The sequence below is a fragment of the Pseudomonas sp. AC463 genome (assembly GCF_979253585.1).
The window spans coordinates 1-57,671 of record NZ_CEEDDZ010000016.1 but is presented as its reverse complement, the minus strand read 5'-3'; the positions used below and the strand labels follow the sequence as shown (position 1 = coordinate 57,671).

Sequence of the window (57,671 nt, the reverse complement as noted above, 5' to 3'; positions counted from 1 at the left end):
TGGGTGACCTGAAGAAGCTGGTCAAGGACAAGGAAATCAGCGAAGACGAAGAGCGTCGCGCCGTTGCTGATATCGACAAACTGACCAAAGATGCCGAGGCCCAGATCACCAAGGCCACCGAAGAAAAAGAAAAGGACCTGATGGCCGTATAAGGGGTCAGGACGCCTTCATGGAAAAGACCAAGCAGACTGTACCCTCTGTGGTGCCGCGCCATGTCGCGATCATCATGGATGGGAATAATCGCTGGGCGAAGAAACGCTTTATGCCGGGTGTTGCCGGGCATAAGGCGGGTGTCGATGCGGTACGGGCGGTGATCGAGGTGTGCGCCGAGGCCAAGGTCGAGGTGTTGACCTTGTTCGCCTTCTCCAGTGAAAACTGGCAGCGCCCGGCCGAAGAAGTCAGTGCCTTGATGGACCTGTTCTTCAAGGCCCTGCGTCGTGAGGCCAAGCGCCTCAACGACAACAACATCAGCCTGCGCATCATTGGTGATCGCTCGCGGTTCCATCCGGAGCTGCAGGCGGCCATGCGCGAAGCCGAGGCCATCACCGCAGGCGCCAATCGGTTTGTACTGCAGATTGCAGCCAACTATGGCGGCCAGTGGGACATCGCCCAGGCTGCGCAGCGGCTCGCCCGCGAAGTGCAGGCCGGCCATCTGCGTCCGGACGACATCACGCCCGAACTGTTGCAAACCTGCCTGGTCACCGGCGATCTGCCGTTGCCGGACTTGTGCATCCGTACCGGTGGCGAGCACCGCATCAGCAATTTCCTGTTGTGGCAGCTGGCTTACACCGAGCTGTACTTCTCCGACCTGTTCTGGCCGGACTTCAAACACGATGCCATGCGCACTGCGCTGGCTGATTTCGCTTCCCGTCAGCGTCGGTTCGGTAAAACGAGCGAGCAGATCGAAGCTGGAGCCCGGGTTTAAATGCTTAAACAACGAATCATCACCGCGCTGATCCTGTTGCCGATCGCCTTGTGCGGGTTTTTCCTGCTCGATGGCGCAGGCTTTGCCCTGTTTATCGGCCTGGTCGTCACCCTGGGTGCCTGGGAATGGGCGCGCCTGGCGGGCTTCAGCGCACAATTGCCGCGCGTGGTGTATGCCGCGGTCGTGGCGCTGTTGCTGTTCCTGATGTACATCCTGCCGGACGTCGCGCCCTGGGTGCTGGGCGCTGCAGTCTTGTGGTGGGCGCTGGCAACATTCCTGGTGCTGACGTACCCGAAAACCAGTGCGCATTGGTCCAGCGTGGCCTGCAAACTGGTGATTGGCCTGTTGATCCTGCTGCCGGCCTGGCAAGGCCTGGTGGATATCAAGCGCTACCCGATGGGTAACTGGCTGATCCTGGCGGTGATGGTGTTGGTGTGGGGCGCGGATATCGGCGCGTACTTCTCCGGTCGCGCATTCGGCAAACGCAAGCTGGCGCCGGCTGTCAGCCCTGGCAAGAGTTGGGAAGGGGTGTACGGCGGCCTCGCATTCACGCTGCTGATCACGCTGGTAGTGGGTTTAGTGCGCGGCTGGTCGGTGCAGGAAATTCTCCTGGCGCTGCTGGGCACGGCCATCGTGGTGTTTATCTCCGTGGTGGGCGACCTCACTGAAAGCATGTTCAAGCGTCAGGCCGGGATCAAGGACAGCAGCAATCTGCTGCCGGGTCATGGCGGTGTGCTGGATCGGATCGACAGCCTGACTGCCGCCATCCCGATCTTTGCCGTGCTGTTGTGGATGACCGCTTCGTGAGCCGCCTGCAACAAGTCACCGTACTCGGCGCAACCGGCTCGGTAGGGCTGAGCGCCTTGGACGTGATCGCCCGTCACCCGGATCGCTATCAGGTGTTCGCCTTGACCGGGTTTACTCGCCTGAGCGAGCTGCTGGCCTTGTGCGTGCGCCATGTGCCGCGCTTCGCCGTCGTGCCTGAGGCGGCCGCGGCCCGAGGCTTGCAGGATGACCTGCGGGCTGCCGGGCTGGCCACGCAAGTGCTGGTAGGCGAGGAGGGGTTGTGCCAGGTCTCGGCCGATGCCGAGGTGGATACCGTGGTCGCCGCTATTGTCGGGGCTGCGGGGCTGCGTCCGACCCTGGCTGCCGTCGACGCCGGGAAGAAAATCCTGCTGGCCAATAAAGAAGCCTTGGTGATGTCTGGTGCGCTGTTTATGCAGGCGGTGCGCAAAAGCGGCGCCGTGCTGCTGCCCCTCGACAGTGAGCACAATGCAATCTTCCAATGCATGCCTGGCGATTTTGCCCGTGGGCTGAGCCAGGTCGGTGTGCGCCGGATTCTTCTTACGGCTTCCGGTGGCCCCTTCCGGCAAACTCCGCTGGAAGAGCTGGAGCATGTGTCGCCCGATCAGGCCTGCGCGCACCCCAATTGGTCCATGGGGCGCAAGATCTCCGTCGATTCGGCGAGCATGATGAATAAAGGCCTGGAGTTGATCGAGGCGTGCTGGTTGTTCGATGCGCGGCCCGATCAAGTCGAGGTGGTGATTCACCCGCAAAGCGTGATCCACTCCCTGGTCGACTACGTGGACGGTTCGGTATTGGCGCAGTTGGGCAACCCTGACATGCGCACGCCGATCGCCAATGCGCTGGCCTGGCCGGAGCGGATTGATTCCGGTGTGGCGCCGCTGGACCTGTTCGCGATTGCGCGGCTGGACTTCGAAGCGCCGGACGAGCAGCGTTTTCCCTGCCTGCGCCTGGCGCGGCAAGCTGCGGAGGCGGGCAACAGCGCGCCGGCGATGCTTAATGCGGCCAACGAAGTGGCGGTGGCGGCGTTTCTCGAACGGCGCATCCGCTTTCCGCAGATCGCGAGTATCATCGAGGACGTCCTGGGTCTCGAGCCCGTAGTGGCAGTGAGTGACCTGGGGGCAGTATTCGAGGCTGATGCCAAGGCTCGGGCCCTGGCCGAACGATGGTTGAGCCGCAACGCGCGTTAGTCTGTGGGCATGCTTGGGCCCTCAGGCACTGGATTGGAATGCGGAGAAATTAGATGAGTGCGCTTTACATGATTGTCGGCACCCTGGTTGCTCTGGGTGTGCTGGTTACCTTCCACGAATTCGGCCACTTCTGGGTCGCGCGTCGTTGCGGCGTCAAGGTACTGCGCTTTTCCGTCGGTTTCGGCATGCCGCTGTTGCGCTGGCACGACCGCCGTGGCACCGAGTTCGTGATTGCGGCCATCCCGTTGGGCGGCTACGTCAAGATGCTCGATGAGCGCGAAGGCGAAGTCCCGGCGGATCAACTGGACCAGTCCTTCAACCGCAAGACCGTTCGTCAGCGTATCGCGATCGTTGCCGCCGGCCCGATCGCCAACTTCCTGCTGGCAATCGTGTTCTTCTGGGTTCTGGCCATGATGGGCAGCCAGCAGGTGCGCCCGGTCATCGGCGCGGTCGAGGCCGACAGCATGGCGGCCAAGGCTGGCCTGGTCGCCGGGCAGGAAATTGTTTCTATTGATGGCGAACCCACCACGGGTTGGGGTGCGGTCAACTTGCAGCTGGTTCGTCGCCTGGGCGAAAGCGGTACCGTCAATGTGGTGGTGCGCGAGCAGGATTCCACTGCCGAAACCCCGCGTGAGCTGACCCTTGACCATTGGCTGAAGGGCGCTGACGAACCTGATCCGATCAAGTCCCTGGGGATCCGTCCATGGCGCCCTTCGCTGCCGCCGGTACTCGCCGAGCTGGATCCGAAGGGCCCGGCCCAGGCCGCAGGTCTGAAAACCGGCGACCGCCTCCTGGCCCTCGATGGCCAGGCGTTGGGTGACTGGCAGCAAGTGGTCGACCTGGTACGTGTACGTCCTGATACCAAAATTGTGCTGAAAGTTGAGCGCGAGGGTGCTCAAATCGACGTCCCCGTGACCTTGTCGGTTCGCGGCGAGGCCAAGGCGGCCGGGGGTTACCTGGGGGCTGGCGTCAAGAGTCCCGAGTGGCCGCCGTCGATGGTGCGTGAGGTCAGCTTCGGGCCGTTGGCGGCGATTGGCGAGGGTGCGAAACGCACCTGGACCATGAGTGTGCTGACCCTCGAATCCCTCAAGAAAATGTTGTTCGGCGAGCTCTCGGTAAAAAACTTGAGTGGACCGATAACCATTGCTAAAGTGGCGGGCGCTTCTGCCCAGTCGGGTGTCGCGGATTTCCTGAATTTCCTGGCTTATCTGAGTATTAGCCTGGGTGTTCTGAATTTGCTGCCCATTCCAGTATTGGATGGGGGGCATCTGTTGTTTTATCTGGTCGAGTGGGCGCGTGGTCGCCCCTTGTCGGATCGGGTGCAGGGTTGGGGGATACAGATCGGTATCAGTTTGGTGGTCGGGGTGATGTTGTTAGCCCTTGTCAACGATCTGGGTCGACTGTAACGCTTCGCTGAATTGCGAATCTGCCGCATTTTGCGGCAGTTTGTTTATTGCCAGTTGGAATAAGAAAGGACTTCATGAAACGTCTGCTGCTAACTGCGGTTCTCACCGTATTGATGATCGCCGAAGTTCACGCCGAGTCCTTCACCATCTCCGATATTCGTGTCAATGGCCTCCAGCGGGTTTCCGCGGGTAGCGTCTTTGGTGCGTTGCCGTTGAACGTTGGTGAACAGGCTGATGACCGTCGCCTGGTGGAATCCACTCGTGCGCTGTTCAAAACCGGTTTCTTTCAAGACATCCAACTGGGTCGCGAAGGTAACGTCCTGGTCATCACTGTTGTCGAGCGACCTTCCGTCGCCAGTATCGAGATCGAGGGTAACAAGGCGATCTCCACTGAAGACCTGATGAAGGGCTTGAAACAGTCCGGCCTGGCCGAGGGCGAGATCTTCCAGCGCGCCACCCTTGAAGGTGTGCGTAACGAGTTGCAACGCCAGTACGTTGCCCAGGGCCGCTACTCCGCGACCGTGGAAACCGAAGTGGTGCCGCAGCCTCGTAACCGTGTCGGCCTCAAGGTCAACATCAACGAAGGTACCGTCGCGGCCATTCAGCACATCAACGTGGTAGGCAATACCAAGTTCGCTGATGAAGACCTGATCGACCTGTTCGAACTCAAGACCACCAACTGGCTGTCGTTCTTCAAGAACGATGACAAGTACGCCCGTGAAAAGCTCTCCGGTGACCTGGAGCGTCTGCGTTCCTACTACCTGGATCGTGGCTATATCAACATGGATATCGCTTCGACCCAGGTGTCCATCACCCCGGACAAGAAGCACGTCTACATCACCGTCAACGTCAACGAAGGTGAGAAGTACAAGGTTCGCGACGTCAAGCTTAGCGGCGACCTGAAAGTGCCTGAAGACCAGGTCAAGGCCCTGTTGCTGGTACAGAAAGACCAGGTGTTCTCGCGCAAGCTGATGACCACCACGTCCGAACTGATTACCCGTCGCCTGGGTAACGAGGGATACACCTTCGCCAACGTCAACGGTGTACCGACGCCGCATGATGATGACCACACCGTGGACATCACCTTTGTCGTCGATCCGGGCAAGCGTGCCTATGTGAACCGTATCAACTTCCGTGGCAACACCAAGTCTGCGGACGAAGTGCTGCGTCGCGAAATGCGCCAGATGGAAGGTGGCTGGGCGTCGACTTACCTGATCGACCAGTCCAAGACCCGTCTTGAGCGCCTGGGCTTCTTCAAGGAAGTCAACGTCGAAACCCCGGCCGTACCGGGTGTGGATGACCAGGTTGACGTGAACTACGCAGTTGAAGAGCAAGCGTCCGGTTCCATCACCGCCAGCGTCGGTTTTGCACAGAGCGCCGGTCTGATCCTCGGCGGTTCCATCACCCAGAACAACTTCCTGGGTACCGGTAACCGTGTATCCATCGGCCTGACCCGAAGCGAATACCAGAGCCGATATAACTTCGGTTATACCGACCCCTACTGGACTGCTGACGGTGTGAGCCTTGGCTACAACGCCTTCTACCGCACTACCGACTACAAAGACCTCGACGTTGACGTTGCAAGCTATGCGATCGACAGCCTCGGCGCCGGTGTGAACATCGGTTACCCGATCAGTGAGACCTCGCGTCTGACCTTCGGCCTGACCGCGCAGCAAGATGAGATCAAGACCGGTGTCTACACCGTGGACGAAATCTTCGACTTCACCCGTCGTGAAGGCGACAAGTTCCTGAACTTCAAGGCGTCTGCCGGCTGGTCCGAGTCGACCCTTAACAAAGGTGTACTGGCGACCCGTGGTCATTCCCAGAGCCTGACCTTGGAAACCACAACGCCGGGCAGTGACCTGTCGTTCTTCAAGCTCGACTACCGTGGCCAGCTGTTCACGCCGTTGAGCGACAATTACACCATGCGCCTGCACACTGAGCTGGGCTATGGCGACGGTTATGGTTCCACCAACGGTCTGCCGTTCTACGAGAACTACTATGCGGGTGGCTTCAACTCCGTACGTGGTTTCAAGGACAGCACCCTGGGCCCACGTGGTACCCCGAGCCGTGGTGTTGGCGTAACCGGTAACCAGGGCACTGTAGTTGACTCGGACGACGATCCGCTGCCATTCGGTGGTAACGTGTTGATCCAGGGTGGTGCGGAGATTCTGTTCCCGCTGCCATTCGTCAAGGACCAGCGTTCGCTGCGTACCTCGGTCTTCTGGGACGTGGGTAACGTGTTCGACTCCAAGTGCGAGCAGATCAGAAACCCGAGTGGCGTGAAGTCCAATACCCAGTGCAACGACGTGAGCCTGAGCAACCTGGCAAGCTCCGTGGGTGTGGGTGTGACCTGGGTGACTGCGCTTGGCCCATTGAGCTTTGCTCTGGCCATGCCGATCAAGAAACCGGATAACGCTGAAACCCAGATTTTCCAATTCTCCCTCGGCCAGACGTTCTAAGCGTCTGACCCAAGATAACGACAACGGATTCTGTAGGAGTTGCATTGTGCGTAAGTTGACTCAATTGGTTCTGCTGGCCACTGTGCTGGTAACCACCCCGGCCTTCGCCGAAATGAAAATCGCCGTCCTGAACTATCAGATGGCTCTGCTGGAATCCGACGCGGCCAAGAAATACGCAGTGGATGCCGAGAAAAAATTCGGTCCGCAACTGACCAAGCTCAAGACTCTGGAAAGCAGCGCCAAGGGTATCCAGGATCGTCTGGTAGCCGGTGGCGACAAGATGCAGCAAGGCGAGCGCGAGCGTCTGGAGCTGGAATTCAAGCAAAAGGCCCGTGACTACCAGTTCCAGTCCAAGGAGCTGAACGAAGCCAAGGCTGTTGCCGACCGTGAAATGCTGAAACAGCTGAAGCCGAAACTCGACAGCGCTGTGGAAGAAGTCATCAAGAAAGGTGCCTTTGACCTGGTGTTCGAGCGCGGCGCTGTAATCGACGTCAAGCCTCAATACGACATCACCCGCCAGGTGATCGAGCGCATGAACCAGCTGAAGTAAGCCATGACCGCGACTATCAAGCTCGGCGAGTTGGCCGAGTTCCTGGGGGCCACCTTGCGTGGCTCCCCGGAGAAAGAAATCACTGGGCTAGCCACCTTGCAGGAGGCTGGCCCAGCTCAGTTGAGCTTCCTCGCAAACCCCCAATACCGTAAATACCTTGTCGACAGCCAAGCTGCAGCCGTATTGCTGAAAGCCGCTGACGCCGAAGGGTTTGCCGGGGATGCGCTGGTGGTGGCTGACCCTTACCTGGCGTATGCCCGGGTATCGCATCTGTTCGATCCAAAACCCAAGGCCGTCGCTGGTGTTCATCCTTCAGCGGTGATCGCCGATGATGCCCAGGTTGATCCTGCGGCCAGCATCGGTGCCTTTGCGGTGATCGAGAGCGGTGCACGCATTGCCGCCGGTGTAACGGTCGGCGCGCATTGCTTTATCGGCGCGCGCTGCGAAATCGGTGCCGACGGCTGGCTGGCTCCCCGCGTAACCCTGTACCACGATGTGCGTATCGGTGAGCGTGTGGTCATTCAGTCCGGTGCCGTGATCGGTGGCGAAGGCTTCGGCTTTGCCAACGCCAAAGGCATCTGGAACAAGATTGCCCAGGTCGGCGGCGTATTGATCGGCGACGACGTGGAGATCGGTGTGAATACTGCTGTGGATCGCGGGGCCTTGGCCGATACCGTGATCGGTAACGGCGTGAAGCTCGATAACCAGATCCAGATCGCCCACAACGTGCAGATTGGCGATCACACCGCCATGGCGGCCTGTGTAGGTATCTCCGGCAGCACCAAGATCGGCAAGCATTGCATGCTCGCCGGTGGCGTAGGTCTGGTGGGGCATATCGAGATTTGCGATAACGTATTCATCACCGGCATGACCATGGTGACCCACTCGATTACCGAGCCGGGTGCCTATTCTTCCGGTACCGCCATGCAGCCCGCAGCTGAATGGCGCAAGAGTGCAGCACGTTTGAGGCAGCTTGACGACATGGCTCGACGCCTCAAACAGCTGGAAAAGCGTGTTGGAGACGTGACCCCTGGCGGTAATGCTTCATCAGAAGGCTGATACCATTTCCATATCAAGTGTGCACAGCCGCTAGACTGCCTCCTTGATTTGCTAGCGGGGCGTGCTTTAAGTCCGCCCGCCCCCAATCTTTATTACAGGCTTCCCCCCGAAATGATGGACATCAACGAGATTCGCGAATACCTGCCTCACCGTTACCCGTTCCTGCTGGTGGACCGCGTAGTGGACCTCAATGTTGAGGAAAAGCGCATTCGTGCCTACAAGAATGTCAGCATCAACGAACCGTTCTTCAACGGTCACTTTCCCGCGCATCCAATCATGCCGGGCGTGTTGATCATCGAAGCGATGGCCCAGGCTGCCGGTATCCTTGGTTTCAAAATGCTCGACCTCAAGCCTGCCGATGGCACGCTTTACTATTTCGTGGGCTCCGACAAGTTGCGTTTCCGCAACCCGGTCACCCCGGGTGACCAGTTGATCCTGGAAGCCAGGTTCATCAGCTGCAAGCGCCAGATCTGGAAGTTCGAATGCCAGGCCTCGGTAGATGGCAAGCCGGTGTGCTCCGCCGAGATCATCTGTGCGGAACGCAAACTATGAGTTTGATTGACCCTCGCGCAATCATCGATCCGTCGGCCGTTCTGGCCGCCGACGTTGAGGTCGGCCCCTGGTCGATCATCGGCGCAGGTGTGGAAATCGGCGAGGGGACTGTCATCGGGCCGCACGTGATCCTCAAAGGTCCGACCCGCATTGGCAAACACAATCGTATCTACCAGTTTTCCTCGGTAGGCGAAGACACCCCTGACATGAAGTACAAGGGTGAAGAAACACGCCTGGTAATCGGTGATCACAACATCATCCGTGAAGGCGTGACCATTCACCGTGGCACCGTGCAGGATCGTGCCGAGACCACCCTGGGTGATCACAACCTGGTCATGGCCTATGCCCATATCGGCCATGACAGCGTGATCGGCAACCACTGCATCCTGGTCAATAACACTGCGTTGGCTGGCCATGTGCACGTTGACGATTGGGCGATCCTGTCCGGTTTTACCCTGGTGCATCAGTACTGCCATATCGGCGCCCACAGTTTCTCCGGCATGGGCACCGCCATCGGCAAGGACGTTCCGGCGTATGTAACCGTGTTTGGTAACCCGGCCGAAGCCCGCAGCATGAACTTCGAAGGCATGCGCCGTCGTGGTTTCAGCGAAGAAGCGATCCACGCCCTGCGCCGTGCCTACAAGGTCATTTACCGCCAGGGTCTGACGGTGGATCAGGCGTTGACCCAACTGGCCGAGCCGGCAGCGTTGTTCCCGGAAGTCGCGGTGTTCCGTGACTCGATCCAGGCGTCGACTCGCGGCATCACCCGCTGATCATGGCCAATCTGCGTATCGCGCTGGTGGCCGGGGAAGCTTCCGGCGATATTCTGGGTGCAGGCCTGATGCGGGCCCTCAAGGTCCAGCATCCGGCGGTAGAGTTTATCGGTGTCGGTGGCCCGCTGATGCAGGCCGAAGGCCTCACGTCCTACTTCCCCATGGAGCGCCTGTCGGTCATGGGGCTGGTGGAGGTGCTGGGTCGCCTGCGTGAGCTGTTGGCCCGCCGCAAGCTGCTGATTCAGACCCTTATCGAAGAAAAGCCCGACGTCTTTATCGGAATCGACGCACCGGATTTCACCCTCAATATCGAACTCAAGTTGCGTCAGGCCGGAATCAAGACCGTGCACTACGTCAGCCCGTCCGTGTGGGCGTGGCGGCAAAAGCGCGTGCTGAAAATCCGCGAAGGCTGCGATTTGATGTTGACCCTGTTGCCGTTCGAGGCCAGGTTCTACGAAGAGAAGGGCGTACCGGTGCGGTTTGTCGGGCATACCCTGGCCGACACCATTCCTCTGCAGGCCGATCGCGCAGCGGCCCTCGCCGAACTGGGCTTGCCCGACGGTCCTCTGGTGGCCCTGATGCCGGGCAGTCGTGGCGGCGAAGTCGGCCGCCTGGCCAGTGTGTTCTTCGACGCTGCCGAGCGCCTGCAAGCCTTGAAGCCGGGTGTGCGTTTCGTGTTGCCCTGCGCCAGCCCGCAACGGCGTGCGCAGATCGAAACCCTGCTGGAAGGTCGCAGCCTGCCATTGACCCTGCTCGATGGCCAGTCGCACCTGGCCCTGGCGGCCTGTGATGCGGTGTTGATCGCATCGGGCACTGCCACCCTGGAGGCGCTGCTGTACAAGCGCCCGATGGTCGTGGCCTATCGCCTGGCGCCGCTGACATTCTGGATTCTCAAGCGCATGGTCAAGAGCCCTTACATCTCCTTGCCAAACTTGCTGGCCCAACGCCTGCTGGTGCCGGAGTTGTTGCAGGACGATGCAACGCCCGAGGCCCTTGCAAAAACCCTACTACCCTTGATCGACGACGGCGAAGAACAGACCCGTGGTTTCGACGAGATCCATCGCACCCTGCGTCGCGATGCTTCGAACCAGGCCGCCGACGCCGTATTGAGCTTGATCGGCCAACAACAGGAAGCTTTATGAGTGCGCAAATGGGCCTGGATTTCAGCCTGGTTGCCGACGCCCACGAACTGGTGGCCGGCGTTGACGAAGTAGGGCGTGGCCCGTTGTGCGGTGCGGTGGTGACGGCGGCGGTGATCCTCGATCCCAACCGTCCGATCCTCGGCCTTAACGACTCGAAGAAACTCACCGAAGCGCGTCGCGAAAAACTCTACGACGAAATCTGTGAAAAAGCCCTGAGTTGGCATATCGCTCGGGCCGAGGTCGAAGAAATCGACGAACTGAACATCCTGCACGCCACCATGCTGGCCATGCAGCGCGCGGTGGAAGGCCTGCACATCAAGCCCAAGCTGGCGATGATCGACGGCAACCGCTGCCCCAAGCTGGCGATGCCGGCCGAGGCGGTGGTCAAGGGTGACAGCAAGGTGCCGGCCATCGCCGCCGCCTCGATCCTGGCCAAGGTCAGCCGTGACCGTGAAATGGCTGCGTTCGAATTGATCTACCCGGGCTACGGCATCGGCGGCCACAAAGGCTACCCGACGCCCGTTCATCTGGAAGCCCTGGCGCGACTCGGCCCTACGCCGATCCATCGCCGCTCGTTCGCCCCGGTGCGCCAGGCGTATGAGCTGCGCGAGAACCTCAGCGAGGTTTAGTCGCGAGGCTGATGTTTTTGCCAAGGCCCGGTACAATCCGGGCCTTGTTGTTTCCATGTATCAAGACAGGATCTTTATGCCGGCTTCATTCGTTCACCTGCGCCTGCACACTGAATACTCCCTGGTCGACGGCCTGGTACGGATCAAACCGCTGGTCAAAACCCTGGTGGGCATGAACATGCCTGCGGTCGCGGTGACCGATCAGAACAACATGTGCTCGCTGGTCAAGTTCTACAAGAACGCCATGGGCGCCGGCATCAAGCCGATCTGCGGCGCCGACCTGTGGCTGTCCAACAAAGACCCGGATAACGCCCTGAGCCGCATCAGCCTTCTAGCGATGAACGGCGTGGGTTATCGCAACCTGACCGAACTGATTTCCCGTGGCTTCATTGATGGCCAGCGCAATGGCTCGATCATCATCGAGCGCGAATGGGTCGCCGAGGCCAGCGAAGGCCTGATCATGCTGTCGGCCGCCAAAGAAGGCGAGATCGGCATCGCGCTGCTCGGCGGTAACCCGCAGGAGGCCGAGGTGCTCGCGAAGGAGTGGATGCAGGTCTTCCCCGACCGTTTCTACCTGGAAGTGCAGCGCACCAACCGCCCCAACGACGAAGAACACCTGCACGCCGCCGTGGCCCTGGCCGACAAGCTGGGCGCGCCGTTGGTCGCGACCAACGATGTGCGCTTTATCAAGAAAGAAGATTTCGAAGCCCACGAAACCCGCGTGTGCATCGGCGAAGGCCGGGCCCTGGATGACCCGCGCCGCTCGAAGAACTACAGCGAAGAGCAGTACCTCAAAAGCGCCGACGAGATGGCCGAGCTGTTCAGCGACCTGCCCGAGGCCCTGGAAAACTCGGTCGAGATCGCCAAGCGCTGCAATATCGAAGTGAAGCTGGGCAAGCACTTTTTGCCCAACTTCCCGATCCCCGATGGCATGACCATCGACGAGTATTTCCGCAAGGTGTCGTTCGACGGCCTCGAAGAGCGTCTGAGCGTTCTGCTGCCCAGGGACACCACCGAAGACTACGAAGCCAAGCGCCAGGTCTACGTTGATCGGCTGAATTTCGAGCTGGATATCATTATCCAGATGGGGTTCCCCGGTTACTTCCTGATCGTAATGGACTTTATCCAGTGGGCCAAAAGCAACGGCGTGCCGGTAGGCCCGGGCCGGGGGTCGGGTGCCGGCTCGCTGGTGGCCTATGTGCAGAAGATTACCGACCTGGACCCGCTGGAATATGACCTGCTGTTCGAACGGTTCCTGAACCCGGAACGGGTTTCCATGCCCGACTTCGACGTCGACTTCTGCATGGACGGCCGTGACCGTGTGATCGAATACGTGGCCGAGAAATACGGCCGCAATGCAGTAAGCCAGATCATCACCTTTGGTTCCATGGCGGCCAAGGCGGTAATCCGCGACGTGGCGCGGGTGCAGGGCAAATCCTACGGCCTGGCGGATCGCCTGTCGAAGATGATCCCGTTCGAAGTCGGCATGACCCTGGAGAAGGCCTACGAGCAGGAAGAAATCCTGCGCGACTTCATCAAGATCGATGAAGAAGCCGCCGAAATCTGGGACATGGCGCGCAAGCTTGAAGGTGTGGTGCGTAACGTCGGTAAACACGCCGGTGGTGTGGTTATCGCTCCTACAAAGCTCACCGACTTTTCGCCGATCTATTGCGATGAAGCCGGCGACGGCCTGGTCACCCAGTTCGACAAGGACGACGTGGAGGCGGCCGGCCTGGTGAAGTTCGACTTCCTTGGCCTGCGGACCCTGACGATCATCGACTGGGCGCTCAAGACCATCAACCGCGAGCGCGCCAAGGTCGACGAAGCACCGCTGGATATCGCGTTTATCCCGCTGGACGACAAGCCGACTTACCAGTTGCTGCAAAAAGCCGAAACCACGGCGGTGTTCCAGCTTGAGTCGCGGGGCATGAAAGAGCTGATCAAAAAGCTCAAGCCCGACTGCCTGGAAGACTTGATCGCACTGGTGGCCCTGTTCCGTCCGGGCCCGCTGCAATCGGGCATGGTTGATGACTTTATCAACCGTAAGCACGGGCGTGCCGAGCTGGCGTACCCGCACTCCGACTACCAGTACGAAGGCCTCAAGCCGGTACTGGCACCGACCTACGGCATCATCCTGTATCAGGAACAGGTGATGCAGATCGCCCAGGTCATGGCCGGTTACACCCTCGGCGGTGCGGACATGCTGCGGCGTGCCATGGGTAAAAAGAAACCCGAGGAAATGGCCAAGCAGCGCGGCGGTTTCATTGAGGGTTGCGCGACCAACAATATCGACGCCGACCTGGCCGGTAACATTTTCGACCTGGTGGAAAAATTCGCAGGTTACGGCTTCAACAAATCCCACTCCGCCGCCTACGGCCTGGTGTCGTACCAGACCGCGTGGCTGAAAGCTCACTACCCGGCGCCGTTCATGGCCGCGGTACTCTCGGCGGATATGCACAACACCGACAAGGTCGTGACCTTGATCGAGGAAGTGCGCACCATGAAGCTGCGCCTCGACGCGCCGGACGTGAACGCCTCGGAGTTCAAGTTCACGGTGAACGACGAAGGCCGCATCATCTATGGCCTGGGCGCGATCAAGGGCGTGGGCGAAGGCCCGGTGGAGGCGATCACCGAAGCGCGCCAGGACGGGCCGTTCAAAGACCTGTTCGACTTCTGCGCGCGGGTCGACCTCAAGCGCATCAACAAACGTACCCTCGATGGCCTGATCCGCAGCGGCGCACTTGACCGTCTCGGCCCGTATTTCCACGACGAGCCGAAGGCTTATCAGGCCAATATCGACCGTAACCGCGCAGTGCTCTTGACCGCCATGGAAGAGGCAATCAAGGCCGCCGAACAGACCGCCCGCACCCACGACAGCGGCCACGCCGACCTGTTTGGCGGACTGTTCGTGGAAGCAGACGCCGATGTGTACGCCAACCATCGCAAGGCCAAGGAGCTGACCCTCAAGGAACGCCTCAAGGGGGAGAAAGACACCCTGGGCCTGTACCTGACCGGTCACCCGATTGACGAATACGAAGGCGAGATCCGCCGTTTCGCTCGCCAGCGCATCATTGACCTGAAACCGGCGCGCGACACCCAGACCGTCGCCGGCATGATCATCGCCCTGCGCGTGATGAAGAACAAAAAGGGCGACAAGATGGGCTTTATCACCCTCGACGACCGCTCGGGCCGCATCGAAGCGTCGCTGTTTGCCGACGCGTTCCACTCCGCGCAATCGCTGTTGCAGACCGATGCGATGGTGGTAGTGGAGGGGGAAGTCAGCAACGATGACTTCTCCGGCGGCCTGCGCTTGCGGATCAAGCGGGTGATGAGCATGGAAGATGCGCGCACCAACCTGGCCGAAAGCCTGCGTTTGAAGGTCAAGACCGAGGCACTCAAAGGCGATCAGCTACGCTGGTTGGGCGACCTGCTCAAGCGTCACCGTGGTGCATGCCCGGTGACCATGGAGTACACCGGCAACGACGCCAAGGCGATGTTGCAGTTTGGCGAGACGTGGCGAATTGATCCCGCCGATGGCTTGATTCAAGCTTTGCGTGACCAGTTCGGGCGAGACAACGTCTTCCTCCAATACCGTTGACGGTCAGATATGTCTGACCTCGGCTGAACATTTAATCTCGACCTAACCGCGCCTCTCCCTTAAGGTAGGGCGCGAATAGACCACCGGCTGGCCAGGCACGCCCTGGCCGTCGACCCAAGACGGACGCTTATGAACCCGAATTTTCTTGATTTCGAACAGCCGATCGCTGACCTGCAAGCCAAGATTGAAGAACTGCGCCTGGTCGGCAATGACAATTCGCTGAATATCGGCGATGAGATCGCTCGCCTGCAAGACAAGAGCAGCACGCTCACCGAAGACATCTTCGGCAAGCTGACCAGCTGGCAGATCGCGCGCCTGGCCCGCCACCCGCGCCGTCCGTACACCCTGGACTACATTCAGCACATCTTCACCGAGTTTGACGAGCTGCATGGCGACCGTCATTTCTCCGACGATGCGGCCATTGTGGGCGGTATCGCTCGCCTGGACGACCAGCCAGTGATGGTGATCGGTCACCAGAAAGGTCGTGAAGTGCGCGAAAAAGTGCGCCGCAACTTCGGTATGCCGCGTCCTGAGGGCTACCGCAAGGCGTGCCGCCTGATGGAAATGGCCGAGCGCTTCAAGATGCCGATCCTGACCTTCATCGACACCCCGGGTGCCTACCCGGGCATCGACGCCGAAGAGCGCAACCAGAGCGAAGCGATTGCCTGGAACCTGCGTGTCATGTCGCGCCTGAAAACCCCGATCATCGCCACCGTGATCGGTGAAGGTGGTTCCGGCGGTGCACTGGCGATTGGCGTGTGCGACCAGCTGAACATGCTGCAATATTCGACCTACGCGGTGATCTCGCCGGAAGGTTGCGCCTCGATCCTGTGGAAAACCGCCGAAAAGGCCCCGGACGCTGCCGAAGCCATGGGCATCACCGCCGATCGCCTCAAGGGCCTGGGCATCGTCGATAAAGTCATCGCCGAGCCATTGGGCGGCGCGCACCGCGACCCGGCTGCGGCTGCTGCGACCATCCGTGCCGAGCTGGGTTCGCAACTCGCGATGCTCAAGAAGCTGGATAACGAAGCGCTGCTGGCCCGTCGTTACGAGCGCCTGATGAGCTACGGTCTCTAAAGTCGCAGCGGTACCAATGTGGGAGGGGGCTTGCCCCCGATAGCAGTGGTTCAGTCACCAGATACATTGACTGACACTCAGCAATCGGGAGCAAGCTCCCTCCCACATTTGCTTTGTGTATGCTTGGCCAACGTATTCCAGATTTGCGGCGGTAACATCTGATGAAACCAGTGCTTTCCGCCCAACTCCTGCAAGCCCTCGCCCCGTGGCGCAACGCCCCGGCCTGGCATGTCGCCTTTTCTGGCGGCCTCGATTCCACCGTCCTGCTGCATCTCCTCGCTTCTCTGGCAAATATTCCACCTCTGCGTGCTGTGCATGTTCACCACGGCCTGCAAACGGCCGCTGATGCCTGGCCCGAACACTGCCAATCAATCTGTGACAGTCTCGGCGTGCCCTTGCAGGTCATCCGTGTGCAAGTCCAGCCGGGCGCAAGCCTTGAGCGTGCCGCCCGTGATGCGCGTTACCAGGCGTTCGCCGAGGTGCTCGGGGAAGGGGAGGTGATGCTCACCGGCCAGCATCGTGACGACCAGGCCGAAACCCTGTTATTCCGCCTGCTGCGTGGCGCCGGGGTGCGCGGGTTGGCGGCCATGCCTGCGCGGCGTCCGTTGGCGGGCGGGCACTTGGTGCGGCCGCTGCTGGATGCCTCGCGCGCTGAGCTGGAAGTCTACGCCCAAGAGCATCAGCTCAAATGGATTGAAGACCCCTCCAACGCCGACCCACGCTTCTCCCGCAATTACCTGCGCCATCGCGTGCTGCCAGTGCTGGCCGAACGCTGGCCACAGGCCTTGTCCAGCCTGGCCCGCAGCGCCGATCACCTGAGCGAAGCCCAGGGCCTGCTGGATGAGTTGGCACTGCTCGACCGCGCAGCCGCCGATCAACCCTCGCCCTTTCCCTGGTTGCCCTTGCCGTCCTTGGCCCTTGCGCCACTACGCGAGCTTTCCGACGCGCGCCAGCGCAACGCCCTGCGTCACTGGCTGAACCCGCTTACCCGTCTACCCGACAGCGACCACTGGGCCAGTTGGCATTCCCTACGGGATGCCAAGGCCGATGCACAACCCTTATGGCGCCTGGCCGATGGTGAGTTGCACCGATGCGGCGATCGCATCTGGTGGTTGCCCTCCAGTTGGTCGACATTTTCCGACGCAGATTTGAGCTGGCCCGATCCGCAAAACCCACTAGAGTTACCTGGCAACGGCCAGCTGAGATTTATCGGCAAGGCCCCTGGAGGCCCGCTGGTGATCCGTTATCGACAAGGCGGCGAGATGATCGAAGTGCCCGGTCGCGGCCGGCGTGACTTGAAGCGTCTGCTAAATGAAAGGGGTGTGCCGGGCTTCGTCCGTGGCAGATTGCCGCTGCTTTATCAGGGCGAGCAATTGCTGGCTGTGCCAAGCCTTGCGGGGCTATGGCCGATGCCGTCGCAGGGCTGGCAATTACATTGGATGCCACAGACCTGCGATCAAGGTTTGAGCTGATAGAGCCTTTCCGGTAGACTACGCTCCCTTCTTGATACAACTTCTGTGGATTCATCTGAATCGCAGCAGTTGCCGATTACCAAGCAGTCTTTGCTGGGCGATTCCAAAAAATGTGTAGCGATCAACGTACCGGTGTTTCATTGCTGGTCTGTCACCACGCGGCGGTTTTTTTGAAAGGTGCACTGTGATTAATGCAGGTGATCGGGGGCTTCGGCCTTCCTTCGCTTTCCCCGGCGGCTCGTACCGCTTTAACGCAGACTTCTAGGGTTTTTCATGACGCGCTACATATTCGTCACGGGCGGTGTTGTTTCTTCATTGGGGAAAGGCATTGCCTCCGCTTCATTGGCGGCCATCCTGGAGGCGCGGGGGCTTAAAGTCACCATGCTCAAGCTGGACCCGTACATCAACGTTGACCCGGGCACCATGAGCCCGTTCCAGCACGGTGAAGTGTTCGTCACCCACGACGGCGCCGAAACCGACCTGGACCTGGGCCACTACGAGCGGTTCATCCGCACGACCATGACCCAGAACAACAACTTCACCACCGGCCGTGTCTACGAGCACGTGCTGCGCAAAGAGCGCCGTGGTGACTACCTGGGTGCAACCATCCAGGTGATCCCGCACATCACCGACGAAATCAAGCGCCGCATCATCAAGGGTGCAGGCGATGCCGACGTGGCGATGGTCGAGATCGGTGGCACCGTGGGTGACATCGAATCCCAACCGTTCCTCGAAGCCATCCGCCAGTTGCGTTTCGAAGTCGGCGCCAAGCGCGCGATGCTGATGCACCTGACCTTGGTGCCGTACATCGCCACTGCCGGCGAAACCAAAACCAAGCCAACCCAGCACTCGGTCAAGGAACTGCGTTCCATCGGCCTGCAGCCGGACGTGCTGGTGTGCCGCTCGGATCACCCGATCGATATCTCCTCGCGTCGCAAGATCGCGCAATTCACCAACGTTGAAGAGCGTGCGGTAATCGCGCTGGAAGACGCCGACACCATCTACAAGATCCCGGGCATCCTGCATTCGCAAGGCCTGGACGATTTTGTGGTCGAGCGTTTCGGCCTGCAGTGCAACGGCGCGGACCTCTCCGAGTGGGAAGCCGTGGTCGACGCCAAGCTCAACCCAGAGCATGAAGTCACCATCGCCATGGTCGGCAAGTACATGGAGCTGCTGGACGCGTACAAGTCGCTGATCGAAGCGATGAGCCACGCCGGTATCAGCAACCGTACCAAGGTCAACCTGCGCTACATCGATTCCGAAGACATCGAGAACCAGGGCACCGCGCTGCTCGAAGGCGTTGATGCGATCCTCGTTCCAGGCGGTTTCGGCCTGCGTGGCGTGGAAGGCAAGATCACTGCCGTGCAGTACGCTCGTGAAAACAAGGTGCCATACCTGGGCATCTGCCTGGGCATGCAAGTGGCCGTTATCGAGTTCGCCCGTAACGTGCTGGGCTGGAAAGACGCCAACTCCACCGAGTTCGACAGCAAGAGCGGCCACCCGGTCGTGGGCCTGATCACCGAGTGGGAAGACGCCACCGGCGCCGTTGAAACCCGCACCGAAAGCTCCGACCTGGGCGGCACCATGCGCCTTGGTGCACAGGACTGCCTGCTGGAGCCGGGCTCGCTGGTTCACGACTGCTACGGCAAGGACGTGATCGTCGAGCGTCACCGTCACCGCTACGAAGTGAACAACAACCTGCTGCCGCAAATCAAAGAGGCCGGCCTGAAAATCTCCGGTCGCTCCGGTGATGGCGCGCTGGTTGAAGTGGTCGAGGCACCGGATCATCCATGGTTCGTCGCTTGCCAGTTCCACCCGGAGTTCACCTCGACGCCGCGCGACGGTCACCCGTTGTTCAGCGGTTTCGTCAAAGCAGCACTGACGCAACATCAGAAGAAGGCGTAACCCTGATGGCCCAGAAGATCATTCGCGTAGGCGACATCGAGATTGCCAACGACAAGCCCATGGTGCTGTTCGGCGGCATGAACGTACTGGAAAGCCGTGACATGGCGATGCAGGTCTGTGAAGAGTATGTAAAGGTCACCGAGAAACTCGGTATCCCTTACGTGTTCAAGGCCAGCTTCGACAAGGCCAACCGTTCGTCCGTGACCTCCTATCGCGGCCCGGGCCTTGAAGAAGGCATGCGGATCTTCCAGGACATCAAGCAAGCCTTCGGCGTGCCGATCATCACCGACGTCCACGAGCCTGAACAGGCTGCCGTGGTCGCCGAGGTGTGCGACATCATCCAGCTGCCGGCCTTCCTGTCGCGCCAGACCGACCTGGTCGTTGCGATGGCCAAGACCGGCGCTGTGATCAATATCAAGAAAGCCCAGTTCCTCGCGCCCCAGGAAATGAAACACATCCTGAGCAAGTGCGTGGAAGCGGGTAACGACCAGTTGATCCTCTGCGAGCGCGGTTCAAGCTTCGGCTACAACAACCTCGTGGTGGACATGCTCGGTTTCGGCATCATGAAACAGTTCGAATACCCGGTGTTCTTCGACGTGACCCACGCGCTGCAAATGCCCGGTGGTCGCGCCGATTCCGCTGGCGGGCGCCGTGCCCAGGTGCTGGACCTGGCCAAGGCCGGCATCAGCCAGTCCCTGGCGGGCCTCTTCCTGGAAGCTCACCCAGACCCGGACAACGCCAAATGCGACGGCCCATGCGCCCTGCGCCTGGACAAACTGGAGCTATTCCTGGCCCAGCTCAAGCAATTGGACGAACTGGTCAAGAGTTTTCCGACGGTAGAGACCGCGTAAGCGTCGTTTCTCCGGTAGACTTTCCCACGCTTTACGCTCAGGCCTGCGGGCCTGAGCCTTGTCGCCTGCAAGCCTGCCCCGTTGTTCCACCCTTGCGGTCGGTCAAAAGATTCCCTTCAGCTGCGTCGTTTTCGTCAACTTTGGAGTGTTTACAACAATGGCAAAAATCGTCGACATCAAAGGTCGTGAAGTTCTCGACTCCCGTGGCAACCCCACCGTCGAAGCCGACGTGCTTCTCGATAACGGCATCATCGGCAGCGCCTGCGCGCCGTCCGGTGCTTCCACCGGTTCGCGCGAAGCGCTGGAACTGCGTGATGGCGACAAGAGCCGTTACCTGGGCAAGGGTGTACTCAAGGCTGTAGCCAACATCAACGGCCCGATCCGTGACCTGTTGCTGGGCAAGGACCCGCTGGACCAGAAAGCCCTGGACCACGCGATGATCAAGCTCGACGGCACCGAAAACAAAGGCAGCCTGGGCGCCAACGCCATCCTCGCCGTGTCCCTGGCCGCTGCCAAGGCCGCCGCACAGGACCAGGACCTGCCGCTGTACGCCCACATCGCCAACCTGAACGGCACCCCGGGTGTGTACTCGATGCCGGTGCCGATGATGAACATCATCAACGGTGGCGAGCACGCCGATAACAACGTCGACATCCAGGAATTCATGGTGCAGCCGGTTGGCGCCAAGACCTTCTCCGAAGGCCTGCGCATGGGCACCGAGATTTTCCATCACCTCAAGGCTGTGCTGAAGGCCCGTGGCCTGAGCACTGCGGTCGGTGACGAAGGTGGCTTCGCGCCAAACCTGGCGTCCAACGAAGATGCACTCAAAGTGATCTCCGAAGCCGTGGCCAACGCTGGCTACAAGCTGGGCACCGACGTGACCCTGGCCCTGGACTGCGCGGCCAGCGAGTTCTACGAAGATGGCAAGTACAACCTGTCCGGCGAAGGTCAGGTGTTCAACTCCGAAGGTTTCGCTGACTACCTGAAAGGCCTGACCCAGCGCTACCCGATCATCTCGATCGAAGACGGCCTGGACGAGTCCGATTGGGACGGCTGGAAAATCCTCACCGACAAGATCGGCGAGAAAGTCCAGCTGGTGGGCGACGACCTGTTCGTGACCAACACCAAGATCCTGAAAGAAGGCATCGACAAAAAGATCGCCAACTCGATCCTGATCAAGTTCAACCAGATCGGCACCCTGACCGAAACCCTGGAAGCCATCCAGATGGCCAAGGCGGCGGGCTACACTGCCGTGATCTCGCACCGCTCCGGCGAAACCGAAGATTCGACCATTGCCGACCTGGCCGTGGGCACCTCGGCTGGCCAGATCAAGACCGGTTCCCTGTGCCGTTCCGACCGCGTTTCCAAGTACAACCAATTGCTGCGTATCGAAGAGCAACTGGCCGGCAAAGCCAAGTACAACGGTCGCGGCGAGTTTCGCGGCTGATTGGTAAATGTTAAAAAGTCAGCGGATTGCGTCGGAAAACTCACGACAGTGTGTAATTCGCCGCTAATCTGATGGCTATCAAGCACAAGCCTGGGTCTTCCAGGCTTCGTGCTATCAGTTGCTGCAAAAGTTTTGCATGGCGGTCTTTTTTCACTGGATACCCGATATTCGATGCGCAGTCCCAATTGGTTGTTCCTCGTCTTGCTCTTGTTGCTGGCTGGCCTGCAGTACCGCCTATGGGTGGGTAACGGCAGCTTTGCGCAGGTAAAAGACCTGACCCAGCAAATTGCCGACCAGCACGCCGAAAACGAACGCCTGCTCGAGCGCAACCGCGTCCTCGATGCCGAAGTGCTTGAGTTGAAAAAAGGTACGGAGACCGTTGAAGAACGGGCTCGTCATGAGTTGGGCATGGTCAAGGAGGGCGAGACCCTCTACCAGTTGGCCCAATGAGTCTTTCGTCACCGGCCTTCTGGGCCGTGATTCCTGCCGCGGGCGTTGGTGCCCGTATGGCCGCGGACCGTCCCAAGCAATATCTGCAACTGGGCGGGCGCACTATTCTCGAACACAGCCTCGGCTGTTTCCTCGACCACCCTGACCTCAAGGGGCTGGTGGTCAGCGTTGCTATCGACGACCCCTATTGGCCAACCCTCGCTTGTGCCGCCGACCCACGCATCACGCGAGTGGATGGCGGTGCAGAGCGCTCGGGTTCGGTGTTGAACGCACTGTTGTACCTGCACGGCCAGGGTGCCAGCGATGACGACTGGGTGCTGGTGCACGATGCGGCACGCCCCAACCTCAACCGCGACGACCTCGACAAACTGCTGTTTGAGCTCGCCAACGATCCCGTCGGCGGCCTGCTGGCCGTGCCGGCGCGGGACACCCTCAAGCGTGCCGACAAGTATGGCCGGGTTGTGGAAACCGTCGACCGCAGTGAGATCTGGCAGGCCTACACACCGCAGATGTTTCGCCTCGGCGCCCTGCATCAGGCCCTGGCCGACAGCCTGGTATCGGACGTGGTCATCACCGACGAAGCCTCGGCCATGGAATGGGCCGGGCACGCGCCGCGCCTGATCGAAGGCCGTTCCGACAACATCAAGGTCACTCGCCCCGAGGACCTTGAATGGCTGCGTCAGCGGCGGGCCAGCCAGGCTCATTGAGTCAGTCGAATACCTGCTCCACGCCGGCTCTAGCTTTCAGGGCATCCACCAGTGCTTGCTGGCTGTCGAAGAGTGTCTGATTGATTGACCAGCCCGGTACGGTGATCGAGAGCTGCGTTTCGGTCTGACGGACAGTGATGGTCAGGATATCGCCGCGTCGCGACCGGTACAGAATCTGCGCAGCCATAGTAGGCGTGGCCGCCACCAGTAGGAACTGCCCCGGGTGGGTCAGCTGCGTCTGTGGGTTTTTCACCACCAGGCTGCGGGACGGGCCGGGGAGTGGCGCCGTAGGTCTGCGCAGCGCGGCAGTGTCTACCCGCAGTACGAAATTCGCCTGGACTGTGGCGTTGCCCTTGCCGATCCCCATGCTGGCGGTCATGCCCGAATCGGCTTCGATTCCCAGGCGCTGCCCGACGCGAGCGTCCTCTACGCGTAAACCAATACTGCCGGTCAGCTCGGCCAGCCCGGGAACGCCCCGGTAGGTGTTGGTATGGCTGTTGCCCACCAGTGCGACCCACTTGCCCGGTTGGCGCTTGGTGGTCTGCACCCACTGAATCACCTTGGTTGCGAAGTAATTCATCATCCGTTGGCGCAGTGTGCCGTGGGTGTCGATCAGGTCCTTGAGCATGTAACTGGCGACGCAATCGATGGGTTGGATCTTGATCCCGGCCTCCTTGGCTTTGACCAGGATATTTTGAAACGAGTAATAAGGATTGCTCAGGGGTGGGTAGATGCCCCTCAGGTAATCTTTCAATTCTTCTGGCATTCGCACCGTGCTTGTGCGGTAGAACGCCTTGATCAGCGGTATGTGAACGTCCGTCAGCAGATGCTCGAAATAAATCCGCTTGACTCCCACTCGCGCCAGTTCCTGCATGTTTTCGATCAAAAAGGCCTTGCTCGACAGCGCGCCGTGGCTTTCGCCCAGTACCAGGCCGTCGCTGGCACCGAACAACTTGTGGATGATGCTGGTCTGTGACTCGCTGAGGCTGAAGGACGGCAGTACTGGCCGCAAGGGTGATAGTGCGAGGTTTTCAAAGAACGCCGTCGAGTCCACGATCAGCTTGTTTCTATTCTCAAAGAACAGATTGCGCGTATCCCGCAGCGGCTGTTGCTGGGTGCCGAGCGGCTCGTAGTCATTGGAAAACGCGCTGTCGCTTTTCATCATGTCTGCCAGGGTGTCGCGCAACGACGTCGGCATTTCATAGGCGCTGAAGAACGTCGAGTGGTCGGGGCCGCCAAAAAAACGGTAGATGCGTTGCCAACCATTGCGAAACGCACCGCCGCCGCTCAACCCTGCCCGCCGCCATGTCCGGTCGGTGTTTTGTATGGCGTAAAGCCCTGCCGCCTGGACTTTCTCGGGGGCTGCGGGATCCTTCATGAACAGTTCGAAAAAGCCGCTTTCATTGGGGGCGTTGTAGGTCATGAAGGTTTCGCCGTTGATCTTCACCGTCTGCAAACCACTCGGCGGCGGTAGTTTGGAGAGCGACCAACCTTCGTCTACTGTCGGCGTCGAGCTGCTGGTTACGTCGGCGAGAATGCTGACCTTGATGTTGCCATTGGCCTCGCGGGAAGCCTTGCCCAGCTGTGACCGCAGGGTGCTCAGGGTGGTGATGCGGGTGCGAAAGCCATGGATCATCACCGGCACGGCATTCAAGGCGCCGAAGATAATGCGTTCTACGCCCTTGCCTTTGCTTTTGAGCGTGTCGTCGGCGCCGATCATCATTTGCGTGATGCCCTGGGTCAGAAAGCAGAATTCCGCCAGCATGGCCGTGCGCATGGCCAGTGCCAGGGGGATCGCCAGCAGGCAGACCTTTTCCAGGGCGTCGAGGGTGTCCGCTTTATGGGTGTCGAGGGGGGAAACGATAGTATTCGCCATCAGCTTGCCGACGCGCGCCTTGACCTGGCGGGTCATGTAGTCGAACGGGCTGCTGTTGAGTGCCGGGTACATTGGGTGGTTGATGTATTGCTCCGGATCCCAGTAGGCGTCCGGCAGCAACTTATTGAAAAAGCCGGACTTTGGCGCGACGCCAGGAAACGCGGTCATGCCCACCAGGGCTTCCTCGACGCCGCTGTAGATCAAGCCGGAGTCCACCGTGTCGGGTTCAAAATGGTTGGTCAGGGCTTTGCGCGATGTGGCGTTTTTGGCCAGTTTCACCAGCCAGGTGCGCATGGATGCGGGGTCGAGAAAACCGTGGAACGGCGACGAGTTGCCGGGAATGTAGAGCAGGGTGATCCGGCTCTGGTTGTCGGTGATGGTGAGGATGTCCGTGGCTTCACTGTTATGGATGCGCAGCAGGCGCATGGAAATGCCTGGGTCGCAAACATAGGGCGCTTGCAGCTCTTCGAGCGTCAGGTCGTTGAAGTCTTTGTCGGCACCGACGCCGGCCGCCCGCGCCGCCAGGTTGCGCTCCTCATCGGTCAGGCTCAGCTCATCCAACTGGCTCAGGTAACCCTCGATAAAGGCCATGCGCATCAGCGCCTTATAGTTTTCCTGGTGCTTGCGCCAGAAACCCGTGATGGCGTCGTTGTAAATCTGTTCGAAATTGCTCGACTGCACGACGTTGCGAAACGCCCGGGGCGGGATGTCCAGCTGGGTGTCCGGCCCGTAGACCTGGGGGTGGCTGACCCGGTAAATCGCTTCGTAGCGCTGCGGGGGAATCCAGCTGGCGGCAATGAATTCCTCGTTGAACATCGCCGGGATGCGGTTATCGACCAGGCGCGGCAGCTCGGGGACGATAGTGAAATATGGCGCGGTCTTGGAAAACCCGGTGATATTGACCAGCCCGCCGGGGGCCATCGGGGCATTGGTGATCATCGCCTCGGTCAAGGTCATGGACTGCACAATTGCGCCGGTGAAGGGCGCATCGGGGTTGTCGGTGTTGTATTCAATCGTGACCAGCAGGGTGTCGTCCGGGTCCGGTTCTTCGTTGCCAAAAAGCTGGGTGTGCTCGCGGATCAAGCGGCAGGCGATTTCGCCGGGCACCGGGAAGTCGGCCATGACCTTGTGGATAAAATGATTGGTGCGCTGAATCTGTGGGGCTTGGGTGCTCATCTGCTTGCCTTGTCGCCGTGGGAACTGTGCGTATTTGCAGGCAAGCGGGCGATGATCGGGCGTTAGTTATGTGGTGGTGTAGACCGCGTTTTGGGCTAGCCCCTGTTTAAGGAACTCCACCAGCTTGCGCACTTTGGGTGAGAGGTGGCGCTGTTGCGGGTACAGCGCCCACACGGCAGTGTTTGGTGGCTGGTGCGCCTCCAGCAAGGACACCAGCGCACCGCTGTTCAGGTGCTCCAGCACGTAGTAGTCCGGTAACTGACACAGGCCGACGCCCTGGAGCGCTGCATCCAGCACCGCTTGCCCACTGTTGCAGCGCCAATTGCCCTGTACGCGCTGGGAAAATTCTCGCCCGTCCTGTTCCAGTTGCCAGATATCGGAACTGCCGATCAGGCAGTTATGGCGGCTCAGCTCCGACAAGCTGTGTGGGCGTCCGTACCGTTCGACGTAGGAGGGTGACGCGCACAGGTACATGCGCCTGGGCGCCAGGCGCGTGGCGACCATGCGCGAATCGGCCAGGCGCCCCAGGCGAATGGCCAGGTCCAGGCCTTCGTGCACCAGGTCGAGCTGGCGGTTGCTCAGTTCCACATCCACGCGCAATTGCGGATACAGCGCCATGAAGCGCGTCACCAGCGGCACGATAAAGCGCTCGCCATAGGCTACCGCGCAGGTCATGCGCAGCATGCCTTTAGGCTCGCTGGCCAGGTCGCCCACCGCACGCAGGGCTTCTTCGCGCCCATCCTGCAGGCGTTGGCAGTGTTGCAGGAAGGTCTGGCCAGCCTCGGTCAGCGTGACCCGCCGGGTGCTGCGATACAGCAGGCGGGTTTGCAGGCGCTCTTCCAGCCGCGCCACCTGGCGGCTGATATGCGATGACGACACGCCGAGGCGCTCCGCCGCTGCGGTGAATTGGCAGCATTCGGCCACGGCGACAAACTCATCGATGCCTTCCCAGCGGTTTTCCAGCATGGTGATTATCCCCGTATGGCAATAATGTTTTGCTTTTGCCTGGATTATTAATCAGCTGGCCATGTTTTACACTTACCGTCTCAGTTTTTAACTCCCTGGAGAAACCCGGATGATCAAGTCCCGCGCCGCTGTAGCCTTCGAAGCCAAGAAGCCTCTCGAGATCGTTGAAGTGGATGTCGCCATGCCCAAGGCTGGCGAAGTGCTGTTGCGCGTGGTCGCGTCCGGCGTGTGCCACACCGACGCTTACACGCTGTCGGGCGCCGACCCGGAAGGCATCTTCCCGTCGATCCTCGGCCACGAAGGTGGTGCCGTGGTTGAAGCCATTGGCGAGGGCGTGACCTCGGTAGCCGTCGGCGACCACGTGATCCCGCTGTACACCCCGGAATGCGGCAAGTGCAAATTCTGCCTGTCGGGCAAGACCAACCTGTGCCAGGCCATCCGCGCCACCCAAGGCAAAGGCCTGATGCCCGATGGCACCACGCGCTTCTCTTACAAGGGCCAGCCGATTTTCCACTACATGGGTACCTCGACCTTCTCCGAGTACACCGTGTTGCCGGAAATTTCCGTGGCCAAGATTCCTAAAGAAGCGCCGCTGGAAAAAGTCTGCCTGCTGGGTTGCGGCGTCACCACCGGTATCGGTGCGGTGATCAACACTGCCAAGGTCAAACCGGGCGACACCGTGGCCATCTTCGGCCTCGGCGGTATCGGCCTGTCGGCCATTATTGGTGCGGTCAAGGCCAAGGCCGGTCGCATCATCGCCATCGACATCAACCCGGCCAAGTTCGAGATCGCCAAGCAACTGGGCGCCACCGACTGCATCAACCCGAAAGACTACGACCGCCCGATCCAGGATGTGATCGTCGACTTGACCGACGGCGGCGTGGACTTTTCCTTCGAATGCATCGGCAATGTGCAACTGATGCGCGCCGCCCTCGAGTGCTGCCACAAAGGCTGGGGCGAGTCGGTGATCATCGGCGTTGCCGGTGCCGGCCAGGAAATCGCCACGCGCCCCTTCCAACTGGTCACCGGTCGCGTCTGGCGCGGGTCGGCGTTCGGTGGCGTGCGTGGCCGCAGCGAATTGCCAAGCTACGTGGAAATGGCCCAGACCGGCGAGATCCCGCTGGATACTTTCATCACCCACACCATGGGCCTGGAAGATATCAACAAAGCGTTTGACCTGATGCATGAAGGCAAGAGCATCCGTACCGTCATCCACTTCTGAGGTCGGCCATGAGTCTGGAAAACCTGTCGTGCCAGAAAAGCTTCGGCGGCTGGCATAAACGCTATAAACATCACTCCGATGTGCTCGGTTGCGACATGACCTTCGCCGTCTACCTGCCGCCACAAGCGGAGCAGGGCGGCAAATTGCCGGTGCTGTACTGGCTGTCGGGGCTGACCTGCACCGATGAGAACTTCATGCAAAAAGCCGGCGCCCAGCGCATGGCCGCAGAATTGGGGTTGATCATCGTGGCGCCGGACACCAGCCCGCGTGGCCCTGGCGTGCCGGGTGATCCGGACAACGCCTGGGATTTTGGCCTGGGCGCCGGCTTCTACCTGAATGCCACGCAGGAACCCTGGGCCAAGCACTATCGGATGCATGACTACGTGGTGCAGGAATTGCCTGCTTTGGTTGAGGCGCATTTCCCGGCTTCGGACAAACGCGGCATCAGCGGCCACTCCATGGGTGGCCACGGCGCGCTGGTGTGTGCCTTGCGCAACCCGGGGCGCTACCTGTCGGTGTCGGCGTTTTCGCCGATCAACAACCCGATGGATTGCCCGTGGGGCCAGAAAGCCTTCTCCCGCTACCTGGGCGAAGAACGCGCCAAATGGCGCGAATGGGATGCCTGCGTATTGATCAGCGAAGCCTCGGAAAAACTGCCATTGCTGGTGGACCAGGGCGACCGCGACGACTTCCTCGCCGTGCAGCTCAAGCCCGAAGCCCTGCTGCAAGCGGCCAAGGCGGCCAACCATCCGCTCGAACTGCGCCTGCAGCCCGGCTATGACCACAGCTACTTCTTTATCGCCAGCTTCATCGAAGACCATTTGCGACACCATGGTCGTGCTTTGCTCGGTTAATGTGAGGCAAAAGTAGGTAGAATCACGCCCTGAATTAAATCGGGGCGTTTTTTTATGCGTATTGGCCACGGCTACGATGTGCACCGTTTCGCTGAAGGCGATTTCATCACCCTGGGCGGCGTGCGCATTGCACACCACCATGGGTTGCTCGCTCATTCCGACGGCGACGTCGTATTGCATGCCTTGAGCGATGCCTTGCTCGGCGCGGCCGCGCTGGGTGATATCGGCAAGCACTTTCCGGACACCGACCCGACCTTCAAGGGCGCGGACAGTCGTGTATTGCTGCGCCATGTGGTCGGCCTGATCCACGCCAAGGGCTGGAAGGTCGGCAATGTCGACAACACCATCGTGGCCCAGGCGCCGAAAATGGCGCCCCATATCGAATCGATGCGCGCGCTGATTGCCGCAGACCTGCAAATTGAATTGGATCAAGTCAACGTGAAAGCCACCACCACCGAAAAGCTCGGGTTTACCGGTCGTGAAGAGGGCATTGCGGTGCACTCCGTCGCCTTGTTGCTGCGCGCATGAATGACCTGCAACTGCTGGGCCCGCGGGCCTATGGCGAGGCCCTGGGCAGCGCGGTACTGAAGGCCACGGCTGAGGACTTCCAGGTTGACGAAGTGCTCGATATCCCGCTGACCGGCGAGGGTGAGCACCTCTGGCTGTGGGTGGAAAAGCGCGGCCTGAATACCGAAGAAGCCGCGCGCCGCATCGCCAAGGCGGCCGGCGTGCCGTTGCGCACCGTCAGCTATGCCGGGCTCAAGGATCGCCAGGCGCTGACCCGTCAGTGGTTCAGCGTGCAACTGCCAGGCAAGGCCGACCCGGACATGAGCGGCGCGGAAAACGACACGCTCAAGATCCTCAAGACCGCCCGGCATAAACGCAAGCTGCAACGTGGCGCGCATTCGGCCAATGGTTTCACCTTGCGCCTGACGCAGTTGGCCGGTGATACCGCCGCCATCGACTCGCGGTTGCAGCTGATTGCACAGCACGGCATTCCCAACTACTTCGGCGCCCAGCGTTTCGGCCACAACGGCGGCAATGTCGTCGATGCGCGTGAGTGGGCCGCGCGCAAAGCCTTGCCGGAGCAGCGCAATGTGCGTTCGCGGCTGCTGTCCACCGCGCGTAGCTATCTGTTCAACAAGGTGTTGGCGGCGCGTGTGGCCGATGGTTCCTGGCAGCGCGCCCAGGTCGGCGACCTGCTGGCGTTTACCGACAGCCGCAGTTTTTTTCCGGCGGGGGAGGCTGAATGCAGCGACCCACGCCTGGCGATTCTCGACCTGCACCCCACCGGCCCGCAGTGGGGCGAGGGCGACTCTCCGGCCACGGGTGCAACCCACGAACTCGAGCAGGCCGTCGCCGCCAGTGAAGCCGACCTGCGCGATTGGCTGGTGAATGCCGGCATGAGCCAGGAACGTCGCATTCTGCGACTGCCCATTGGCGGGTTGACGTGGCATTATCCGTCGCTGGACATTCTGCAATTGGAATTCGTCCTGCCGGCCGGATGCTTCGCCACTGTCTTGGTGCGCGAGCTTGTTGATCTGGTGCCGGTGGGGCAGACGGACAACCCATGCGTATTCTGATATCAAACGATGACGGTGCCACCGCACCCGGCCTTGCCGCGCTCTATGCTGCGCTGGAAGATTATGCCGAGTGCGTGGTGGTCGCCCCCGACCAGGACAAGAGCGGCGCCAGCAGTTCGCTGACGCTCGACCGTCCGCTGCACCCGCAGGTCCTGGCCAATGGCTTTATCAGCGTCAACGGTACCCCCACCGACTGCGTGCACCTGGCCATCAACAGCCTGCTGGACCAGGAGCCGGACCTGGTGGTGTCGGGCATCAACCTCGGCGCCAACCTGGGCGATGACGTGCTGTATTCCGGTACCGTGGCGGCGGCCCTTGAAGGGCGCTTCCTGGGGCGTACCGCGTTCGCGTTTTCCTTCGCTTCGCGCCAACTGGATAATCTGCCCACCGCCGCGTATTTCGCGCGCAAGTTGGTGGAGGCCCATGGCTCCCTGGTGCTGCCGCCGCGTACGGTGCTTAACGTCAATATTCCCAATTTGCCCCTCGACCACATTCGCGGCATCCAGCTTACGCGCCTGGGCCATCGCGCCCGCGCGAAGCCGCCGTTGAAGGTGGTCGACCCGCGTGGCAAGGAAGGCTATTGGATCGCTGCAGCGGGCGACGCCGAAGACGGCGGCCCGGGCACGGACTTTCACGCGGTGATGCAAGGTTATGTGTCGATTACCCCGTTGCAACTCGATCGTACCTTCAGTGACGCCTTCAGCGGTCTCGATGGTTGGCTGGAGGGCCTGCGCTGATGGCTCGTGAACAAGACGACCTGCTGCGTCGCGGTATCGGGATGACCTCCCAGCGTACCCGCGAGCGGTTGATCCAGCGCCTGTATGAAGAGGGCCTGTCCAACGCCCAGGTGCTGGAAGTGATCCGTCGCACGCCGCGGCATCTGTTTGTCGATGAGGCCCTTGCCCACCGTGCCTACGAAGACACGGCGTTGCCCATCGGCCATAACCAGACCATCTCCCAGCCGTACATGGTCGCGCGCATGAGCGAGCTGCTGCTGGCGGCGGGGCCGTTGGACAAGGTGCTGGAGATCGGCACCGGCTCCGGCTACCAGACCGCCGTGCTGGCGCAGCTGGTGGAGCGGGTGTTTTCGGTCGAGCGCATCAAGGTGCTGCAGGACCGCGCCAAGGAACGCCTGGTGGAGCTGAACCTGCGCAACGTGGTGTTCCGCTGGGGCGATGGCTGGGAAGGCTGGCCGGCGCTGGCGCCGTACAACGGCATCATCGTCACGGCGGTGGCCACCGATGTGCCGCAAGCATTGCTCGATCAACTCGCCCCGGGCGGGCGCCTGGTGATCCCGGTGGGCTCCGGCGAAGTGCAACAATTGATGCTCATTATCCGTGAGGACGACGGCTTCTCCCGGCACGTGCTGGGGGCTGTTCGCTTCGTACCGCTGCTGAACGGCCCGCTGGCCTGATCATTTATCTGTGGGCACTGAATTCTGCCGGTGAGGATGTGTCTTACGGCGGGGTCTATCGAGTCAACATGATTGGCGGTGGTGTTTAACGCGAAGAATGTTTCGTTTCATTCGCGTGCCGGTAAAAAGCCAATGCCCAGTTATACTTGCGACATATTTCAAGCCTGATACAGGCGTTCATGTTCAGCCACCACAAAGGGAGCGGCGGGTGAGTCTCACAGGTCTTGCGCAGCGTATGAGTAAAACAAGCTTTCAGCGACTGGTGCTTGGCCTTGTCTTCAGTTCCGTGTTGGTGGGCTGCTCCAGCTCGCCGAGCAGCGGTGCGCGGGTGGTTGACCGTAACAGCGCGGTACCGCAAAAACCGACAGTCACCACCGGCCAGTACGTGGTGCGCAAGGGCGATACGATGTTCTCGATCGCCTTCCGTTATGGCTGGGATTACAAGGCGCTTGCAGCTCGTAACAATATTCCTGTGCCCTACACCATCCATCCTGGCCAGACCATTCGCTTCGACGGGCGTACCGGTTCAGCGCCTACGACAGTTGTGACAAACACCGGATCTTCGCCCTCGTCTTCGAGCAAAACCACGATCATCACCCGGCCTGCAGGCACCGCAGCGCCAGCGCCTGCGAGCAAGCCGGCACCCGCGCCGCTGCCGCCTGCAGGGCCTGCTCCGACCGGTTGGGGATGGCCTTCAAACGGGGTGCTGATTGGAAAATTCTCTTCAAACGGTAGTTTGAATAAAGGCATTGATATCGCCGGGGATTTGGGACAGCCTGTTTTAGCTGCGTCTGATGGGACAGTGGTGTACGCCGGGAGTGGTTTACGGGGCTACGGCGAGCTGGTCATCATCAAACACAGCGATACCTACGTCAGTGCTTACGGTCACAACCGCAGGCTGTTGGTTCGGGAGGGGCAGCAGGTCAAAGTCGGACAGACAATTGCCGAAATGGGGTCAACTGGTACAGACCGGGTGAAACTGCACTTTGAGATTCGCCGTCAAGGGAAGCCTGTAGATCCGCTGCAATTCCTGCCTCGTCGTTGATGTGTTGCACAGCCTGTTCCCTCACGTAGAAGGAACAGGCTCCAGCGTTGCCAAGGATAAAGGCGTCGCTTGAGCTTGAGGTCGAACTCACCAAAGGACTATAACAATGGCTCTCAGTAAAGAAGCGCCGGAGTTTGACATCGACGATGAGGTTCTCCTTATGGAGACCGGCATCGCTACGGAATCGATGTCGAATGAGGGACCTGCTGTACCTTCAGTTCGCACCAAATCCAAGAACTCCTCCGCGTTAAAGCAACACAAATACATTGATTACACGCGGGCGCTCGATGCGACCCAGCTGTACCTCAATGAAATCGGCTTTTCCCCTCTGCTTACCCCTGAAGAAGAAGTCCATTTTGCGCGCTTGTCGCAAAAGGGCGATCCGGCCGGGCGCAAGCGCATGATTGAAAGCAACCTGCGCCTGGTGGTGAAAATCGCCCGACGCTACGTCAATCGTGGGCTGTCCCTGTTGGACCTGATCGAGGAGGGCAACCTGGGCTTGATCCGGGCAGTGGAGAAGTTCGACCCTGAGCGGGGCTTCCGCTTTTCAACCTATGCCACCTGGTGGATCCGCCAGACCATCGAACGGGCGATCATGAATCAGACCCGTACGATCCGGCTGCCGATCCATGTGGTCAAGGAGCTCAACGTCTACCTGCGGGCGGCGCGTGAGCTGACACAAAAACTCGATCATGAACCTTCGCCCGAAGAAATCGCCAACCTGCTGGAAAAACCGGTAGGGGAGGTCAAGCGCATGCTTGGTCTTAATGAGCGGGTGTCTTCGGTCGATGTCTCGCTGGGTCCGGATTCGGATAAAACCCTGCTGGACACCCTGACGGATGATCGCCCTACAGATCCCTGTGAGCTGTTGCAGGACGATGATCTTTCCCAAAGCATTGACCAGTGGCTGTCTGAGCTGACGGACAAGCAGCGTGAGGTGGTGATTCGCCGCTTCGGCCTGCGTGGCCATGAGAGCAGTACCCTGGAGGACGTAGGCTTGGAGATCGGCCTTACCCGTGAGCGGGTGCGGCAGATCCAGGTGGAAGGGCTCAAGCGCTTGCGTGAGATCCTGGAGAAGAATGGCTTGTCGAGTGAGTCGTTGTTCCAATAAGCGACGCAACTTGAATGCTTGAATGTGGGAGGGGGCTTGCCCCCGATTGCGGTGGATCAGTCAGCTTATTCGTGGCTGACCCACTGCAATCGGGGGCAAGCCCCCTCCCACATTTTTTTTGTGCCTGGCATTGCATCGGCGTAGAGCCAAATCCCAGGCATAAAAAAACCCCGCTTTTAAGGGCGGGGTCTTTTCGACTAAGTCAGTACAAGTTAGATAACTTGAACTTCTTCAGCTTGCATGCCTTTCTGACCGCGGGTAGCGATGAAAGAAACCTGTTGGCCTTCTTTCAGGCTTTTGAAGCCGTCGGATTGGATAGCTTTGAAGTGAACGAACAGGTCGTCACCGGATTGTGGAGTGATGAAGCCGAAGCCTTTTTCATCGTTGAACCACTTAACGGTACCAGTTTGGCGATTAGACATGGTGTATCTCCTTGGACAAAGTTAACTGCGACTCAGGAAAAGCCCTGGCCGAGACTGAGTGCAAAGAGCAGGAAAAATTCTTGGAGATGGTTGGATCGAAATTCAACATATCGTGTAGAGATTCTCAGTGACACAAGCAGCACAGTGGCGCCACCTTAACCCTTTTTCAGGAACGTGCCAATGGTATTTCAGAAGGTTTCTCTATTTTCGTGACTGGCGGTGGTATTTGCAGTCGCCGGCGCCGGCGGCCTGGGTCCCAGCCCCGCTGGCTGCGGCTTATAGGAGGGCGTGCATTCATCGGGGTGTTCATCAACAAATCCAGCACGCCCTTTGAACCCCAACGCCAGCCCCGGTAAGATGCCCAACAGAATTTTTCCACCTCGCTATTCAGGACACCCGCCATGAGCATCAAATCGGACAAGTGGATTCGCCGCATGGCGCAAGAGCACGGCATGATCGAGCCCTTCGTTGAGCGCCAGATTCGTGGCGAAGGCGACGAGCGGGTGATTTCGTACGGGGTTTCCAGCTACGGCTACGACGTGCGCTGCGCCGATGAATTCAAGGTGTTCACCAACATCAATTCGGCGATCGTCGATCCGAAGAACTTTGACGAAAAAAGCTTCGTCGACGTTAAAAGTGATGTGTGCATCATTCCGCCAAACTCCTTTGCCCTGGCGCGCACCGTGGAGTTCTTCCGCATTCCCCGCGACGTACTGACCATCTGCCTGGGTAAAAGCACCTACGCGCGCTGCGGCATTATCGTCAACGTGACGCCGCTCGAGCCGGAGTGGGAAGGTCACGTGACCCTGGAGTTCTCCAACACCACCACCTTGCCGGCGAAAATCTACGCCAACGAAGGTGTGGCACAGATGCTGTTCCTGCAGTCCGACGAAGCTTGTGAAGTGTCCTACAAAGACCGCGCCGGCAAGTACCAGGGCCAGCGCGGCGTCACTCTCCCACGCGCTTGATCGAAAGGTCCTACACGCTGAGGGAATTAGTCTGCGGAAAGTGACTCTATTGGGTGTACTGCCCCGGTGCGTGCAAAACGCGCCGGGCCACGCTTGAGGAGTACTTTATGAAGATCGACCCGCGAATCAGCGCTGAACTTGCCCGGCTTGAACCCAACCAGATTGGCGTTCTGGCCTGGTCCCTGATGGCCGACCCCGCCTACGCGGGCGGCATCCCCGGCCAACCCGAGCCGGATTACCCCCAGCCTACCGAGCCCGGTGAGCCGACCCTTCCAGACGAGCCACCACCGGCGCCTGTTGCCTGATGCCTGGCGGGCCAGTCACCGTACTGGCCACACCTCGTGATCGCCGACCACGAAGATTCGGCAGTCTGTGTTCTGCTCAACTGCATAACCGCCGGTAAATGCGCCGAACGCCGGCAGCAGGCTGACGCGCGCACCGATTTGGAAGCACGGCAGGCGCAAACGCTGCCGGCCTTTGCCGCGCAAGTGATACACCGGGTGCACATGCCCCGCCAGTACGTGGTGGCTGGGGTGTGCATCCGGTTCGTGTTGCAGGGCAAAAGGCCCGATCAGCAGCGGCTCCGCGACCACATCGATTCGCAGGTCTTTAGGCGGGTCGCCGGCGCGTTTATCGTGATTGCCGCGAATCAAGGTCATGCCAATACTCGAATACCGCTCACGCCACGCTCGCAAGGCGCTCAGCGTGCCGCTGGCATGGGAGCCGGGGCCGTGCAGGAAGTCCCCGAGAAAGATTACCCGTTCGCACGGCAGCGCCGTTATCAGCCGCTCAAGGCGCAGCAGGTTGGCACTGGTGGTGCCCTGCGGCACCGGCTGCCCAAGGCTGCGATACGCCGAAGCCTTGCCAAAATGTGCATCGGCGATCAACAGGCACTGGCGAGCAGGCCAGTACACGGCCTTGTCCGCCAGCAACCACAGCTCTTCACCTTCCAGCGTCAGTGTGCAATGCATCAGCGCTTCCCGTTGTCCGCGACTTTTTCCAGATCCTTGACCATCCGCGCAATGCGCTCCGAGAGTTTTTCCGAACTCATGCTTTCGCGCATGCGCTCCACCAGCAATGGGAGCGCCAGCGGTGTAGGCCGTTCGATCCTATGCAGGTCCAGTTTCAGCGCCGACAGGTGACGCAACGTCTCCTCCAGCCGGCGAATATCCAACTCATCACGCAGGACTTCTTCCCCGGCCTGGGCCAGCAGCAGGTTCTGCGGGTCATATTGCTTGAACACCTCAAAGAACAACCCACTGGACGCCTGCACCTGGCGCGTGCTTTTGGGCGCGCCGGGGTAGCCGGCAAACACCAGCCCGGCGATCCGCGCAATCTCGCGAAAGCGCCGCAGGGCGAGTTCCCCGGCGTTCAGGCTGGCCACTACGTCCGCCAGCAATTGCTCAGGGCTCAGCAGCGCTTCGCTCAACAGCTGCGGCCAGTCCACGGGCGTAGCACTCAGCAACTCCAGCCCGTAGTCATTGACGGCAATCGAGAAGGTCACCGGCTGACCCCGGCTCACTCGCCACGCCAATAAGCTCGCCAGCCCCAGGTGCACCTGGCGCCCGGTAAACGGGTAGAGAAACAGGTGCCACCCCTCGCGGGATTTCAACGCTTCGGCCAGCAAATGCTCGCGCGTCGGCAAGCCCGACCAGCGTAACTGCGTCTGCAACAGGGGTTGCACCGCCTGCATCTCCGGGCCGTCGAACTGTCCGTGCGCGGCCGCATCCAAGCGCTCGACCACCGCCTGGGCCAGCTCGTTGGAAAGCGGCATGCGCCCGCCATTCCAGCGCGGTACGGCGGCTTTTTTGGCGCTGCTACGGCGCACATAGGCGGTCATGTTTTCCACCCGCACCAGTTCCAGCAAACGCCCGGCAAACAAAAAGCCGTCACCCGGCTTGAGCCGCGCGATAAAACCTTCTTCGACACTGCCCAGGTTTTTGCCGCCACCGCCTTTGCTCCAGAATTTCAACTGGATGCTGGCGTCGCTGACGATGGTGCCCACGCTCATGCGATGGCGCCGCGCCAGGCGGGGGTCGGGGACGCGCCAGATGCCGTGTTCGTCGGGCTCCACGCGGCGGTAATCCGGGTAGGCGGTGAGCGACAGGCCGCCATGCCGTACAAACCCCAGGGCCCAGGCCCAATCGGCGTCGGTAAGGTCGCGATAGGCCCAGGCGCCACGGACTTCCGCCAGCAACGCCTCGGGGGTGAAACCGCCGCCCAAGGCCATGCTGACCAAATGCTGTACGAGTACATCCAACGGCTTGTGCGGCGATTGCCGCGCTTCGATGCGCCGCTGGGCTATGGCGTCCTGTGCTGCGGCCGCCTCCACCAGCTCCAGGCTGTGAGTCGGCACCAAGGTCACCCGCGAGGGCCGCCCCGGCGCATGCCCCGAGCGCCCGGCGCGTTGCATCAGACGCGCGACGCCCTTGGCCGAACCGATCTGCAACACGCGCTCCACCGGCAGGAAATCCACCCCCAGGTCCAGGCTGGAGGTACACACCACGGCCTTGAGCTGGCCGTCTTTCAAGGCGCGTTCGACCCAATCGCGGGTTTCCCGCGACAGCGAGCCATGGTGCAGGGCAATCAGCCCGGCCCAATCCGGACGCGCCTCCAGCAGCGCCTGGTACCAGATCTCCGACTGCGCGCGCGTGTTGGTAAACACCAGGCAACTGCGGCTGGACTCCACCTCGGCCACCACTTGCGGCAGCATCTTCAAGCCAATATGCCCGGCCCAGGGAAAGCGCTCGGCGACCGGCGGCAGCAAGGTGTCGACCAGCAGTTGTTTGGCCGTCTGCCCCTGCACGTTGATCCCGCCGCCTTGTGGGACCAAAACGTCCAATGCGTGGGACTGGTTACCCAAGGTCGCCGAAATGCCCCACACCATCAGATGCGGATGCCAACGCCGCAGCCGCGCCAACGCCAATTGCAGCTGCACGCCGCGTTTGTTGCCGATCAATTCATGCCATTCATCCACCACCACCATGCGCAGGTGCGCGAGGCTGACTTGGCTGTCGGCGCGGGCGAGCATCAGGGTCAGGCTTTCCGGGGTGGTGACCAGCGCGGTGGGCTGGCGACGGGTCTGGCGCGCGCGTTCGCTGCTACTGGTGTCGCCGGTGCGCAAGCCGACGCTCCAGGGAATCTGCAGGGCTTGCAGCGGGGCTTCGAGGGCGCGGGCGGTGTCGGCGGCCAGCGCGCGCATGGGCGTGATCCACAATACGGTCAGCGGCTCGGCGGGCGGTTTGCGTTTGCCGGTGGCCGGCGGGCGAGTGATAGCGAACCGATTGAGCGCGGCAAACCACAAGGCATAGGTTTTACCCGCGCCGGTGCTGGCATGCAGCAGGCCCGACCGGCCCTCGCGCACCGCCGCCCACACCTCTTTCTGGAACGCGAACGGCTTCCAGCCCTTGGCGGCAAACCACGTTTTGGCGAAGTCGAGGGGTTTTGCCATGCGGCTGCGAACGCTCTGGAGGGCCTATTCCACAGACCCTCCAGGCGGCGCAAAGGTTTACTTCAAATTGCCGCTCAAAAATTGCTGCAAGCGCTCGCTCTTCGGATTGCCCAACACATCCTCCGGTGCGCCTTGCTCCTCCACCAGGCCCTGGTGCAGAAACAGCACCTGGCTCGAGACCTTGCGCGCAAAGCTCATCTCGTGGGTCACCATGATCATGGTGCGGCCTTCTTCGGCCAGGCCCTGGATCACCTTCAGCACTTCGCCGACCAGCTCCGGGTCGAGGGCCGAGGTGGGTTCGTCGAACAGCATCACCTCCGGCTCCATCGCCAGGGCGCGGGCGATGGCCACCCGTTGCTGCTGGCCGCCGGACAGGAACGCCGGGTATTGATCGGCCACGCGCGCCGGCAGGCCGACTTTGTCGAGGTAGCGACGGGCGCGGTCTTCGGCGTCCTTCTTGCTGCAGCCCAGCACCCGGCGCGGGGCCATGGTGATGTTTTCCAGCACGCTCATGTGGCTCCACAGGTTGAAGTGCTGGAACACCATCGCCAGCCGGGTGCGCAGGCGTTGCAGTTCGGCATCGTCGGCCACGCGCATGCCATTGCGGTCGCTGACCATGCGGATCGGCTGGCCATCGAGGGTCATCGCGCCGTCGTTGGGGGTTTCGAGAAAGTTGATGCAGCGCAAAAAGGTGCTCTTGCCCGAGCCACTGGCGCCGATCAGGCTGATCACGTCACCGGTCTTGGCCTTGAGCGAAACACCTTTGAGCACCTGGTTGTCGCCATAGCTTTTATGCAGGCCTTCAACGGTCAATTTGTACATGGGGCGTGCATCCTCAAGGCGAAAGTAGGTAGCCGCTACGGTAGGCATCAAGGCCTGCGACATGGCCGATGACCATCCCGGCAGTGGCCATGCGGCGTAGCGAACGGGCGTAAAGCAGGCCGGCCTTCCGGCAGTGCACAGGCGTTACGCGGTCGGTAATGGGGTCGATGATTTCGGCGATCAGCTGGCCGGCTTCCAGGTATTCACCGGGCAGCGCTGTGAACACCAGCAGGCCGCCGACCGGCGTCGCCACCGGTTCCACGCCCGCCAGCGGGGTGGCCGGGTAGGGCAGGTCGGGCAGGGGCGACGCTTCGCCGCTGATGGCGCCGAAGTGAATCAAATAGTCGATGATCGCCTGGCAATCGAGGGCGGCGAGGCCATGATTGACGTCGCCCTGGCCGCGCAACTCGACGGTCACCGAGAAGCTGCCCATGGGGATCGGAAAGCGCCCGGCAAACCGTTGCTGCAATTGCCACCAGACCAGGGTGAAACACTCATCGAAGGACTGCCCGCCGGAGTCGGTGGCCAGCAAGTTGGCTTCCGAACCGATATAGCGCGCCAACGGTTCCACCTGCGGCCAGGCCTCAGGTGTGGTGTACAGGTGCGCTACGGCTTCGAAGTCGCAATGCAGGTCCAGCACCATGTCGGCGTCGCAGGCCAGGCGTTGCAGCACCAGACGCTGGGATTGCAGTTGGGTCTCGGCGCGTTGCCCAGCGAGGGCAGCGGACAGCGCGGCACGTATCAACTCGACGTTTCGCTGGGGGTCGTCGCCGAGCAATTCCTCGACCTGGTTGCCGACGGCTTCACTGAGGTCGACAAACAGGCGATTGAAGTTCTGCCCGCTTTCCAGCTCGTAACGGCCCAGCGGGATATCCATCAACACCTGTTCCAGGCCCACCGGGTTGGCGATGGGCACCAGCACAACCTCGCTCAACAGCCGCCCGGCGGCGGCCAACTCGGCCAGGCGCACCTTCAAGTGCCAGGCCACCAGCATGCCCGGCAGCTCATCGGCGTGCAGCGACGACTGAATGTAGACCTTGCCTGCGGCCTGCTGCGGGCCGAAGTGGAAACTGTGGATCTGCCGCGCCGTTCCTGGCACGGGCGCGATCAGTTCATCTACCTGATGACGCATGAAGGCTCCTTAATGGCTCGGCCCGAGAAAGGCCAGCCAGCGGCGCTCTGCCAGCCGAAACAGACCGACCAGGGCAAAGGTCACGGTCAGGTAGATCAGCGCGGCAATGCCGAATGATTGAAAGGTCATGAAGGTGGCCGAGTTGGCATCCCGCGCGACTTTGAGGATGTCCGGGATCGTCGCGGTAAACGCCACGGTGGTCGAGTGCAGCATCAGGATCACTTCGTTGCTGTAGTACGGCAGCGAGCGGCGCAACGCCGACGGCATGATCACATAGGCGTAGAGCTTCCAGCCGCTGAGGCCGTAAGCCTTGGCCGCCTCGACTTCGCCGTGGGCCATGCTGCGGATCGAGCCGGCGAAAATCTCCGTGGTGTAGGCGCAGGTGTTGAGGGCGAAGGCGAGGATGGTGCAATTCATCGCGTCGCGAAAGAACGCGTCCAGCAGCGGTTGCTCGCGCACGGCGGCGATGCTGTAGATGCCGGTGTAGCAGATCAGCAGCTGGATATAGAGCGGCGTGCCGCGAAACAGGTAGGTGTAGAACTGCACCGGCCAACGCACCAGGCGGTTACGTGAGACCCGCGCGATGGACAGCGGGATCGACACCAGAAAGCCGATCACCAGGGCGGCGCTGAGCAGCCACATGGTCATGGCCAGGCCGGTGATGTGCTGGCCGTCGCTATAAAGGAAGGGGCGCCAGTATTCCTGCAAGAGTTCGATCATCGCACTGCCTCCCGGGAGCCTGCGGAGTAGCGACGTTCAAGACGGCGCAGGACAAAGTTGGACGCGCTGGTGATCAACAGGTAGATCAGCGCGGCGAGCACCAAGAAATAGAACAGTTGGTAGGTGCTCTTGCCAGCGTCCTGGGCGGCCTTGACCAGATCCGCCAGGCCGATGATCGACACCAGCGCGGTGGCCTTGAGCATCACCATCCAGTTGTTGCCGATGCCCGGCAGGGCAAAGCGCATCATCTGCGGGAAGGTCACGTAGCGAAACCGCTGGCCGCGCTTGAGCCCATAGGCGGTGGCGGCTTCCAGCTGGCCACGAGGCACGGCGAGGATCGCGCCGCGAAACGTCTCGGTGAAATACGCACCGTAGATAAAGCCCAGGGTGATCACCCCGGCGCTGAATGGGTCGATCTCGATGTATTCCCATTCCATAAAGTCGGTAAGGCCGGTGAGCCAGGTTTGCAGGCTGTAGAAAATCAGCAGCATCAGCACCAGGTCGGGTACCCCACGAATCAACGTGGTGTAGAGCTGGGCGGGGATACGCAGGAAGGGCAGGCTGGAGAGTTTGGCGCTGGCGCCGAGCAGGCCCAGCAACACGCTGACGGCCAGGGACAGCACCGACAACTTGATGGTCATCCAGGTGCCTTGCAGCAACAGCGGGCCGAAACCCTTCAAGCTGAGCGCGCTCAACCCGAGGGTTTGCAACAATTCTTCGAACATAAATCGAGACCTATGGCGATGGAAAAGCGCCCTTCAAGAGAAGGGCGCTTCGGGCATTACTTGCCGCTGTACAGGTTCAGATCGCCAAAGTGTTTCTTCTGGATGGTGGCGTAGGTGCCATCATCGTGTAACGCTTTGATACCTTTATCCAAAAGGGCCTTCAGTTCAGTGTTACCTTTTTTGATACCGACCGCCGTTTTCGACGGCAGCAAAGGGTCGTCGATGGCAGCGCTGACTTCGTAACCGGCACCGGCTGGCGACTTCAGGAAGCCCAGTTCGGCTTGCAGCATGTCTTGCACGGACGCGTCGAGGCGGCCCGAGGTCAGGTCGGCGTAAACCTGGTCCTGGTTGGCGTAGGCCTTGGTGGTCACACCGGCCTTGTCCAGCACGGCCTTGGCGTAGGCTTCCTGGATGGTGCCTTGCTCGTAGCCCACGGATTTGCCTTTGAGGGACTCAGGCGTGGAGAACCCGGCGCCTTTTTTGAACACCAGCGAGGTTGGGCCGGAGAACAGCTCGTTGGAGAAGTCGATGGCTTTCATGCGCGCGTCGGTAACGGTCATCGACGAAATCACGCCGTCGAACTTGTTGGCCTTGAGGCCCGGAATCATGCCGTCAAAGTCGCTTTCGACCCACTTGCACTTCACTTTCAGCTCGGCGCAGATCGCATTGCCCAGGTCGATATCGAAGCCTACCAGGCTGCCGTCGGCCGCTTTGGATTCAAACGGCGCGTAGGACGGATCGACACCAAAACGCAATTCCTTGTATTCCTTGGCCGTGGCTACACCAGCGGCCATGCACAGAGCCAGTGCAGAAAGGGTCAGCAATGCTTTTTTCATTATTTAATCCCTGGAAAGCAAGATAAGCGCTTGTGGCGCATTTAGGACTGTTACTGAACGGTGTCAGACGGATCACAAGTAGCAATTTCTGCACCATAGTTCCGAATGAGCGTTTTAAAAGGTGAGACGAGGGAAATCTGAGTGTAGGAGATGCCCGAAATTGGGCGCTGAAAAAACAGCGCACCATTTCAGATCATCCGAGATTCAAATATGGGAGGGGGCTTGCCCCCGATGACAGTGTTTCAGTGAAACATGTGTCTGCTGACCCACCGCCATCGGGGGCAAGTCGAATCGTCGCACCGCCCCTCCCACAGTAGATTTATGTCAGGTCAGGAGGTCTTGCAGGGTGGCCAGGTTGTCGGCTTCATCCACTGCCTTATCCTGCCGCCAACGCAACATCCTCGGAAACCGCACCGCAATCCCGCTTTTGTGGCGCTTGGACAGGGCAATGCCTTCAAACCCCAACTCAAACACCAGGCTCGGCGTCACACTGCTGACTGGGCCGAATTTTTCCACGGTGGTCTTGCGCACGATGGCGTCGACCTTGCGCATCTCCGCGTCGGTCAGGCCTGAATAGGCCTTGGCGAACGGCACCAGTGTGCGTTGCGTGCCGGGCGGGCCGTCCCACACGGCGAAAGTGTAGTCGCTGTAAAGGCTCGCGCGGCGACCATGGCCGCGCTGGGCGTAGATCAACACCGCGTCGACGCTGAACGGGTCGACTTTCCACTTCCACCACAGGCCCATGTCTTTGGTGCGGCCGACGCCGTAAAGGCCTTGGCGATTTTTCAGCATCATGCCTTCCACGCCGAGGCTGCGAGAGGCTTCGCGTTGCTGCGCCAGTTCCTGCCAGGTGGCGCCGGTCAGCACCGGCGAGGGCAGCAGCACGGGTTGATTGCACTGGGCGATCACGTGTTCGAGCCGGGCCCGGCGTTCGGCTTGCGGGTGGTTGCGCCAGTCGTCGCCATGGTATTCCAGCAGGTCGTAGGCCAGCACGGCGACGGGCGCATCCTCGAGGATTTTCTTGCCGAGGGTTTTGCGACCAATGCGCTGTTGCAGCAGGGCGAAAGGTTGCACCGCGTCTTTCCACACCACGATTTCGCCGTCGATCACCGTGCCGTCGGGCAGGCCGCTGGCCAGGCTGTGGAGTTCAGGGAAACGCTCGGTCACCAGTTCCTCGCCACGCGACCAGATCCACAACCGGCCATCACGCTTGACCAGTTGCGCGCGAATGCCATCCCACTTCCATTCCACCTGCCAGTCGGCAGGGGAGCCGAGCAGCGCGTCGAATTGCTCCACGGGTTGCGACAAGCCGTGGGCGAGAAAAAACGGATAGGGCTGCCCGCCGCGTTGCGCATGCTCGTCGGATGATTCGGCGGCGATCAGCTTGCGGTAGCCTTCGGCTGTCGGCCGGTTGGACAGGTCGGTGTAGCCCACCAGCCGTTGCGCCACGCGTTTGCTGTCCAGATCTGCCATCGCGGCCAATGCGCGGGTGACCAGCAATTTGGACACGCCGACGCGAAAGCTGCCGGTGATCAGCTTGATGCACACCATCAGGCTCGGTTGATCGAGTTGCGCCCATAACGCCGGCAGGCGTTCGGCCAGCTCCAGAGGCGGCAGGCCACGCAGCGGCAAGAGTTTATCCTCCAGCCACACCGCCAGGCCGTCTTCGGAGGTGTAGCACGATTCGGGTAACAGCAGGGAAATGGTTTCGGCCAGATCACCCACCGACTGGTAGCTCTCCTCGAACAGCCACGGCTCTATACCCGAGGCCTCGGTGGCCATGTCCCGTAGCAGACGCGTCGGTACCAGTTGCCGAGGCCTGCCGCCGGACAGAAAGTACACCGCCCACGCTGCATCGTCGGCCGGGGCCTGCTGAAAATAGCTTTGCAGGGCTGCCAGCTTGGCATTGCTGGAGGTGGTGGCGTCGAGGTTGGCGTACAGCTCGGCGAAGGCTTTCATGCTGTGGCCTCTTCTTCGTCATCGCCGTATTCGGTGGTGAAGCCTTGGGCATCCAGGCCTTTTTCCCGCAAGTGGCGCACCAATACGCCGACAGACCCGTGGGTGACCATCACCCGTTCGGCGCCGGTCTGTTCGATGGCCCACAGCAGCCCGGGCCAGTCAGCGTGGTCCGAGAGCACAAACCCCCGGTCCACGCCGCGCCGCCGGCGGGTGCCGCGCAGGCGCATCCAGCCGCTGGCGAAGGCATCGCTGTAGTCGCCGAAACGTTTGATCCAGCTGCTGCCGCCGGCGGACGGCGGGGCGATGATCAGGGCCTGGCGCAGCAGCGGGTCGGTCTTGTTGAAGTCGCCGGCGTAGAGGGTCTCGGGGATGTAGATGCCGGCCTCGCGGTACACCCGGTTCAGCGGCTCGACGGCACCGTGGCTGAGGATCGGGCCGATGCTGGCGTCGATGCCATGCAGGATGCGCTGGGCTTTGCCGAACGAATAACAGAACAACACGCTGGCTTTGCCGGCAGCGATATTTGCCTGCCACCAGTCGTTGATCCCGGCGAAGATTTGCGCCTGGGGCTGCCAGCGATAGATCGGCAGGCCGAAGGTGGATTCGGTAATGAAGGTGTGGCAACGCACCGGTTCGAAGGGCGCGCAGGTGCCGTCCGGTTCGACCTTGTAGTCGCCGGAGGCGACCCAGACTTCGCCTTGATATTCCAGGCGCACCTGAGCCGAACCGAGCACATGCCCGGCGGGGTGGAAACTCAGGGTCACGCCGTGGTGGACGAGCTTTTCGCCATAGGCCAGGGTTTGCAGGTTGATGTCCTGGCCCAGGCGCGAGCGCAGGATGCCTTCGCCGGGGGCGGCGGCCAGGTAATGCTGGTTGCCGGTGCGGGCGTGATCGCCGTGGGCATGGGTGATGACCGAACGTTCCACCGGGCGCCAGGGGTCGATGTAGAAATCCCCGGCGGGGCAGTAGAGGCCTTCGGGCCGGGCGATGACGAGGTCCATGGGGTGACCGGGGAGGTGGGCTTGTACTTATGAGGAGGGGCCGAGCGCAGAAGTTCTATCTGAATGTATGCAGGCAAAATGTGGGAGGGCGCTTGCCCCCGATGGCGGTGTGTCAGTCACTGATGTGTTGACTGAACCACTGCTATCGGGGGCAAGTCGAATCGTCGCACCGCCCCTCCCACATTTGTTTCCGGTTTCTTCAGTTATTTACCGGGGGTCAGGGTCAACCTCGCCTTGCCATACACCTTCTCGAAGTTCTGCGGCTGCATCGGGAAGCTCAGGTATTGCGCCTTCAGCGACGGGTCGATGCCATTGGCATAGTTCGGGCTGGCCGGGTTGCCGGACTGGCCGGTGCCACCCTGGCCCATCATCGGTTCCACCTGGCCGAAGTCGATGATCATGCGCAGCGCCGGCACTTGCGTGGTGTTGAAGTCCTGGCCCCAGCTGTACGGCGCCGGGTTCAAGGTGTTGTGGTCACCGCCGGACGCCAGTGGGCCGCGAATCACTTGGCCATTGGTGTTTTTCCAAGTGGTGCTGTGCAGCTTGCCCCACTGCCAGGCCTTGTGATCGGCGCCGAGCTGGTTGTCGCCGGCGCTGATGGCGGCGGCCAGGCTGCGGGCGAGGATCGCCGGTTTGTCTTCTTTTTGCGGCGTGCGCACGTCGTCCCAGAACGGGCTGTCTTCGCGGCCCAGCAAGTGGTCGGCCTGGGCGGCGTAGGACAGGCTGGCGTTGCTGACAAAGGCCTTCCAGCTGGCGCTGGTTTCCGGGCCCAGTTCGTCGAGGAAGATCTGCTGGGTGCTTGCCTGCAGGAACAGCTCGTAGAGTGCGGCATCGGCAGAGGTGGCCGAAAGGCGACCGTCGAAGGCCATCAAGCGGCTGAGAGCTTCGCGGGCCTTGGCCTGGTCGGCGGCCGGCAACGCGTCAATCGCCTGTTTCAGCGGCTGGGCCATGCCCGGCGCCTGGAACATGGTCTTGAGCTTGGCGGCGAAGGTGGTGGTCTGGTCGTACTGCATGGCGATCAGGCTGCGGCTGTCATGCTTGCCGGCATTCGCCAGTTGCGCCAGGCGCTCGCTGCGCTCCGGCGCGTCCCAGGAGTTGGACAACTGCATGCCGTAGCCGCGTGGCGCGGTGCGCTGGTTGGCGGTGCCGATCCAGCCCTTGGCCGGGTCCTGGTCGTAGGGGTGCAGCATCGCGTCGGCGTAGCCGTCCCAGTCAAAGCGCGTGTCCCAGCCTGGCGAGGGCAGCAGGCCTTCGCCTTCGCGCCGGTTGGGGAAGCGGCCGGTGACCTGCCAGCCGATGCTGCTGGCGTCGGCGAAGATCATGTTCAGGGCAATCGCGCGGATATTGCGGGTCGCGTCCGAGGCCTTGCCGGCGTTTTGCGCGCGGGACAGGTCGAAGAACGCGTCCAGGCTCTTGTCGTCCTTGAAATCGGCGGTTTGCAGGGCCAGGCCCAACCCCGTGGTGAGCGCCTGGCTGCTGTTGAGCAGGGCGCCGTGACGGGTTTCGTACACCACTTCGCGAATCGAACGTTGGCCTTTGACGAAGAAGGTTTCGTTACGCACGCCAGCCGGTAGCCATTTGCCGTTGTTCTCGTAGTACAACGCGTTGCCTTGGCGTTTGACCTTCTCCAGGAACAGGTCTTGGGTGTCGCCCTTGACCGTGCTCATGCTCCACGCGACCTTGCCGTTGAAGCCGGACAACAGGGTCGGCAGGCCGGCAATCGAGGCGCCGGCGGCCTGGTATTTGGGCGCGCGAATCTGCACGTAGCTCCACGGCGACGGGGCTTGCGGCTGGGCGGCGAGGTCGCCTGCCAGCAGGCTCTTGCCGCTGCGGCTGCGCTGCGGGCCGATGGCCCAGTTGCTTGAGGTGGTCACTGCCAGCGCGTTGAGGCTGCTCAGTTGCTGGCCGACCGCGTCCAGACCGGCCAGGCCGGTGATCTGGCCGAGGTTCACGCCCTTGAGTTTCTCGGCTTCGGCCAAGGGGATTGGCTCATCCGGCGCGCTCGGCGTGAGCCAGGCGAGTTTGTCGATACCGACCTTTTGCGCCAGCACCAGTGACGAAATCTCTTCCTGCAGGTTGGCCGACTCGCTGAAATTCAGCAGGCAGAACAACAGCGCCGAATCTTCCGGCTTCCAGTACTCGGGCTTGTAGCCGGTCTGGGCCAGGTCCGGCGGCAGCTTGTCGCGGTAGCGGAACAGGTAGGCGTTGACGCCACGCGCATACACTTCAAAGAAGCGCTTGAGGCGTGGCGACGAGGCGTTGTACAGCTCGCCGGCGCTTTTTTTCAGGTTGACCGCCCGCATGAAACGGTCGACATCCAGCACCTCGGGCCCGGACATTTCCGCCAGACGGCCCTGGGCCAGCAGGCGCAAGGTGACCATCTGGGTGATGCGGTCGCTGGCGTGCACGTAGCCGAGGCTGAACAGCGCGTCGTGGAAGGTGTTGCTTTCGATCAGCGGCATACCCTGGGCATTGCGGCGTACCGACACATTCTGTGCCAGGCCTTTGATCGGCTGCACGCCGGCAACCGGCGGCAGGGTGTCCTGGGTGCTCTGGAGCTGGCAACCGGCCAGGCTTAATGCACTGGCCACTGCCGCGGCAACGCCGAACCGGGGAAGAAAATGTGAGAGGGCTGGCGAGGCCATGGCAAAGCTCCTGCGGGGGGTAGCGTCAGTAAAGGCGCTACGTTAGTGAGCGCGGCGAAACCACGCAAGCAGGAGTTTGGGGAAAGCATTAGATCTTGAGTCTTGTACAAATCAAATGTGGGAGGGGGCAAGTCGAATCGTCGCACCGCCCCTCCCACATTTTGACCTCATACAACCTCAGATCAGGACTTTGGCGGATTCACTTTCTGCACCAGTTCATACGCCCGAACTGTCGCAGGGCGCTCCTTGATGCTGTTGAACCAGCGGTGCACGTGCGGGAAGTCCTCCAGACGCTGGCTCTGCCACTTGTGGGAAACAATCCACGGGTAGATGGCCATGTCGGCAATGCTGTAGTCCTCGCCCGCGACGAACGCGCGGTCTGCCAGGCGGCGGTCCAGCACCCCATAGAGGCGCGCGGTTTCATCTACGTAGCGCTTGATCGCATAGGGAATCTTCTCCGGGGCGAACTGGCTGAAGTGGTGATTCTGCCCGGCCATCGGCCCCAGCCCGCCCATTTGCCAGAACAGCCATTGCAACGCTTCCTGGCGACCGCGCAGGTCTTTTGGAATGAACTGGCCGGTTTTTTCCGCGAGGTAAAGCAGGATGGCGCCGGATTCAAACAGCGAAATTGGCGCGCCGCCGTCGGTCGGGTTCTGGTCGACGATGGCCGGAATGCGGTTATTGGGAGCGATCTTCAGGAACTCCGGCTTGAACTGGTCGCCCTGGCCGATGTTGATCGGGTGCACCGCGTAGGGCAGGCCGGCTTCTTCCAGGAACAGCGATACTTTGTGACCGTTGGGGGTAGTCCAGTAATACAGGTCGATCATGAAGCTCTCCAAATCAGCGAATGCCTGTAGGTATAGGTAATGTTCGCTGTACGAAAATTCAATGAAACATTTACGCCTAACCTTAGAAGGCTTTCACACCGGCCCATCCACCAACACCTGCAACGACTGCTGCGAACACCGCTCGATGCGCGCGCGAACGCGATACACCTCGGCAAACAACAGCGGGTCGAGTACGTCATCCGCCGCCCCGCTGGCATACAACCGCCCGTGGCGCAGCACGGCGATATGGTCGGCAAAACGCGCGGCGAGGTTGATGTCATGCAGCACCACCACCGCAATCAGGTGGTGTTCGCGTACCAGGCCGCGCACGCATTCCATGACTTTGAGCTGGTAATTGAGGTCAAGGGCGCTGGTGGGCTCGTCCAGCAGCATCACCTGCGGGCGGCGCGCGATCAGTTGGGCGAGGCTGACCAACTGGCGCTGGCCCCCTGAAAGCGTGCTCAGCAGTTGATCGGCCAAATGCGCGATGCCAATGCGCTGCAAGGCCTCGAAGGCTTCGCGCAGGCAAGCCTCGCTGGACAGGGGAACGCCTTCTACATGGGCAACGCGCAAGGCGGCGATCACGCTTTCCATCACGCTGAGGCTCAGGCCCGGGGGCAGGTTTTGCGGCATGTAAGTCACGCGTCGGGCACGCTCGCCGACGGACATGGCCGACAGGTCGAGGTCGCCCAATCGCACAACGCCTTGCATCTTTTCCAGCCCGGCCACGGCACGCAGCAAGGTGGATTTGCCCGCGCCGTTGGGGCCGATCAAGGCGGTCACGCTGCCATGGGGCAGGGTCTGCAAGCTCAGGTCGTGCACGATCTGCTTTCGCCCATAGCTGACGTTGGCGTGGTGTATCGACAACCCGTTACTCATAACTGCCTCCCGCGCTTGAACACCAACAGTACAAAAATCGGCACGCCCACCAGCGCGGTGACGATGCCCACCGGCACGATCACGCCGGGCATGATCAGTTTGCTGGCGATCGACGACAGCGCCAGCAGCAACGCGCCGGTCAAGGCACTGGCCGGCAGCAGGAAGCGTTGGTCTTCACCCACCAGAATCCGCGCGATATGCGGACCGACCAGGCCGATAAATCCGATGGTGCCTACAAAGGCAACGGCGGTGGCTGACAACAGGCTGATGCGCAGCAACGAGAAAAACCGCAGGCGCTTGACGTCTACGCCGAAGCTTTGTGCGCGGTCTTCGCCCATGCGCAGCAGGGTCAGGCGCGGCGCGGCGGCGAAGGAAAACGGCAGCACCACTGCGACCACCAGGGCCAGGATGCCGAGCTTGTCCCAGTTGGCGCGGGTCACGCTGCCCAGGGTCCAGAACACCAGTTGTTGCAGCACGTCTTCGGTAGCCACCAGTTGCAGCAAGGCCACCACCGCATTGCAACTGAACACCAGCGCGATACCGAACAGCACCAGGCTTTCCACCCCGGCGCCGCGCAGGCGCGACATGGCTTGCAGCAAAAACACCGAGGCGGCGGCGAAGACAAACGCCGAGATCGAAATCGCCGTGTTGGCCGACACCCACAGCGTGGTCACCGGAAACACAATCACCAGGGACGCGCCCAACGCCGCCGCCGACGACACGCCCAAAGTAAACGGGCTGGCCAGCGGGTTATTGAGGATCGCCTGCATCTCGGCCCCCGCCAGCGACAGCGCGCAGCCCACCAGCACGGCCATCAACGCGTAGGGCAGGCGCACGTTCCAGATGATCACCTGGTCGGTGGCGCTCAGGTGGGACGGGTGCAGGATGCCGTCAAGCAAGGCCAGCAGGCCCATGCCCGACGGGCCGCTGGCGAGGTCCACCAGAATGGCGCAGACCAGCGCTGCGCCGAGCAGCCCCAGCAGCCAGGCACGCCGCGCCAGCAAGCGGCGATAGCCCTGGGTGGCGCTGGCGAGGTCGAGGGTTTGAGTGGTCATGTGGCTCCACGGTCTTGAAGTCGATGAAAATCCAATTGTGGGAGGGGACAAGCCCCCTCCCACATTTTCAGTGTTACCGAGTGATCCAGTAGGCACCCTGCAGCGGCATCCCCAGGAACTGCTGGTTGATCTGTTCCATGGTTGCCTGCGGGTCGAGCTTGGCGAACACCTGCGGATGCACCCACTTGGCCAGTGCTTCTATCGCCAGCAGGTTGTAGGGCGAGTTGTAGAAGTCATGCCACAAGCCGTGGGCATTGCCCTCGCGGATCGCACGAAGGTTGGCGAATTCCGCGCGCGCCAGCACTCGATCAAGTGCTTCGCGCGCCTCGGCGTTGTCCACGCCGGCACCGAGGATCAAGCCGGGCTTGCGGTTGCCGGTGGCCACGTACACGTCGGGGTCGGCCTTGAGCGCGTATTCCACGCTGATATCACCCAGCGCGCCCGGCACCACCCCGGCGGCAATATTGCGCCCACCCACCAGGGCAATCAGCTCGCCCATGCCACTCTTGCCGGTGGTGTGCCCGGGTGCCTGCCAGACACCCGCCAGCAACTCCAGAAACACACTCGGGCGTGGTCCGGCGGGCAGGGTGGCGACGGCATCGGTGATGACCTTGATGTGCTGGTCATAGAAATCCAGAAACGCTTTTGCCTCGGGTTCTCGGCCCAGCGCCTGGCCGAGGGCGGTCAGGCTGGTGTGCGTACCCTGTACCGGGTTGATGCGAAAATCGACGAACACCACCGGGATGCCCGCTTTGGCCAGCACATCCGCGACCGGGCTGTGTTCGGTAGGCCCGTGGCCGGAGATGCTGAACACTGCCAGGTCTGGTTTGAGCGAGAGGATTTCCTCGGCGCTGACGCTTTGTTCCGACGCCTGGCCGATCAATGGGATGTCTTTGACTGTGGGAAATTTTTCCAGATAGGCGTTGTAGGTGTGTTGGTCCAACAGGCGCAAATCGTTCTGCCAGCCGACGATGCGCTTGAACGGCGCATCCTTGTCGAGCAAGGCAAACGCCGAAATCAGCCGGCCTTCGCCAAGCACCACGCGTTTGACGTCATCCTTGACCTCGACCTTGCGCCCCAGCACGTCGGTGACTTCATGGGCGGCGGCGGTTTCGGCGTGGCCGAGGACCAGGGCGGCGAACAGCACCCCAAGCTTGAGCGCGTTACGAGGTTTGAGCATGGACAGGACTCCTGGTGAGGAAAGGTCAGAATTCATAATCGACACTGGCGGTGAGCGTGCGCCCGGCCCCCGGGATGCCGTAGAGCTGGAAGCCGTCGAGGGAGGCGCCGACCTGGCTGTAATAAAATTTGTTGAACACGTTGTTGAGGTTGAGATTGACCGTGGTGTCCTTGTTCACCTTGTATTGCGCCGCCACGTTGCTCAGCCAGTAACCGGGGGCTTTTTCGTGGTCGCGGGTGTAGATCGCATACACGCCGGACGGGCCGTTGGCATAGCTGCTGTTGTTGTTCAAACCGCCGACGTATTTGTTGTCGGTGTAGCGGCGCCGGCCCACGTATTGCTCGCCGTAGCTGAGGCTCAGGGCGTCGGTGACGGCGTACGTGGTCCACAGGTTGGCGGTTAAATCGGGGACGTTCTTGGCTTCGGCGCCCTTGTTGATGCCTTTGGTCTGGGTGCTTTTTAGCGCCGAGAAGCCGGTGTAGGCGGTCCAGCGCGGGGTGATATTGCCTTGCAGGCCGAGTTCTACGCCGTCCACGCGCTTGGCGGGCAGGGCGCGCACCGGGGCGGATTCGCCGTCCTGGTATTCCCAGGCGTTGTCCAGTTCGGTGCGGAAGACGGCCGCCGTGACGTTGAGCATGTCGTGGGCAATGTCCCACTTGGTGCCCAGCTCGTAGGTCTTGGACTTGGCCGGGCTGTAGTTGCTGGTGCTGGCCGCGCCGTAGATCTGGTTATTGGTCGACGCGCCCAGCGCCGACGGCTGCGCCGCTTCACTGTAGGACACATAGATGCTGCCGTTGGGCAACGGCTTGAACACCGCGCCGACGCGCCCGCTGACGGCGCCGTCGGTGCTGCTGATGCTGGCCTGGCCGCGCTGGCTGGTTTGCGCGCGCCAGTTGTCGTAACGCAGCGAGCCGAGCACTTGCCATTGCTCATTGAGGGTCACGGTGTCGCCCAGGTAAATACCGGCGTTGTCGATCACCGAGCGGGGGTCGCCTTCGCCCTTGGTCACGTAGGTGCTGGCGAAGCTATGGCTGGGGTCTTTCATGTCGAACAGCATGCTGCCGGCCGGCACCTCGGCGTTGCGCTTCAGGCCGCCGTAGGTCTCGTGGTAGAACTCCAGGCCGCTGACGACATCGTGTTTCAGGCTGGCGGTGTTGAAGGTGAAACTGAAGTCGGTCTGGTTATCGAGGATGGTGTAGCGCTTGGACAACCCGAAGTCGCTGCCGCGCAGGATCCCGTAGGCGGTGTTGCTGTTATTTACGTAGTCGGTGTAGGCATTCACCGTGCTGCCCGGCACTTGGCTGATCGGGCCTACGCCGGTGTAGCCCAGGGTCGCACAGCGGGTGCCGGTGCAGGTTCTATTGCCACTGGCGTCGGCGGCGAAAAAGCGCGCCGGCGAGAGCACTGCAAAGTTGTCGCTGCGTTCCCAGCGCGTCTGGTTGCGCAGGTGGGCGTCGTTCCAGTCGAAGTCGTGTTCGATGCGTGCGGTCAGCGAGGTGGTTTTGTTTTCCTGGGTGTAGAGGTTGGAGTCGCCGTACCAGTTCGAGCGTTTCACGCCTGGCATGCGGTCGCCATGTGTCCCACGCTGAATCGGCACGCCGCCGTCCGGGGTGTTGGTGTCTTTCTGATAGAAGGTGTCGATAAACACGCGGGTGTCGGTGCCCAGGCCGAAGCCGAACGAGGTGGCGATGCCCCAGCGGTCGTAGTCCACGTCGTCGCGCTCGGCCACCTGGTTGTAGTGTTTCATCAGGTTGATACGTACGGCGGTGGTGTCGTTGAGTTGCTTGTTCAGGTCGGCGGTGAGGCGGCGGTAGCTGTCGGTGCCGATCCCGGCCGAGACCTTGTTGGCATCGCCCAGGTGCGCTTCCTTGCTGACCAGGTTGACGCTGCCGCCCACGGCGGACACCCCGGACTCGATGGACCCGGTGCCCTTGAATACTTCAGCCTGTTGCAGGTTGAAGGTGTCGGTGCGCGTGGACATGCCGGCATCGCGCACGCCGTCGACGGTCAGGCTCTGCTCGGAAGAAAACCCGCGAATCGAAAACAGGTCGCCCCAGCCCAGGTTGCCCTCGCCGGACATGAAGGTGATGCCCGGCACGTTGCGCAGCACTTCCTGCAGGGTCTGCGCGTTCTGCTCCTTGAGCACCTGCTGCGGCACGATGGTCACGCTTTGCGGGGCGTCCAACAGCGGCTGGCTGATTTTCGCCGAGGTCACCCGGTCCACCTTGAAGCTTGAGGTGGCTTCGCCGTCGACCTTGATTTCCGGCAGGCTCAGCACCGAATCGTTGGCGGTAGCGGCGGAGGCGTCGGCCCAGGCGGTGGGGGCAACACTGCCGGCGGCGAGGAAACCGAACATCGGCGCCAGGGTGGTGTGCAATGTGTGGCGTTGAGGGGTGGGCAATGACATGGGCAACTTCCGAGTCTAAATTACAATTACTCTCATTTAGGTTCGGTAGTCTAAAGAGCGATTCGGCCTGCCATTCCAGGGGTTTGTATCGCTGATGCGTGATTATGGTTTCCCACAACATTCCATTACATTTGCGTACACCGCTGGCTGAACTTTCGGCTATCTCCTGCGTTTTGAGTTTTAGGTTCGACTGCCCATGGCCAAGCAAGACCATCTATTGATCGTCGATGACGACCCGCAAATCCGCCAACTGCTGTGTGAATACCTGAGCGACGCCGGCTTCCAGGTGTCCACCGCCGCCGACGGCAAGGAAATGCGCCGCCGCCTGGCGCTGAATGTCATCGACCTGATCGTGCTTGATCTGATGCTGCCCGGCGAAGACGGCCTGAGCCTGTGCCGCGAGCTGCGGGTCAGCTCCAATATCCCGGTGGTGATGCTGACGGCCAAGGGCTCGTTGATCGACCGCATCGTCGGCCTGGAAATCGGCGCCGACGACTACCTGCCCAAGCCGTTCGACCCGCGCGAGTTGCTGGTGCGCATCAAGGTGGTACTGCGCCGGGTGCAGAGTTTCCCCGACCGCGCGCGTTTGGATGAAGCGCCGAGTATTCGCTTTGCCGGCTGGCAGCTGGACACGCGTGCGCGTCAATTGCTCTCGCCCGACGGCGTGGTGGTCAGCCTTGGCAACTCGGATTACCGCGTGCTGCGCCTGTTGTTGCAGCACCCCAACCGCCCGTTGAGCCGCGACTTTTTGCTCAACCACGTGTTCGACAAAGACAGCACACCGTTCGACCGCTCCATCGACGTGTGTGTCAGCCGCCTGCGTTCCCAACTGCCGGCGGGGCTGATCAAGACCGTGCGCAACGAGGGTTACATGCTCACCGCCGATGACGTGGTGCTGGAGTCGTGAGACTGCTGCCGCGTTCGCTGTTCGGGCGGCTGGTGCTGATTCTGGTCAGCGGCATGCTCGCGGCCCAGGCGCTGACCAGCAGCATCTGGTACGACCGCCGCCATGGCCAGGTGCTGGAAATCCCCGCGCGGTTGATCGCCACGCGCCTGGCGGACGTGGTGCGCCTGGTGCACAGCGACCCCCGGCAGGCCGACCAATTGATCCAGCTGCTTAACGCGCCGCACTTTCGTCTGACCCTCAGCGACCAGGCCAGCGCCACACCCAGTTCCCTCACCGACAGCGACCGTCCCACCGAGCGCCTGCTGAAAAAGGTGCTGTCGGAAAAAACCGGCTATGCCCAGACCCTGATCCTGCTGCGCCTGTCCCTGGTGGATGGCGAGGGGCAAACCGCCGGGCTCTCGACGTTGCTCGGTTCCAAGCCGGTCGTAGGGCAATTCCTCATCGACCTGCGCCTGCCCGATGGGCGCTGGTTGCAGGTGGACGCCAGTGAAGAGCAGGGCTGGACCAGCACCTCGCCGCTGGACCTGCTGTTCGATTACGTGATGCGCATCTACCTGCTGCGTGTGCTGGTGCTGGTGGTGATCGCACTGGTGGCGGTGCGCCTGGCCATTCGCCCGCTGAATGCGCTGGCCAAGGCCGCCGAGGCGCTGGGCCGGGATATCCAGCGCCCGCCGTTATCCGAGGACGGCCCCACGGAAGTGCGCCGCGCGGCCCAGGCCTTCAACGCCATGCAACAGCGGCTGATCGCGAATATCGCCGAACGCACGCGCTTTCTTGCGGCGATTTCCCACGACCTGCGTTCACCGATCACACGCCTGCGCCTGCGCACCGAGATGCTTGATGACAACCGCACCAAAGAGCGTTTTCGCAGCGACCTCGAAGAAATGGAGCACATGGTGGCCAGCACCCTGGATTTTGTCAGCAGCGGTGAAGTCAATGAGGCGCGGCAGAACATCGACATCAATGCCTTGCTGCAGAGCTTGCAGGCGGATCTGCAGGACGTGGGCGAAAGCGTGCTGATCGAAGGCCGCGCCAAACAACCGCTGCCGGGGTACGCCCGCAGCCTCAAGCGCTGCGTGCAGAACCTGCTGGAAAACGCGGTGCGCTATGGCAGTGACGTGGTGGTGCGGGTCGAGGACCAGGCTGACAGTTTGAACATCGTCATCAGCGACCGCGGCCCGGGGATTCCTCAGGAGCAACTGGAGCAGGTGATGGAACCGTTCTACCGCGTGGAAGGTTCACGCAATGCCGAGACGGGCGGGTATGGGTTGGGGTTGAGCATTGCGCACACTATTGCGCGGGCGCATGGGGGGCGGTTGGGTTTGAGGAATCGGGAGGAGGGCGGCTTGGAAGTAGAGCTGCAGTTTCAACGCAAAGCCTGAGTTTTGGAATGCGGTTAAAAATGTGGGAGGGGCGGTGCGACGATTCGACTTGCCCCCGATAGCGGTGTGTCAGCTACAGATGAACTGGCTGATACACCGCTATCGGG

50 protein-coding genes (1 of these 50 running past the window's edge) are annotated in these 57,671 nt (G+C 61.2%); 32 read left to right on the top strand and 18 right to left on the bottom strand.

From position 1 onward, the window contains the following. The 20 genes from frr to ispD all read left to right on the top strand — a co-directional run. Positions 1-152, top strand: partial view of a ribosome recycling factor gene (frr, locus tag AC0IYH_RS20225; RefSeq protein WP_116628371.1) — the 3' end only. The gene continues 406 nt to the left of window position 1, outside the view; the window shows 152 of its 558 coding nt (coding positions 407-558); the start codon falls outside the window, past its left edge; it ends in the stop codon at positions 150-152. A 17-nt stretch (positions 153-169) separates the two neighbouring features. Further along, on the top strand, positions 170-925 hold the full coding sequence (gene uppS, locus AC0IYH_RS20220) for a polyprenyl diphosphate synthase (protein ID WP_116628370.1): 756 nt from the start codon (positions 170-172) through the stop codon (positions 923-925). After that, positions 926-1,732, top strand: a complete 807-nt coding sequence (locus AC0IYH_RS20215; protein ID WP_116628369.1) for a phosphatidate cytidylyltransferase — start codon at positions 926-928, stop codon at positions 1,730-1,732. After that, positions 1,729-2,919 (top strand): 1-deoxy-D-xylulose-5-phosphate reductoisomerase, encoded by a 1,191-nt coding sequence (gene ispC / locus AC0IYH_RS20210; protein WP_471835904.1) that lies wholly within the window; start codon positions 1,729-1,731, stop codon positions 2,917-2,919. Before AC0IYH_RS20215 ends, ispC begins: the two co-directional genes overlap by 4 nt. 53 nt (positions 2,920-2,972) lie before the next feature. Next, positions 2,973-4,325 carry a sigma E protease regulator RseP gene (rseP, locus tag AC0IYH_RS20205; protein ID WP_116628367.1) on the top strand — a complete coding sequence of 451 codons (1,353 nt, stop codon included), beginning with the start codon at positions 2,973-2,975 and terminating at the stop codon, positions 4,323-4,325. A gap of 74 nt (positions 4,326-4,399) precedes the next feature. Continuing rightward, complete coding sequence (gene bamA, locus AC0IYH_RS20200; protein WP_116628366.1) at positions 4,400-6,787, top strand: outer membrane protein assembly factor BamA; 2,388 nt, start codon at positions 4,400-4,402, stop codon at positions 6,785-6,787. A 46-nt stretch (positions 6,788-6,833) separates the two neighbouring features. Further along, on the top strand, positions 6,834-7,337 hold the full coding sequence (locus AC0IYH_RS20195) for an OmpH/Skp family outer membrane protein (RefSeq protein ID WP_003172279.1): 504 nt from the start codon (positions 6,834-6,836) through the stop codon (positions 7,335-7,337). A 3-nt stretch (positions 7,338-7,340) separates the two neighbouring features. Further along, positions 7,341-8,396 carry a UDP-3-O-(3-hydroxymyristoyl)glucosamine N-acyltransferase gene (lpxD, locus tag AC0IYH_RS20190; protein ID WP_116628365.1) on the top strand — a complete coding sequence of 352 codons (1,056 nt, stop codon included), beginning with the start codon at positions 7,341-7,343 and terminating at the stop codon, positions 8,394-8,396. 111 nt (positions 8,397-8,507) lie between these two features. Then, positions 8,508-8,948 carry a 3-hydroxyacyl-ACP dehydratase FabZ gene (fabZ, locus tag AC0IYH_RS20185; protein WP_005785726.1) on the top strand — a complete coding sequence of 147 codons (441 nt, stop codon included), beginning with the start codon at positions 8,508-8,510 and terminating at the stop codon, positions 8,946-8,948. Then, on the top strand, positions 8,945-9,721 hold the full coding sequence (gene lpxA, locus AC0IYH_RS20180) for an acyl-ACP--UDP-N-acetylglucosamine O-acyltransferase (RefSeq protein ID WP_116628364.1): 777 nt from the start codon (positions 8,945-8,947) through the stop codon (positions 9,719-9,721). The genes fabZ and lpxA overlap by 4 nt, the downstream gene beginning before the upstream one ends. Positions 9,722-9,723: 2 nt before the next feature. Next, the gene (gene lpxB, locus AC0IYH_RS20175; protein WP_471835901.1) at positions 9,724-10,863 is read left to right on the top strand and encodes a lipid-A-disaccharide synthase; all 1,140 of its coding nucleotides are present in this window, start codon (positions 9,724-9,726) and stop codon (positions 10,861-10,863) included. Further along, positions 10,860-11,492 (top strand): ribonuclease HII, encoded by a 633-nt coding sequence (gene rnhB, locus AC0IYH_RS20170; RefSeq protein ID WP_122773977.1) that lies wholly within the window; start codon positions 10,860-10,862, stop codon positions 11,490-11,492. The genes lpxB and rnhB overlap by 4 nt, the downstream gene beginning before the upstream one ends. Positions 11,493-11,568: 76 nt before the next feature. After that, the gene (gene dnaE / locus AC0IYH_RS20165; protein ID WP_471835899.1) at positions 11,569-15,090 is read left to right on the top strand and encodes a DNA polymerase III subunit alpha; all 3,522 of its coding nucleotides are present in this window, start codon (positions 11,569-11,571) and stop codon (positions 15,088-15,090) included. A 129-nt stretch (positions 15,091-15,219) separates the two neighbouring features. Beyond that, positions 15,220-16,167: an acetyl-CoA carboxylase carboxyltransferase subunit alpha gene (locus AC0IYH_RS20160; protein ID WP_003172288.1), complete on the top strand. Its 948-nt coding sequence runs from the start codon at positions 15,220-15,222 to the stop codon at positions 16,165-16,167. A 161-nt stretch (positions 16,168-16,328) separates the two neighbouring features. Next, positions 16,329-17,639 (top strand): tRNA lysidine(34) synthetase TilS, encoded by a 1,311-nt coding sequence (gene tilS / locus AC0IYH_RS20155; protein ID WP_471835897.1) that lies wholly within the window; start codon positions 16,329-16,331, stop codon positions 17,637-17,639. Positions 17,640-17,912: 273 nt separating this feature from the next. After that, positions 17,913-19,544, top strand: coding sequence for a CTP synthase (locus AC0IYH_RS20150; protein WP_032891641.1), 1,632 nt, complete (start codon positions 17,913-17,915; stop codon positions 19,542-19,544). A gap of 5 nt (positions 19,545-19,549) precedes the next feature. Further along, complete coding sequence (gene kdsA / locus AC0IYH_RS20145; protein WP_471835895.1) at positions 19,550-20,395, top strand: 3-deoxy-8-phosphooctulonate synthase; 846 nt, start codon at positions 19,550-19,552, stop codon at positions 20,393-20,395. Positions 20,396-20,552: 157 nt separating this feature from the next. After that, positions 20,553-21,842 carry a phosphopyruvate hydratase gene (gene eno / locus AC0IYH_RS20140; RefSeq protein WP_116628358.1) on the top strand — a complete coding sequence of 430 codons (1,290 nt, stop codon included), beginning with the start codon at positions 20,553-20,555 and terminating at the stop codon, positions 21,840-21,842. A gap of 171 nt (positions 21,843-22,013) precedes the next feature. Continuing rightward, positions 22,014-22,292, top strand: a complete 279-nt coding sequence (gene ftsB, locus AC0IYH_RS20135; protein ID WP_003172294.1) for a cell division protein FtsB — start codon at positions 22,014-22,016, stop codon at positions 22,290-22,292. After that, positions 22,289-22,999: a 2-C-methyl-D-erythritol 4-phosphate cytidylyltransferase gene (gene ispD / locus AC0IYH_RS20130; protein ID WP_471835893.1), complete on the top strand. Its 711-nt coding sequence runs from the start codon at positions 22,289-22,291 to the stop codon at positions 22,997-22,999. Before ftsB ends, ispD begins: the two co-directional genes overlap by 4 nt. Before the next feature lies 1 nt (position 23,000). Here the strand turns inward: ispD and AC0IYH_RS20125 are convergent, their stop codons facing one another. Beyond that, on the bottom strand, positions 23,001-26,051 hold the full coding sequence (locus tag AC0IYH_RS20125; protein ID WP_471835891.1) for a membrane-targeted effector domain-containing toxin: 3,051 nt from the start codon (positions 26,049-26,051) through the stop codon (positions 23,001-23,003). Positions 26,052-26,117: 66 nt separating this feature from the next. Beyond that, positions 26,118-27,017 carry a LysR family transcriptional regulator gene (locus AC0IYH_RS20120; RefSeq protein WP_116628355.1) on the bottom strand — a complete coding sequence of 300 codons (900 nt, stop codon included), beginning with the start codon at positions 27,015-27,017 and terminating at the stop codon, positions 26,118-26,120. Between the two features lie 109 nt (positions 27,018-27,126). On the opposite strand from AC0IYH_RS20120, the gene AC0IYH_RS20115 reads away from it, so the two are divergent. The 8 genes from AC0IYH_RS20115 to rpoS all read left to right on the top strand — a co-directional run bounded on the left by AC0IYH_RS20115 (position 27,127) and on the right by rpoS (position 34,246). Beyond that, positions 27,127-28,239 (top strand): S-(hydroxymethyl)glutathione dehydrogenase/class III alcohol dehydrogenase, encoded by a 1,113-nt coding sequence (locus AC0IYH_RS20115; protein WP_116628354.1) that lies wholly within the window; start codon positions 27,127-27,129, stop codon positions 28,237-28,239. Positions 28,240-28,247: 8 nt separating this feature from the next. Next, a complete protein-coding gene (gene fghA, locus AC0IYH_RS20110; RefSeq protein ID WP_116628353.1) occupies positions 28,248-29,093 on the top strand; it encodes an S-formylglutathione hydrolase in 846 nt (281 codons plus the stop codon). 54 nt (positions 29,094-29,147) lie between these two features. Continuing rightward, the gene (ispF, locus tag AC0IYH_RS20105) at positions 29,148-29,621 is read left to right on the top strand and encodes a 2-C-methyl-D-erythritol 2,4-cyclodiphosphate synthase (protein WP_012722614.1); all 474 of its coding nucleotides are present in this window, start codon (positions 29,148-29,150) and stop codon (positions 29,619-29,621) included. Further along, positions 29,618-30,676 carry a tRNA pseudouridine(13) synthase TruD gene (gene truD, locus AC0IYH_RS20100; RefSeq protein WP_471835888.1) on the top strand — a complete coding sequence of 353 codons (1,059 nt, stop codon included), beginning with the start codon at positions 29,618-29,620 and terminating at the stop codon, positions 30,674-30,676. The genes ispF and truD overlap by 4 nt, the downstream gene beginning before the upstream one ends. Beyond that, positions 30,664-31,413, top strand: coding sequence for a 5'/3'-nucleotidase SurE (surE, locus tag AC0IYH_RS20095; RefSeq protein WP_116628351.1), 750 nt, complete (start codon positions 30,664-30,666; stop codon positions 31,411-31,413). Before truD ends, surE begins: the two co-directional genes overlap by 13 nt. Before the next feature lie 41 nt (positions 31,414-31,454). Further along, complete coding sequence (locus AC0IYH_RS20090; protein ID WP_177343936.1) at positions 31,455-32,090, top strand: protein-L-isoaspartate(D-aspartate) O-methyltransferase; 636 nt, start codon at positions 31,455-31,457, stop codon at positions 32,088-32,090. Positions 32,091-32,298: 208 nt separating this feature from the next. Continuing rightward, positions 32,299-33,135, top strand: a complete 837-nt coding sequence (locus AC0IYH_RS20085) for a peptidoglycan DD-metalloendopeptidase family protein (protein WP_122773965.1) — start codon at positions 32,299-32,301, stop codon at positions 33,133-33,135. Between the two features lie 106 nt (positions 33,136-33,241). Then, positions 33,242-34,246, top strand: a complete 1,005-nt coding sequence (gene rpoS / locus AC0IYH_RS20080) for an RNA polymerase sigma factor RpoS (protein ID WP_101267297.1) — start codon at positions 33,242-33,244, stop codon at positions 34,244-34,246. A 212-nt stretch (positions 34,247-34,458) separates the two neighbouring features. On the opposite strand, the gene AC0IYH_RS20075 is transcribed toward rpoS, so the two are convergent. Next, entirely contained in the window at positions 34,459-34,668 is a 210-nt protein-coding gene (locus tag AC0IYH_RS20075; protein WP_002554837.1) for a cold-shock protein, read from the bottom strand. Positions 34,669-35,069: 401 nt separating this feature from the next. Between AC0IYH_RS20075 and dcd the strand changes: the two genes are divergently transcribed. Both dcd and AC0IYH_RS20065 read left to right on the top strand, forming a co-directional pair. Then, positions 35,070-35,636, top strand: a complete 567-nt coding sequence (gene dcd / locus AC0IYH_RS20070; protein ID WP_003189215.1) for a dCTP deaminase — start codon at positions 35,070-35,072, stop codon at positions 35,634-35,636. A gap of 107 nt (positions 35,637-35,743) precedes the next feature. Next, positions 35,744-35,941: a hypothetical protein gene (locus tag AC0IYH_RS20065; RefSeq protein ID WP_010212420.1), complete on the top strand. Its 198-nt coding sequence runs from the start codon at positions 35,744-35,746 to the stop codon at positions 35,939-35,941. 15 nt (positions 35,942-35,956) lie between these two features. Here the strand turns inward: AC0IYH_RS20065 and pdeM are convergent, their stop codons facing one another. The 15 genes from pdeM to AC0IYH_RS19990 form a co-directional block, all read right to left on the bottom strand. Continuing rightward, entirely contained in the window at positions 35,957-36,607 is a 651-nt protein-coding gene (pdeM, locus tag AC0IYH_RS20060; RefSeq protein ID WP_471835887.1) for a ligase-associated DNA damage response endonuclease PdeM, read from the bottom strand. Beyond that, positions 36,607-39,087 (bottom strand): ligase-associated DNA damage response DEXH box helicase, encoded by a 2,481-nt coding sequence (locus tag AC0IYH_RS20055; RefSeq protein ID WP_471835885.1) that lies wholly within the window; start codon positions 39,085-39,087, stop codon positions 36,607-36,609. Before AC0IYH_RS20055 ends, pdeM begins: the two co-directional genes overlap by 1 nt. A 57-nt stretch (positions 39,088-39,144) precedes the next feature. Then, a complete protein-coding gene (locus AC0IYH_RS20050; RefSeq protein WP_116628347.1) occupies positions 39,145-39,909 on the bottom strand; it encodes an ATP-binding cassette domain-containing protein in 765 nt (254 codons plus the stop codon). A gap of 13 nt (positions 39,910-39,922) precedes the next feature. Next, entirely contained in the window at positions 39,923-41,041 is a 1,119-nt protein-coding gene (locus AC0IYH_RS20045) for a succinylglutamate desuccinylase/aspartoacylase family protein (RefSeq protein WP_471835883.1), read from the bottom strand. 9 nt (positions 41,042-41,050) lie between these two features. Next, complete coding sequence (locus AC0IYH_RS20040) at positions 41,051-41,761, bottom strand: ABC transporter permease (RefSeq protein ID WP_101267306.1); 711 nt, start codon at positions 41,759-41,761, stop codon at positions 41,051-41,053. Further along, positions 41,758-42,486, bottom strand: a complete 729-nt coding sequence (locus AC0IYH_RS20035) for an ABC transporter permease (protein ID WP_053137181.1) — start codon at positions 42,484-42,486, stop codon at positions 41,758-41,760. Before AC0IYH_RS20035 ends, AC0IYH_RS20040 begins: the two co-directional genes overlap by 4 nt. Before the next feature lie 56 nt (positions 42,487-42,542). Beyond that, positions 42,543-43,322, bottom strand: coding sequence for a transporter substrate-binding domain-containing protein (locus AC0IYH_RS20030; protein WP_116628345.1), 780 nt, complete (start codon positions 43,320-43,322; stop codon positions 42,543-42,545). A 324-nt stretch (positions 43,323-43,646) separates the two neighbouring features. Then, positions 43,647-45,281: an ATP-dependent DNA ligase gene (locus AC0IYH_RS20025; RefSeq protein ID WP_471835881.1), complete on the bottom strand. Its 1,635-nt coding sequence runs from the start codon at positions 45,279-45,281 to the stop codon at positions 43,647-43,649. Further along, positions 45,278-46,282, bottom strand: a complete 1,005-nt coding sequence (locus tag AC0IYH_RS20020; RefSeq protein ID WP_122773953.1) for a ligase-associated DNA damage response exonuclease — start codon at positions 46,280-46,282, stop codon at positions 45,278-45,280. Before AC0IYH_RS20020 ends, AC0IYH_RS20025 begins: the two co-directional genes overlap by 4 nt. Before the next feature lie 203 nt (positions 46,283-46,485). Continuing rightward, on the bottom strand, positions 46,486-48,927 hold the full coding sequence (locus tag AC0IYH_RS20015) for a penicillin acylase family protein (protein ID WP_471835879.1): 2,442 nt from the start codon (positions 48,925-48,927) through the stop codon (positions 46,486-46,488). A gap of 182 nt (positions 48,928-49,109) precedes the next feature. After that, positions 49,110-49,754, bottom strand: a complete 645-nt coding sequence (locus tag AC0IYH_RS20010) for a glutathione S-transferase N-terminal domain-containing protein (protein ID WP_116628341.1) — start codon at positions 49,752-49,754, stop codon at positions 49,110-49,112. A 93-nt stretch (positions 49,755-49,847) separates the two neighbouring features. Next, positions 49,848-50,633 carry an ABC transporter ATP-binding protein gene (locus AC0IYH_RS20005; RefSeq protein ID WP_471835877.1) on the bottom strand — a complete coding sequence of 262 codons (786 nt, stop codon included), beginning with the start codon at positions 50,631-50,633 and terminating at the stop codon, positions 49,848-49,850. Further along, the gene (locus AC0IYH_RS20000) at positions 50,630-51,688 is read right to left on the bottom strand and encodes a FecCD family ABC transporter permease (protein WP_116628339.1); all 1,059 of its coding nucleotides are present in this window, start codon (positions 51,686-51,688) and stop codon (positions 50,630-50,632) included. The genes AC0IYH_RS20005 and AC0IYH_RS20000 overlap by 4 nt, the downstream gene beginning before the upstream one ends. A 73-nt stretch (positions 51,689-51,761) precedes the next feature. Then, positions 51,762-52,868, bottom strand: a complete 1,107-nt coding sequence (locus tag AC0IYH_RS19995; RefSeq protein ID WP_116628338.1) for an ABC transporter substrate-binding protein — start codon at positions 52,866-52,868, stop codon at positions 51,762-51,764. A 25-nt stretch (positions 52,869-52,893) separates the two neighbouring features. Next, positions 52,894-55,275 carry a TonB-dependent receptor gene (locus AC0IYH_RS19990; protein WP_471835874.1) on the bottom strand — a complete coding sequence of 794 codons (2,382 nt, stop codon included), beginning with the start codon at positions 55,273-55,275 and terminating at the stop codon, positions 52,894-52,896. 196 nt (positions 55,276-55,471) lie between these two features. Between AC0IYH_RS19990 and AC0IYH_RS19985 the strand changes: the two genes are divergently transcribed. Beyond that, positions 55,472-56,182 (top strand): response regulator, encoded by a 711-nt coding sequence (locus AC0IYH_RS19985; protein WP_116628336.1) that lies wholly within the window; start codon positions 55,472-55,474, stop codon positions 56,180-56,182. Next, positions 56,179-57,564 (top strand): ATP-binding protein, encoded by a 1,386-nt coding sequence (locus AC0IYH_RS19980; protein ID WP_471835872.1) that lies wholly within the window; start codon positions 56,179-56,181, stop codon positions 57,562-57,564. Before AC0IYH_RS19985 ends, AC0IYH_RS19980 begins: the two co-directional genes overlap by 4 nt. Positions 57,565-57,671 lie beyond the last annotated feature (107 nt).

What these genes read in the sequence shown, in the direction of transcription:
- bamA (WP_116628366.1), top strand. Translation starts at nt 4,400, where the DNA reads ATGAAACGTCTGCTGCTAACTGCGGTTCTCACCGTATTGATGATCGCC.
- AC0IYH_RS19990 (WP_471835874.1), bottom strand. Translation starts at nt 55,275, where the DNA reads ATGTCATTGCCCACCCCTCAACGCCACACATTGCACACCACCCTGGCG.
- AC0IYH_RS19985 (WP_116628336.1), top strand. Translation starts at nt 55,472, where the DNA reads ATGGCCAAGCAAGACCATCTATTGATCGTCGATGACGACCCGCAAATC.
- AC0IYH_RS20120 (WP_116628355.1), bottom strand. Translation starts at nt 27,017, where the DNA reads ATGCTGGAAAACCGCTGGGAAGGCATCGATGAGTTTGTCGCCGTGGCC.
- AC0IYH_RS20000 (WP_116628339.1), bottom strand. Translation starts at nt 51,688, where the DNA reads ATGACCACTCAAACCCTCGACCTCGCCAGCGCCACCCAGGGCTATCGC.
- ftsB (WP_003172294.1), top strand. Translation starts at nt 22,014, where the DNA reads ATGCGCAGTCCCAATTGGTTGTTCCTCGTCTTGCTCTTGTTGCTGGCT.
- AC0IYH_RS20055 (WP_471835885.1), bottom strand. Translation starts at nt 39,087, where the DNA reads ATGGCAAAACCCCTCGACTTCGCCAAAACGTGGTTTGCCGCCAAGGGC.
- AC0IYH_RS20045 (WP_471835883.1), bottom strand. Translation starts at nt 41,041, where the DNA reads ATGCGTCATCAGGTAGATGAACTGATCGCGCCCGTGCCAGGAACGGCG.
- AC0IYH_RS20215 (WP_116628369.1), top strand. Translation starts at nt 926, where the DNA reads ATGCTTAAACAACGAATCATCACCGCGCTGATCCTGTTGCCGATCGCC.
- AC0IYH_RS20150 (WP_032891641.1), top strand. Translation starts at nt 17,913, where the DNA reads ATGACGCGCTACATATTCGTCACGGGCGGTGTTGTTTCTTCATTGGGG.
- AC0IYH_RS20040 (WP_101267306.1), bottom strand. Translation starts at nt 41,761, where the DNA reads ATGATCGAACTCTTGCAGGAATACTGGCGCCCCTTCCTTTATAGCGAC.
- lpxA (WP_116628364.1), top strand. Translation starts at nt 8,945, where the DNA reads ATGAGTTTGATTGACCCTCGCGCAATCATCGATCCGTCGGCCGTTCTG.
- uppS (WP_116628370.1), top strand. Translation starts at nt 170, where the DNA reads ATGGAAAAGACCAAGCAGACTGTACCCTCTGTGGTGCCGCGCCATGTC.
- lpxB (WP_471835901.1), top strand. Translation starts at nt 9,724, where the DNA reads ATGGCCAATCTGCGTATCGCGCTGGTGGCCGGGGAAGCTTCCGGCGAT.
- rseP (WP_116628367.1), top strand. Translation starts at nt 2,973, where the DNA reads ATGAGTGCGCTTTACATGATTGTCGGCACCCTGGTTGCTCTGGGTGTG.
- eno (WP_116628358.1), top strand. Translation starts at nt 20,553, where the DNA reads ATGGCAAAAATCGTCGACATCAAAGGTCGTGAAGTTCTCGACTCCCGT.
- AC0IYH_RS20025 (WP_471835881.1), bottom strand. Translation starts at nt 45,281, where the DNA reads ATGAAAGCCTTCGCCGAGCTGTACGCCAACCTCGACGCCACCACCTCC.
- AC0IYH_RS20015 (WP_471835879.1), bottom strand. Translation starts at nt 48,927, where the DNA reads ATGGCCTCGCCAGCCCTCTCACATTTTCTTCCCCGGTTCGGCGTTGCC.
- surE (WP_116628351.1), top strand. Translation starts at nt 30,664, where the DNA reads ATGCGTATTCTGATATCAAACGATGACGGTGCCACCGCACCCGGCCTT.
- dnaE (WP_471835899.1), top strand. Translation starts at nt 11,569, where the DNA reads ATGCCGGCTTCATTCGTTCACCTGCGCCTGCACACTGAATACTCCCTG.
- fghA (WP_116628353.1), top strand. Translation starts at nt 28,248, where the DNA reads ATGAGTCTGGAAAACCTGTCGTGCCAGAAAAGCTTCGGCGGCTGGCAT.
- lpxD (WP_116628365.1), top strand. Translation starts at nt 7,341, where the DNA reads ATGACCGCGACTATCAAGCTCGGCGAGTTGGCCGAGTTCCTGGGGGCC.
- AC0IYH_RS20065 (WP_010212420.1), top strand. Translation starts at nt 35,744, where the DNA reads ATGAAGATCGACCCGCGAATCAGCGCTGAACTTGCCCGGCTTGAACCC.
- AC0IYH_RS20005 (WP_471835877.1), bottom strand. Translation starts at nt 50,633, where the DNA reads ATGAGTAACGGGTTGTCGATACACCACGCCAACGTCAGCTATGGGCGA.
- ispD (WP_471835893.1), top strand. Translation starts at nt 22,289, where the DNA reads ATGAGTCTTTCGTCACCGGCCTTCTGGGCCGTGATTCCTGCCGCGGGC.
- AC0IYH_RS20035 (WP_053137181.1), bottom strand. Translation starts at nt 42,486, where the DNA reads ATGTTCGAAGAATTGTTGCAAACCCTCGGGTTGAGCGCGCTCAGCTTG.
- kdsA (WP_471835895.1), top strand. Translation starts at nt 19,550, where the DNA reads ATGGCCCAGAAGATCATTCGCGTAGGCGACATCGAGATTGCCAACGAC.
- AC0IYH_RS20115 (WP_116628354.1), top strand. Translation starts at nt 27,127, where the DNA reads ATGATCAAGTCCCGCGCCGCTGTAGCCTTCGAAGCCAAGAAGCCTCTC.
- AC0IYH_RS20125 (WP_471835891.1), bottom strand. Translation starts at nt 26,051, where the DNA reads ATGAGCACCCAAGCCCCACAGATTCAGCGCACCAATCATTTTATCCAC.
- rpoS (WP_101267297.1), top strand. Translation starts at nt 33,242, where the DNA reads ATGGCTCTCAGTAAAGAAGCGCCGGAGTTTGACATCGACGATGAGGTT.
- AC0IYH_RS20090 (WP_177343936.1), top strand. Translation starts at nt 31,455, where the DNA reads ATGACCTCCCAGCGTACCCGCGAGCGGTTGATCCAGCGCCTGTATGAA.
- AC0IYH_RS20020 (WP_122773953.1), bottom strand. Translation starts at nt 46,282, where the DNA reads ATGGACCTCGTCATCGCCCGGCCCGAAGGCCTCTACTGCCCCGCCGGG.
- rnhB (WP_122773977.1), top strand. Translation starts at nt 10,860, where the DNA reads ATGAGTGCGCAAATGGGCCTGGATTTCAGCCTGGTTGCCGACGCCCAC.
- AC0IYH_RS20050 (WP_116628347.1), bottom strand. Translation starts at nt 39,909, where the DNA reads ATGTACAAATTGACCGTTGAAGGCCTGCATAAAAGCTATGGCGACAAC.
- tilS (WP_471835897.1), top strand. Translation starts at nt 16,329, where the DNA reads ATGAAACCAGTGCTTTCCGCCCAACTCCTGCAAGCCCTCGCCCCGTGG.
- AC0IYH_RS19995 (WP_116628338.1), bottom strand. Translation starts at nt 52,868, where the DNA reads ATGCTCAAACCTCGTAACGCGCTCAAGCTTGGGGTGCTGTTCGCCGCC.
- dcd (WP_003189215.1), top strand. Translation starts at nt 35,070, where the DNA reads ATGAGCATCAAATCGGACAAGTGGATTCGCCGCATGGCGCAAGAGCAC.
- truD (WP_471835888.1), top strand. Translation starts at nt 29,618, where the DNA reads ATGAATGACCTGCAACTGCTGGGCCCGCGGGCCTATGGCGAGGCCCTG.
- pdeM (WP_471835887.1), bottom strand. Translation starts at nt 36,607, where the DNA reads ATGCATTGCACACTGACGCTGGAAGGTGAAGAGCTGTGGTTGCTGGCG.
- fabZ (WP_005785726.1), top strand. Translation starts at nt 8,508, where the DNA reads ATGATGGACATCAACGAGATTCGCGAATACCTGCCTCACCGTTACCCG.
- AC0IYH_RS20075 (WP_002554837.1), bottom strand. Translation starts at nt 34,668, where the DNA reads ATGTCTAATCGCCAAACTGGTACCGTTAAGTGGTTCAACGATGAAAAA.
- AC0IYH_RS20010 (WP_116628341.1), bottom strand. Translation starts at nt 49,754, where the DNA reads ATGATCGACCTGTATTACTGGACTACCCCCAACGGTCACAAAGTATCG.
- AC0IYH_RS20160 (WP_003172288.1), top strand. Translation starts at nt 15,220, where the DNA reads ATGAACCCGAATTTTCTTGATTTCGAACAGCCGATCGCTGACCTGCAA.
- AC0IYH_RS20030 (WP_116628345.1), bottom strand. Translation starts at nt 43,322, where the DNA reads ATGAAAAAAGCATTGCTGACCCTTTCTGCACTGGCTCTGTGCATGGCC.
- ispF (WP_012722614.1), top strand. Translation starts at nt 29,148, where the DNA reads ATGCGTATTGGCCACGGCTACGATGTGCACCGTTTCGCTGAAGGCGAT.